The following is a 57,671-nucleotide window of genomic DNA, read 5'->3' on the forward strand; positions in this document are numbered from 1 at the left end:
GGGTGTACTACCGCTTCTCCGAGCCCGCGGTGGACCGCTATCCGCTGCAGCCCAGGTCCGGCCTGGGACGCCAGCAGGTGATCATGGCCGCCCGGGAGCTGGATCAGGCGGCCCTGCCTCGCCAGGCCCGCACCTGGCTCAACCGCCATCTGGTGTTCACCCACGGCAACGGCTTCACCCTCTCGCCGGTGAACACCAGCGGACCGGCGGGCTTGCCCGACTTCTTCATCTCCGACCTGGGTCCCTCGACCCGCATCGAAGGCAACCAGGCTCTCGGGATCAGCCGGGAGGAGGTGAAGGCCGTGGTCCCGATCGAGGATCCCTTCCTCTACTTCGGCTCCCTGCCCTCCCCCTATGCCCTCGCTCCGACTGCGGTGGAGGAGTTCAACTATCCCCAGGGAGACGACAATTTCTACATCCACTACAGCGGTGGGGCCGGGGTGCCGATGGGCCGCTTCTGGCAGCGGGTGGCGGCCGCGATCTACCTCGGGGAGCCCAAGCTGCTGGTGCGGGGGGAGCTCAATGCCGCGACCCGTCTTCTCCTCCACCGGGAGGTGCGGGACCGGGTTCGAACCCTGGCTCCCTTCGTGCGCTGGGAGGCCGAGCCCTACCTGGTGTCGGTCCGGATCGAGGACTCCCCCCCGCTCCGCTCCGAGCATCACCAGTACTGGATCGTCGACGGCTTCACCACCAGTCCTTACTACCCCTACAGCGCGCCGGTGCCAGGGGAGCCCAGCATCCGCTACGTGCGCAATGCGGTGAAGGTGGTGGTGGATGCCTTCACCGGCCAGATGGTGCTCTATGTGGCCGAACCGGAGGATCCGCTGATCCGCAGCTGGCAGCGGCTGTTCCCCGAGCTGTTCCGGCCCCTGGAGGCCATGCCGGCGGCCATCCGGGCCCACATCATGTACCCACGCTGGCAGTTTCAGCTCCAGACGACCCAGCTGCTTCGCTACCACGTCACCGACCCGCGCATCTTCTACAGCGGTGACGATGTCTGGCAGGTTCCCAAGGAGCTCTACGGGGAGGAGCAGGTCCCGGTGGAGCCGTATCACATCAGTGCCCAGCTCCCGGGGCAGACCGAGCCCGAGTTCCTGCTGCTGCAGCCCCTGACGCCGCTGTCCCGCCCGAACCTGGTGGGGTGGCTGGCGGCCCGCAGCGACGCCCCCCACTACGGCGAACTGACCCTGCTGCGGTTCCCCAGCCAGCTGCCGATCTATGGGCCGGAGCAAGTGCAGGCGCTGATCAACCAGAACCCGCGGATCAGTCAGCAGTTCGGACTGTGGAACCGCGCCGGATCGGAGGTGATCCAGGGCAATCTGCTGGTGGTGCCGATCGGCGATGCGCTGCTCTATGTCGAGCCGGTGTATCTGCGGGCCCGGGCGGGTGGCTTGCCCACCCTGACCCGGGTGGTGGTGAGTGACAGCTCCCGCATCGCCATGGAGGCGACCCTCGATGAGGCGATCGAGGCCCTGCTGGATCCGGGCCGCTCCAGCGAGGCCTCGCCGATCGTTCCACCGGTCTGACCGCCATCACGACCTGCGGGAACCAGTCAGGCCATCGGGACGCATCAAAAAAGGGCCCCGCAGGACCCTTGGAGGCATGCCGGACCCAGGCTGGATCCGTGGCGGATCAATCGCCTCAGGCGGCGACGGCCACCTTGGGATCGAGTTCGCCCTTGGCGTACAGACCGGCGTAGTAGTTGATGTCGCGCTGCTTGATCTTGCTGGCGTTGCCGGCGCACCAGAACTGCTGGTAGCGATCCAGGCACACCTGCTTCATGTAGGCCCGGGCGGGCTTGTTGAAGTGGCGGGGATCGAAGTTGGCGGGATCCTTGGCGGCGGCTTCACGGATGGCAGCGGTGAAGGCGAGGCGGTTGTCGGTGTCGATGTTCACCTTGCGAACGCCGTTGCGGATGCCTTCCTGGATCTCCTCCACGGGCACGCCGTAGGTCTCGGGGATGGCACCGCCGTACTGGTTGATCATGTCCAGCCACTCCTGGGGCACCGAGGAGGAGCCGTGCATCACCAGGTGGGTGTTGGGGATGGCCTTGTGGATCTCGGCGATGCGGCTGATCGCCAGCACTTCACCGGTGGGCTTGCGGGTGAACTTGTAGGCGCCGTGGCTGGTGCCGATGGCGATCGCCAGGGCGTCGACTTTGGTCTTGGCGACGAAGTCGGCGGCTTCGGCGGGGTCGGTGAGCAGTTGGCTGTGGTCGAGCTTCCCTTCGAAACCATGGCCGTCCTCCGCCTCACCCATGCCGGTCTCGAGGGAGCCCAGGCAGCCCAGCTCGCCCTCCACGCTCACGCCGATGGCGTGGGCCACGTCCACCACTTCCTTGGTGACGGCCACGTTGTACTCGTAGCTGGCGGGGGTCTTGGCGTCGGCCATCAGCGAGCCGTCCATCATCACCGAGGTGAAGCCGTTGGCGGCGGCGCCGTAGCAGGTGGCGGGGCTGTTGCCGTGGTCCTGGTGCATCACCACCGGGATGTCCGGATAGGTTTCCACGGCGGCCAGGATCAGGTGACGCAGGAAGCTCTCACCGGCGTACTGGCGGGCGCCGCGGGAGGCCTGCAGGATGACCGGACTGTCGGTCTCGTAGGCCGCCTCCATGATCGACTGCACCTGCTCGAGGTTGTTCACGTTGAAGGCAGGGATGCCGTAGCCGTTTTCAGCGGCATGGTCGAGCAGCAGCCGAAGCGGAACGAGCGCCATGGGAAACCTCGCAGTCGGAAGTGGGAACTGCGGGGGAGTCTAGGTGATGCCTCACGGGTCTCAGTCGCCGTCGCCGCGGCGGCAGGCGACAGAAAACCCCCGGCCGTCATCGGCGGCCGGGGGAGGCAGGGGACGAAGGATCAGTCGATCAGCCGCTGCTTGCGCAGGGACTGGAGCGTGAATCCGTGCTGCTTGGCGGCGCGGCGGGCCTCTTCGGCCTGGCGGGCCAGCTGTCTGGCTGTGGTGATGGACATGGACGTGCCTCCGGTGAGAGCGGGCTCGGGTTGGATGGCGCGTTGCTTCGGGTGAACGGGACTTCCCGGTGGATCCCTACTTCCGCCAGAGGGGCCATGGGGCCCCCGGTCAACGTGGTTGAACTGTAGCGGTTGCTACCGATTTGCGGAGGTGTTGGCCGGTGGCGCCCGGGCGAGTCCGGATGCGGATTGCCGCCCTGGCAGGCCGCCGCCTCAGCCCTTGCGAGCCGCCGCCTCAGTCCTGGCGGGCCCGGTCACAGCAGCGCTGGCTCACCACCCCTTCCGCCAGGCCGGGCACCATCGGACGTCTCTCCCGCACGGCATCGCTCCACCAGCCATGGAGCCGGGCCACCGGGGCGATCCGGCCGTCCTCCCAGGTTCGCCGGAAGGCCAGGTCCGGGTCGGGTTCCAGGCGGCGCAGGGGCTCGCCGCCCCGGGCCAGCCAGAGGTTGAAGCCGTGCACGTAGTCGGCCTGGTTGTCCGACCCCAGCACCGCGGTGGCCTCCCGTCCATAGAGCTCCAGCCAGCAACCCCGCCCCTGGCGGGTCACCGACGCCAGGCTCAGCTGGGCCGGCACCATCCGCCCGTCCGCGCCCTGCAGCTCCAGCTGCACCAGGGCGATGTCCTCGGCGTCAACCGTGCCCATCCGCCCCTCCCCATCCGGCAGGGGTCGTTCGGCAATCGCCGTGCTCAGCTGAGCCCGCAGGTTCCGGGTGGGTCCCACCAGCCAGTGGAGCAGGTCAAAGGCGTGGGTGCCGAGGGCGCCGAGAACCCCTCCCCCCGCGGTGGCCTGGGAATACCAGCTCCAGGGGCGGGTGGCATCGGCCCGGCTGCCCATCAGCCAGTCGAGCTTGACCAGCACCAGCTCGCCGAGGACACCGCTGCGCAGCAGGTCCGCCAGCTGCTGGAACAACGGCACGGCCCGGTACTCGAAATCCACGGCCACGGTCAGCCGCTGGGCGAGCGCCAGCCGCTGCAGCTCCTCGGCCTCGGTGGCCGAGAGGGCCACCGGCTTTTCGAGCATGAGGTGCTTGCCGGCGAGCAGGGCCTGCCTGGCCAGCTCGAAGCGGGGCTCCGGCGGGGTGGCGATCACCACCGCTTCCACCGCGGGGTCGGCCAGGAGCGCGCCGAAGTCCGTCTGCCCGGGCAGCCCGGCCGCCCGGCAGGCGGACTCCAGCCGATCGGCACGGGGATGCCAGAGGGCGACGGGCTCGGTGGTGGCACAGGCCTGCAGGGCCGGCAGATGCACCTTCTCACCGAAGCCGAGGCCGGCGATCGCCACCCCGAGGGGCCGGGCGGCGGCGGCGGGGAGGGTCATGGTTCAGGAGCGTCGCTTCAGGCAGCCTGGAACAGCGAGGCCCCTGCCGCGCAGCTGGCGTCGATCACCGCGCTGATCAGGTCATCACCGCTGGCGGGCTGCCATTCGGCACCGAAGCGGGGCACACCGTTGACCGAGGTGTCGCGGTACAGCTTCTGGCCGCAGTCGATTTCCATCACGTAGAGATCCCCGAGGCGGGGCCGGTCGGCCTCGCTGGCCGGCTGGAACCGGCTCAGCACCGAGAGATTGCCGGCGCGGCTCAGCCGCAGGCTGCCGGCGTCCCACCACTGCCGCCCGTCGGCGTTGGCCGGCACCTCCCGCCAATCCACCGAGGCGGCCAGGGCACGCGGCGTGGCCATCCCGGCCAGGGGCAGGTGCACCAGGAGGCACAGCAGCAGGGCAAGACCGGAGCGGAGCACCGTCATGCCGCTCCTTCCATCCCGACGGCCTCGCGACAGCCATGCAGCCGCAGCAGGTTGGCCAGGGTGGCGCGGAAATCGGGCCGGGTGACGATCGCGTCCACGAAGCCGTGGTCCTGCAGGTACTCGGCGGTCTGAAAGCCCTCCGGCAGCTTCTCGCGCAGGGTCTGCTCGATCACCCGCCGGCCGGCAAAACCGATCAGGGCCTTGGGTTCGGCCAGGATGAGGTCCCCCAGCATGGCGAAGCTGGCGGTGACCCCCCCTGTGGTGGGGTGGGTGAGCAGGGGGATGTAGAGCAGCTCGGCGTCGCGGTGGCGCTGCAGCGCACCGGAGATCTTGGCCATCTGCATCAGGCTCAGCATGCCCTCCTGCATGCGGGCACCGCCGGAGGCGCAGACGATCAGCAGCGGCAGGCGCCGCTGGGTGGCCGCTTCGATCAGACGGGTCAGCTTCTCGCCGACCACCGATCCCATCGAGCCGCCCATGAAGCGGAAGTCCATCACCCCGAGGGCCAGGGGCATCCCACTGGTGCGGCAGAGACCGGTGATCACCGCATCGTTGAGCCCCGTGCTCTGCTGGCTGTCCCGGATCCTGTCGGCGTAGCTGCGCCGATCCTTGAACTCGAGCGGATCGGTGGGAGCCAGGTCACTGTCCAGGGGCTCGAAACTGCCGGGATCGGCGATCAGACGGATGCGCTCCTCGCTGTCGATCCGGTGGTGGTGGCCGCAGCCCTTGCAGACACTGGCATTGGCGATCAGATCCTTGCGGTAGACCACGAGGCCGCAATCAGGGCATTTGCTCCACAGACCATCCCCTTCCTCCACCTCCTGGGCGGCGCGCACCACCGGCGGCACCTTGCGGCGATCAGCGAACCAATCGAACAGCGACATCAGCGGGTCGGCAGGGGATGCACGGGCATTCCGACCATTTAAGGCGGCAGACGTTTGCGGCTCCTGTTGGGCTCCGAGCGATCCGTAGGGGGTGGGCTCAGAAGGCCAGGCCGAGCTGGTGGAGCCAGAAGTCGTGGCCCAGCAGCCACACCGCAGCGCCGCCGGCGGTGAGGAAGGGGCCGAAGGGCAGGGGCTGCAGGGGGCCAAGCCGTCCGCTGAGTCGACCGACGATGCCCACGGCCGCCCCCCCGAGCACCGCCAGGGCCACGGTCAGGCCAAGCCCCGTCAGACCGAGCCAAGCCCCCAGCAGGGCTGCGAGCTTGGCATCCCCGAGGCCGAGAGCCGGTCGGCCGGCCAGCTTTTCGGCGATGGCACTGACGCTCTCGAAGCCCAGCAGGCCCACCCCAGCGGCGGCGAGATGGTGGAACAGGAGGTCTCTGCCGACCCCTTCACCCTGGGCGAAACCGATCAGCGCGGTGCAGCCCAGGCCCAGCAGCAGGCCGTTGCGGCAGAGGGGCTCAGGCAGCCAGAGGCGGTCCAGGTCGATCAGGGTGAGCGGGATCAACCAGCTCAGCAGCAACCAGCCGGCGGCCACCAGGGTCCAGGGCAGCGGATCGGGGCCCATGGCACTGGGGGTGGCGAGCAGGGCCGCCACCCAGAGCCCCGCGGTGAGCAGCTCCACCAGGGGATAGCGCCAGCTGATCGCCGCCCCGCAGTGGCGGCAGCGCCCCCGCAGCAGCAGCCAGCCCAGCACGGGAATGTTGTCGTGCCAGCGCAGGCGGGTGCCGCAGTGGGGGCAATGGCTGGGCGGGCGCACGAGGGATTCCTCGCGGGGCAGGCGCCACGCCACGACGTTGAGGAGGCTGCCGATGCAGGCACCCAGGAGGCAGGCCAGCCAGAGCCAGAAGGGGGATGGCCTCGGGACCATCAGCAACAGCGGATCGGGCGCCATGGCGTCAGGAGGGAAGTGGCGTCAGCGGTGAAGGGGCGTCAACGGAACGGGTCCGGCGGATTCAGAACGGACGTATTCAGAACGGACGTGTCCAGCGGACCCGGCTGCCGCCTCCCCGCGGGTTGCGGCCGCGGATCAGGTCGATCGGAATGAACTGCTCCTCCGGCAGGAGCACCGGCTGTTCGAAGACCACCCGGCCCCGATCGCCCTGAAGGACCACCCCGCAGGGTTCCGCTCCTCCGGGACAACGCTCCATGTAGTGGAACATCGCGCGACGGGCCAGCTGGAGGACCAGCTGGCTGTTGATCCGGTCCAGACGAAGGTTGGGAGCAGCCGAAGCGGCTGCTCCCGTGATCAGGAAAGAAGGGCAGGATGGGCTGGGTGTGGCGTTGGAAATGGCCTCACCGCCTCCGACTTCATCGGCCCAGACTAAACGCAGAGAGCGGGTTCGCGCCCCTCCGTCATCCCAGTTTCCGCTTGTCTTCGATCATGCGATGGATGATCGGGGTCAGGATCAGCTCCATGGCGAAGCCCATCTTGCCGCCGTTCACCACGATCGAGGTGGGGCTTGACATGAAGGAGTCATGAATCATGTCGAGCAGGTAGGTGAAGTCGATGCCCCACTTCTCCCGTGCACCCTTGCGGAAGTGGATGATCACGAAGCTCTCATCCGGCGTGGGGATGTTCCGGATCATGAAGGGGTTCGAGGTGTCCACGGTCGGCACCCGCTGGAAGTTGATGTCCGTGCGGCTGAACTGCGGGCAGATGTGGTTGATGTAATCCGGCATGCGCCGGAGGATGGTGTCCACGGTGGCTTCGGCGGAATAGCCCCGTTCGGCATTGTCGCGGGAGATCTTCTGGATCCACTCCAGGTTGGTGATCGGCACCACGCCCACCAGCAGGTCGGCCAGGGAGGCCACGTCGTAGCCCTCGCCGACCACGCCGCCGTGCAGCCCTTCGTAGAACAGCAGATCGGTGGCGCCGGGGATTGGTTCCCAGGGGGTGAACTGACCGGGCTCGAGGCTGGTGCCCAGCCGGCTGTTGTGCTCGGCGGCTTCCTCGACCGAATGGAGGTAGTACCGCTTCTGGCCGCCACCGGTCTCGCCGTAGGTGTGGAACAGCTCCTGAAGCTTGTCGAAGAGGTTGGCCTCGGGGCCGAAGTGGGAGAAGTTCTCGCCTTTGGCCACCGCCGCGGCCATGGCTTCCTTCATCGGGCCCCGCTCGTAGCGGTGGTAGCTGTCGCCCTCCACCACGGCCGGCGTAATGCCCTCCCGCGTGAAGATGTACTCGAAGGCCCGTTTGACCGTGCTGGTCCCGGCGCCTGAGGAACCGGTGACGGCCACGACCGGATGACGCTTCGACATGCGCAGGGATCAGGGAAACTCCGGCGAGTTTGGCAGGTCGCCGGACCCCCTCCAGCTGCTCCGGCGGGGTGGCTCAGCCGTCCAGCGCCGCCAGCAGTTGCTCCCCCATCGCCTGGCAGCCCAGCTGGGTGCAGCCGTCGCCCATCAGGTCGCCGGTGCGGTAGCCGGTCGTCAGCACCCTGTCGACGGCGGCCTCGAGGTCGGCGGCGGCGGCGTCCTGCTGCAGGCCGACCCGCAGCATCATCGCGGCACTGAGCACCATCGCCATCGGATTGGCCTTGTCCTGGCCGGCGATGTCGGGGGCCGAGCCGTGGATCGGCTCGAACAATCCCGGCCCCGTGCTGCCCAGGGAGGCGGAGGGCAGCATGCCGATCGAGCCGCTCAGCATGGCGGCCTCGTCGCTCAGGATGTCACCGAACAGGTTGCTGGTGAGCAGCACGTCGAACTGGCGGGGATCCCGCACCAGTTGCATGGCGGCGTTGTCCACGTACATGTGGCTCAGGGCCACATCGGCGTAGCTGTCGCCGTGCAGGCTCTCCACCCGGTCACGCCACAGCTGGCTCACATCCAGCACGTTGGCCTTGTCGACGCTGCAGAGACGGCCGCGGCGCTGGCGGGCCAGATCGAAGCCCACCCTGGCGATCCGGTCGATCTCGAAGTCGCTGTAGGCCATGGTGTTGAAGGCCCGGATCTGGCCATCCGCCTCGACCCGGCCCTTGGGGGTCCCGAAGTACACCCCGCCGGTGAGCTCCCGCACCACCATCAGATCGACCCCCTCGATCACCTCAGGGCGCAGGGTGCTGGCCCCGATCAGGGCGGGGATGATCTTCACCGGACGGAGGTTGGCGAAGAGGCCCAGGCCGGCCCGCAGGGCAAGCAGCCCCGACTCCGGTCTCCGCTCCCGGGGAAGGCTGTCGAAGCGGGGGGAGCCGATGGCCGCCAGCAGCACCGCATCGGCGGCCCTGCAGGCGGCCAGGGTGGTGTCCGGCAGGGGCATCCCGGTGGCGTCGATGGCGGCGCCGCCCATCGGCTGCTCGTCGTAAGCCAGCGCAAAGCCGTGGCGCCGGCTCACCGCATCCAGCAGCTGGCGTGCCACGGCCATGATCTCCGGACCGATGCCGTCGCCGGCGAGGAGGGTGATCCGGTGGCTGGAGGTCATGGTGGCGGGGGTGGCGCTGCCGAAGGCAGCCCCTCAGGAGAGTGGCGCGAGGTTAGGTCGCAGCCCTGCGCCGGCCCCGATCAGCCTGGCGGCTGATCGCCCGGACGCCTGTCGAGCTGGCGCAGCTGCCGGGCCATCTCCGGCAGCCTGCTGAAGGCCGCGGAGCAGCGCAGCCAGAGGCGGTTGGGGATGGCGGGATACCCGCTCACCACCTCGCCGGGGGCCACTTCGCCGTGGATGCCGGACTTGGAGGAGGCGATCGAGCGATCGCCCATCACGGCCCGGTTGGCCAGGCCCACCTGGCCCGCCAGGATCACCCCATCCCCCAGCCGGGCGCCGCCGGCGATGCCCACCTGGGCGGCCAGGGCGCAGCCCCGACCGATGGTCACGCCATGGCCGATGTGCACCAGGTTGTCGATCTTGGTGCCGGCGCCGATCCGGGTCTCCCCGACGGCCGGGCGGTCGATGGTGCTGCCGCAGCCGACCTCCACCGCCTCCTCCAGCCGCACCCTGCCGGTCTGGGGCATCTTCCGCCAGCCCCCGGCCGTGGGCACGAAGCCGAACCCCTCACTGCCGATCACGGCGTTGGAGTGCACCACACAGCCCTTGCCCAGACGGGTGCCGGGGTGGAGCACCGCTCCGGCATGCAGGGTGCAGCCTTCCTCGAGATGCACGTCTTCGTAGAGCACCACGCCCGGATGGAGGGTGCAGCCCGGTCCAATCGTCACCTCGGCTCCCACCACCACGCGGGCGCCGATGTGGCTGCCCATTCCCACCACGGCGGAGGGATCGACCACGGCGCTGGGATGCACCCCCGCCGCCAGGGGCCGGGGGGGGTAGAGGGATTCCAGGGCCTCGGCAAAGGCCAGGCGGGGATCCTTCAGGGCCACCCAGGCCATGCCCCGGGCACGGGCCTGGTGTTGCAGCTGCTCGGCCCCCTCGCCATGGGCGGGCAGCAGCACGGCGCTGGCACCGCTGGCGGCCAGGGCCGCCCCGAGGGCATGGCCGGACTCCAGGAAACTCAGCTCGCCGGGGCCCGCCTGATCGAGGGCTGCGGCACCCCGCAGGGGGGTGGCGTCGCCCAGATCGTGGGCCACGCCCTCGGGTCCACCTGCGGCCCGGACTTCGCTCAGCAGGCTGAGCAGGTCGCTGAAGCGCATGGCCACGGGAACAGGCTGGCCGGGATCGTAGGGCGGTCGCTGCGGGGCTCAGTGGCCCGCCAGGGAGTCGTCGGAGGCCTCAGGGGTCAGGGTGAGGGCCATCTGGTCGCGGTGCACCACCTCCACTCCGGCCTGACCCATCAACTGCCGCAGCTCCGCGCTGCCGAGGGTGGCCAGGCCGCGGCCGAGTTCCCGGCCGTCACTGGCGAGCAGCCGCACGGCTTCGCGGGGGCCGAAGTCCCCATCCACCGCCTGGACCCCCACCGCCAGCAGCGAGGCCCCATGCCGCACCAGAGCGCGTTCAGCGCCGGGATCGAGCCGCACGCTGCCGCGGGGCAGCAGGGCGTGGGCCAGCCAGCGCTTGCGGTCGGGCAGGGGAGTCGTGGAGGGCTGGAAGACCGTGCCGACCCGCTCCCCGGCGAGCAGGGCATCCAGCACCGCGGGATCACGCCCATCGGCGAGGCGCACCCGGATGCCGCTGGAGGTGGCGATCCGTGCGGCCGCCAGCTTGGTGGTCATGCCACCGGTGCCCCACTGGCCCCCGCCCCTGGCCACGTGGCTGAGGCGCTCCAGCTCCTGCAGATCGCGCACCTCCTCGATCGGTTCGGCGCCCGCGTCGCGTCTCGGATCTCCCGAGTAGAGGCGATCCACGTCGGTGAGCAGGATCAGCTCATCGGCGCCGACGGCGACGGCCACCAGGGCCGAGAGGGTGTCGTTGTCGCCGAAGCGGAGTTCGTCGGTGGCCAGGGTGTCGTTCTCGTTGACGACCGGCACCACGCCCCAGGCCAGCAGCTGCTCCAGGGTGCGGCAGGCGTTCTGATAGCGGCGCCTGGAGGCGAGGTCGCCCCGGGTGACCAGCACCTGGGCCACCTTCAGGCCCCGCACGGCAAAGGCGTCCTGGTACAGCGCCATCAGCCGGCCCTGGCCCACGGCAGCGGCGGCCTGCAGCGCTTCCACCTCGGTGGGGCGCCCGCCCATCTCAAGGGCGGCACAGCCGAGTCCCACGGCTCCGCTGGTCACCAGGGCGATGGCCTCCCCCCGCCGGTGCGCGCGGTTGAGGCTGGCCGCCAGATCCGCGATCACCGCCGTGGTGGGCCGCGCGGCGGTGCCGCGCAAGAGGCTCGTGCCCACCTTCACGACGCGACGCATGGCGAGCCTGGTCATCGGGACAGGAGGTCCATCAGCCCAGGCCCGCCCCCAGCCAGTGGGCCATGCGCAGCTCGAGCTTCTGGAGCCGGTCGCGCTGGCAGGGGCGCCCCTCGGGGTCGATCGGCTTCACCAGCACGGTGAACAGGCCGAGGCGGTTGCCGGCGATCACGTCGGTGAACAGCCGATCGCCGATCAGCGCCACCTGATGGTGGGGCAGATCGAACTGGCTCAGCACCCGCCGCAGGGCGCTGCGCCGGGGCTTGCCGGCCGACGTGGTGAAGGGCAGGTCGAGCGCCTGGGCCACGGCGCCGATCCGCTGCCTCGAGGGGTTGTTGCTGAGCAGGTGGATCGGCAGCTGCTGGCGGGCCGCGTGCAGCCATCGTCCGGCGCTCTGGGGCAGGGTCGAGCCCCCGCCGCGGGGCAGCAGGGTGCGGTCCACATCGAGCACGAGGGCCCGGATGTCCTGATCGAGCAGGTCCTGCAGCGGCAGTTCCGCCAGTGTCCGATCCAGCAACCAGTTCGGACGCAGCAGCTGACGCAGGCTCACGCCAGGCCCTCCCGCTCCTCCAGCTCGGCCTCGATCCGGGGCTGCACCCGATCGAACTCCTCCCCTTCGACCAGCACGGCGGCCTTGCCGTCCATCCGGGCCACGACGAAGAAGGGATCGAGGGGAATGTAGAGCCCGTACTCCTGGTTGTCGGCCAGGAAGCTCACCAGCAATTCATAGGTCTCGGAGTCGTCATCCGCCTCATCCCCCTCCAGTTCGTCGGGATCCGGTTCGTCGAGCTCTCCGCTCACCGTGAGGGTGACGGCCGAGCGCACCAGGGTGAGGTCGTGCTCCTGGAGCACCACATCGGCGACGGAGAGGATCGGTTCGGTCGCATCGACCGTGTCGATCAGCTCCGGCTCGCCGTCGTCCTCGAGCCGGAACAGGCACACGGGGGTGTCGATCGGGGTCAGCAGCACGTAGTCGTGGCCGTCGAGGGGGATCAGCTGCTCGAGGAAACACAGCAGCTGGCGCCCCCGCTGATCACGGACGAGCACGGTCGGCACATCGTTGGGCGTCTCGCCGGAGGCAGTCATGCAAGAACCTGTGGAGCTCGAAAACGGTTGAGCTGTCCCCTCAGGATGGAGCAACGGAGTGCGTCGCGCCGCGATCGATGGTCGCCGGCACTACCGGCAGGCTCGGTTCCGGCCCCTCGAGCAGCCATTGTTCGAGCAGCAGCGCCGCGGCGGCGCTGTCCAGGGCACCGCTGCGGTCGCCATGGAGGCGATGCCGTTCCCCGGCAGCCCAGCTGCTGGCATGTTCGTTCACCCAGGCCAGGGGCAGGCCGGTCGCCTGGGCCAGACGTTCGCCGTAGCGGCGGCAGTGGCGTTCCTGGGCCGTGGGCTGGCCGCGGCTGTCCAGGGGAAGACCCACCACGAGGGCCTCGACCCGCCGTTCGCGGATCAGCTGCTCCAGTGCGGGCAGATCCGCCGGAAACCGCCCGCGCGCCAGGGCCGGCAGGGGACGCACCGTCAGGCCGAGGGGGTCGCAGCCGGCCAGGCCGATCCGCCGCCGGCCGACGTCGAGGGCCAGAACGGACCGGGGCTGGGGCCTGGGGCTGCGGATGGCCATGGCGAGGGCCCGGTGCCCGGGGCTAGCGGGGGACGACGGGCGTGGGCATGGGTCTGCGGCGGGGTTGCCACTGCTCCAGCATCGCCTCGAGCCGGCGGGCCGCCACCTGGGCGGGTGCCTGCAGTTCGTGCCGCCGCCAGACGCTGCGCGCCATCAGCACCCGCTCGCCGCACTCCTCGGCTCCGCTGCGGCGCAGCCACTGCTGACAGGCCTCATGGTTCACATCACAGCGGAGCCACAGGGGGGCGTTGCCGCCGAGGGCCTGCTGGGCGTGGCGGAGCAGCAGGCCTGTCGGAGCGCCGATCAGATGCTGCCAGCCGGGATGGATGGTGAGCTCCATGTCGTGGCCCCCACCGGCATGGTCACTGATCCAGCGCACGGCGGCCACCGCCTGGTTCCGGGCCGGGTCCACCAGCAGCCAGCCGCGGCGATGGCTCTGGTCGAGCAGATCCTCCACGCGCCGATCCAGCAGCTGGCGGAGCTGGGCGGGACAGGCCGCCTGCTCCAGGTGCCAGAGGGCGGGGGCGGTGCGCCGGTTCAGACTGCGCAGCTGCAGTCCGGCGGGTTCGCTGCCGTTGCCGGTCCCGGCAGGCCAGCGCCACAGCCTGTCGGTCCGCAGGGGCTGGAAACCCTGCTCGCGCAGCACCGCCAGCCGATCGCCGTCGAGGCTGGAGGCCGTGGCGATCCAGCTGCTGGCCCCTCGTCCGCGCTGGATCGCCTCGCGCAGCAGGGTGCCGGCCAGGTCGCGGCGGTGGTCCGCGGCCGAGAGGCGGAGGTGCTGCACCTGCCAGCAGCTGCTGCTGCGGTTGAGTCGGCGGGTGACGATCAGTCCCTGGGGCTCCTGGCCCGCGAAGGCCACCAGGACCTGGGGGGCGAGGGAGCGGCCCTGGCGAAGCCACTGCAGCACCTGCTCGGGCAGGTTGAGCAGGACGGCCCGCTGCAGCAGGGGCTGCAGCGGCACGAAGGCCGGATGGCCGAGCAGGGGCAGATGCCAGCCCGCGAGGGGCTCGAGCCGCCAGGAGGGTGGGGTGCTTGGGTCGCAGGGCGAGCCCGGTGGCTGTTCACCCCGCCGGGAGGCCCCTGTCCCCGTCGGGGGGAGGCTCAGGGAAGGGGAGGGGGGCTGCACCGACATCCCGCAAATTGCCTCAGGGTTGGCCTGGAAGGTCGCAGGCGGCTGGCGCAGGGTGGCCCGAGCCTTCTCCGCTGCTTGACCCACTCTATCGGCGCGTCACCACGGCTGCTCGGGCTCTCGCCTGTTCAGGCCGGGCGCACGACCACGAGCGGGGTTCGCTCGTTGGCATTCCCGGCGGGGTTGGGCCGCAGCGCCCGCTGCAGCAGCGCCTCGTCGCAGCCCCGGCTGGCCGCCAGCACCTTGACCCGTCCGAGGTCGTTGACATCCACCACGGCCACAGCGATGCCGAGGGCCTCCGCCATCCGTGCGCAGAAGTCCTCCGGCTGATCCGGGCCGAGCACGATGGTCTGGTCGTAGGGCGGGGTTGTGCCGGTCACGTCGTCGATCAGCCGGGCCTGGTCCCCGGCCAGGCGGTAGAACCAGCCCTTGAAGCCGATCAGCTTCAGGGCGGTCCCGATCAGCCAGGCCCCGAGCACCCGGGCCGGGCCCACCAGGTCGATCAGGGACTGCATGCCACAGGCGGTCGCCAGGGAGCTGGTGGGGTGGAAGACCCGGCAGAGGAGGCGGGCCAGGCCGGAGGGGGTCACCGTTTCGGGATGGTGGTACCGGCCCTGCATCACCGCCAGGGGCGTCTCGCCGATGGTGAGCACATCCCCCGGTTGCACCAGGCCACCGGCGTAGTGGCGCAGCACCGTCTCGGGATCGTCGAGGGTGCCGAGGAGATGGGTGCGCACCGGCAGTACCTGGCAGCGATCGCCGGCCCGCCAGGGCGCGCTCGCCCCCTCCAGCGGAGTCGGCCGCCGCAGGGGGATCAGGATGCCGTCACGGCGCCAGATCCGCCCGAACGGCCCGTAGTTCACCCAGCGCACCTCGAGCCAGAGGGTGTCCAGCAGGGCCTGGAGGTCGGTGCCCGGCTCGGCGCTGGCCTCCAGGCTCAGCCGTGCCCGGGTCGACTTGCGGCTCTTCACGATGTAGGCGGCCCAGTAGCCGTCCGGGCGGGTCTCCTCGTCCGGGTGGAGCGCCTCCACGTGGGTGCGCAGTCGAACGCCGCCGAGATCCCCGCGGCCGAGCAGGGTGGGATGGAGATCGAGTTCCGGGACGAACACCTCCATGCGCCGGTGGGGGTTGCGGATCGTGACGTCCCCGCTCACCCGGATCCAGTCCGGATGGCCCTCCACCGTGAAGGAACCGGCCGAGAGGCGCAGGGGCGAGGCGGGTCGCAGGCGATGGCGCAGTTCCAGCCACACCAGGGTGATCGCGAGCAGCAGTGCGGCCGCCACAACGACCTTCAGGAGAACGACCAGCAGCAAGGACGACGGTGCGCGAACCGCCGGAGCGTAAGTGGCCCCAGCGCCCTAGGGTCCGCCCAGCTGGCTGAGTCGCCGCAGCATGCGCAAGACCTTTGTGCTCGACACCAACGTGCTGCTGCACGATCCGGCAGCCATCACCCGGTTCGAGGACAACCACATCGTGATCCCGATCGAGGTGGTCGAGGAGATCGATCGCTTCAAGCGGGACCCGGCCGAGAAGGGGCGCAACGCCCGCCAGGTCTCCCGGCTGCTGGATGATCTGCGGGCCAAGGGAAACCTGGCCGACGGGGTGCTGAACGGCGACGAAGGCGGCACCCTCAAGGTGGTGTTCTGCCGTGCCGAGACGCTGCGGGAGCTGCCCCCCGAGCTCAAGGCCGGCAACGGCGACAACAACATCCTGGCGGTGGCCCTCGAGCAGCAGCGGCTCGAAGCGGTGATGGGTGGCCAGCCTCCCGTGGTGCTCGTCACCAAGGACACCAATCTGCGCATCAAGGCCGATGCGGTGGGTCTGATCGCCCAGGACTACACCACCGACAAGGTGGCGATCGGTGATCTCTACCCAGGGGTCTGCGAAGTCTGGGCTGACGCCGCCGAGATGGACGCGGTGAAGTCCGCCCCGGGGCTGGCGGTGGAAGGGCTCGACCTGCCCGAGCTGTTGCAGGCCAATGAGGGGGTCATGCTGCGGGATCGGACCCAGCCGGCCCACACCCTGCTGACGCGCTACACGGCAGCCAGCGGAACCCTGCAGCCGCTGCAGCGGGCACCGAAGGCCAAGCTGGGTCGCATCCACCCCCGTAACCGTGAGCAGACCTTCGCCCTCGACCTGCTGCTGGACCCCGAGATCCAGCTGGTCACCCTGGTGGGCAAGGCCGGCACGGGCAAGACCCTGCTCGCCCTGGCGGCGGGTCTGCATCAGGTGGCCGATGAGCGGCTCTACGAGCGGCTGCTGGTGACGCGCCCGGTGATCTCCCTGGGCAAGGAGCTCGGCTTCCTGCCCGGGGACATCGAGGAGAAGATGGGGCCCTGGATGCAGCCCATCATCGACAACCTCGACTTCCTCCTGGGTGGGGGGGACGAACCATCCCGGGGCAGCGGCGGCTCGAGCGGTTCGGCCGGTCGTGCCGGCTCCCACCGCACCCAGCGCAGCAACTGGTCGGATCTCAAGGGCATGGGGCTGCTGGAAGTGGAGGCGATCAGCTACATCCGCGGCCGCTCGATCCCCCGCCAGTACATGGTGGTGGACGAGGCCCAGAACCTCACCCCCCATGAGGTGAAGACGATCGTGACCCGGGTGGGCGAGGGCACCAAGATCGTGCTTACCGGGGACCCTTACCAGATCGATAACCCCTACGTGGATGCCGACAGCAACGGCCTCACCTGGCTGGTGGAGCGCTTCAAGGGCCAGGCGCTGGCCGGCCATGTGACCTTGATGCGTGGAGAGCGCTCGCCCCTGGCCGAGCTGGCCGCCAACCTGCTCTGACCCTGATCAGCGGGCCCGGTGAATCGCAGCGGCTGGGCGCCTGCGCCGGCGGACCTCCCGGCATCTCCGAGCTGGTGATCATCAGGACCACGCTTTCTGGCAAACCTGGCAGGGGCTGACAACCAGACCCCGGCCTTGCGGCATGGGTGGATGACCTCAGCGTGCATCAAAGCGGCGTGATCTTCATCAGAGAAAGCCAGGCAATCGTTCCTGTCCGAACGATCCCACTTCAGGGATTCTTGGTGCCAACTCCATTGAGCATTGGGAGCGAGGCTGATCAGAATCCTCCGTCATGGTCTGCCTCCCCCGCTGAGCACAGCCGAGACAGGCTGCGCAAGGGCGATCGAATGCAGTTTTGAATGCAGTTTTTCTTCAATCGTCAGAAGTGTGTCCAAAGCGACCAAAAGAGCAGGCTGTGTGACTGGAAGATCAACCTGTGAGAACGGGAGCCATGGGTTGCCAGGGACACAGGGCACGGCAGGACGTGGTGTCTCCGCCGCCGCCTGCAGAGTGTGGTGGCCATTCATGTTCGCCGTCTATGCATGAGCGATGAAAGACATAGCCTCGGCTTTGATTGCCAGCCTGATCCCGCTTCTGATCACCACATTCTTTGCCTGGTTGGGCAATCGGAACTACCAGGCTAAGCGCAGCAGTATGATCGAAAGTGCGAGACAGCGCATCGAGTTTGTCAATGTCTATGTAAGTTCTCAATGCCAGGTTGTCAGCAGCCAGGATGAATTGGAGGGCATCAGGAAAGCGGCGGCTCAGGAGCTCCGTGACATCAAGAAAGTGCTGGATTGCAGGCTGCAATCCCTGCAGCAGGCGGCTGAAAAGTCCGAGAACTATCTTTTCAGATTCTTGCTGCTGTATAGAATGCATTCCGGAATGGCGCGGTTCTTCCGCTATTGCTTTTTTGCAACGCTCTTCTTGGCCACATGCATCTCTTATGTTTTTGCAGTGGAATTTTTCAAGCCTTCGGCGATACTCGAAACAGGTTTCGGCTTGAGCGTGATTCTGACGGTGATGGTGAGTGCTCCAGGAGTTCTCCTTGCCTTTGTTTTTCGCTGGCTCGCCAAGAGATTTGACAGGAGATGAGCCTTGATTTGCCGATTCTTCAGGCGCTATCGATCATGATCGCCGCTGGTTTGGCTGGCTTGCGCAGCGATGCCAGTCTGGCATTCGGCTACGGTTTCCCAGTCGCCTATTTTGGAATCTGCTTGCTCACCGGCTTCCTCCTGCTGTTCTCTTTAGGAGGGCGGCTTGTGCACTGCGGACACAGGGAATAACATGGTTCGTGACTTCATTTCGCTCTCCGACTCCAGCTCGCATCATTCCCTCGCAGCGCCCCCGTCCTGGTGTTCATGGAAGGACTGATAGCTGCCAGTAGTTGCCAGTTGTTCTCCTCGCCTTTTCTCCTTCAAGGCTGAGCCATAAACTGTTCATGGCCGCTGGTCGTGATCCAGTTCAGGCGTGCGTCGTTCCGGTAGGCCCTAGGGGCTTACGCATTTCGAGCGAGCTGTCCCCGGAACCGGGCCAACCCCAGGCATCTCTCTGTAGCGCTGGCCCTCCTTAACTGGATGCCATCCCGGCAGCTCCTGCTATGGCGACAGCCGATCCCGATCCGTCGCCGACCGCCGCCCAGCCCGCCGCCCCTGAGGACACCGCTAGCGGTGGCGGCTGGCCCCTGATCGACGGCTGGGCCCGCGCCACCCTCTCCCCCACCGGCCTCCGGCTCTGGCAGACCCTCACCCACAGGAGCGCCTGCCTGTCGTGCGCCTGGGGCACCGGCGGCCAGAACGGCGGCTTCCGCGATGAGCTGGGGGAGCCCCTGCAGCGCTGCCTCAAGAGTGTGGAGGCGATCGGCGCCGAGCTGCAGCCGGCCGTGCCCCGCGAGGTGTTCGCCGGCCGCACGCTCGCCGAGCTGCAGCAGCTCAGTTCCGCCGAATGCGATCGGCTGGGCCGGCTCGATCGGCCCCTGATCCATCGTGCCGGCAGCGATCACTACGAGCCGATCGGCTGGGAGGAGGTGCAGGCCCTCACCGCCGAGGCCTTCCGCCGGCCGCCGCCCGAGCGGGTGGCCTCCTACAGCTCCGGCCGCTCCTCCAACGAGGCCGCCTACCTGCTGCAGCTGCTGCTGCGGGCCCTGGGTTCCAACAACCTGGCCGACTGCTCCGATCTCTGCCACGCCCCCTCCACCCTCGGCCTCACCCGCGTGTTCGGCAGCGGCACCTCGATGGTGAACCTCGAGAGCCTCCAGCACGCCGATGGCGTGGTGCTGGTGGGCTCCAACGCGCCGGCCAACCACCCGCGCCTGATGAACGAGCTGATCCGCCTGCGCGAGCGCGGCGGGACGGTGATCGTGATCAACCCGGTGCTGGAAGGTGGGCTGCTGAAGTTCGGTTCGCCCGCCTTCCCGATCCGCTCCATGCTCGGCGGCGGCAGCGCGATCGCCTCGCTGTTCCTGCAGCCGGTTCCCGGCTCCGACACTGCGGTGTTCCTGGGCCTCCAGAAGGCCCTGCTGGAGCGGGGTGCCATCGCCTGGGAGTTCGTGAAGGCCCACAGCGAGGGCTGGCAGGAGCTGATCGCCCAGATCGAAGCCACCTCCTGGGAGGCGATCACCGCCTGCTGCGGCCTCAGCCGCGAGGAGCTCGAGCACACCGCCGCCCGCCTTGCCGCCTGCCGCGCCTTGGTGTTCGCCTGGGCGATGGGCATCACCCACCACGCCAACGGCACCACCAACGTGCAGGCGATCGCCAACACCGCCGTGCTCAGCGGCAACGTGGCCCGCCCGGGGGCGGGCACGATGCCGATCAGGGGCCACTCCAACGTGCAGGGCTTCGGCTCGATGGGGGTGACGGTGCACCTGCGCGAGCCGATGCGGCTGGCCCTCGAGCAGCTGCTCGGCCGGCCGCTCAGCCGCACCCCCGGCTACGACACCCGCGCCCTGATCGAAGCGGCCGAGGGCGGTGAGGTGGACACGCTGCTCTGCCTGGGCGGCAACCTGTTCGGCGCCAATCCCCACAGCGCCCAGGCCCGCCGTGCCCTCGGCCGCATCGACACGATCGCCTACCTGGCCACCAAGCCCAACACCGGTCACGTCCATGGCCTCGCCGCTCGCCAGACCCTGCTGCTGCCGGTGTTCAACCGCTTCGAAACACCCCACCGCACCACGGTGGAATCGGGCAACAACTGGGTGCGGCTCAACGAACCCGGCACCACCCACCTGCGCAGCGCTCAGCTGATCAGCGAGGTGGAGTTTCTGGCGGAGCTGGCCCACCGCCTGCATGGCAGCGATCCGATCGACTGGCGCCGCCTGCAGGATCCCGTCTATGTGCGCGAACTGATCGCCCGCACCGTGCCCGGCTATGGGGCCATCGCCGGCATCGATGCCAGCCGGCGCGAGTTCGAGGTGGCCGGCCGGGTGTTCCACGAACCGCGCTTCCCCACCCCCAGTGGCCGCGCCCGGCTCGCCGTCACGCCCCTGCCCGATCTCACCCTGCCGGGCCCGGAGCACTTCGGCGGCCTGGCGGCCGGCGAGCGGGGCCTGGTGCTCAGCCTGATCACCGCCCGCAGCTACGGCCAGCACAACACCGTGGTGTACAAGCAGGGCGATCAGGTCCGCGGCATGCTGCACCGCCGCACCCTGCTGATCAATCCCGAGGATCTGACCGCCAGCGGGCTGCGGGCCCACGAGTGTGTCACGGTGCAGGGTGAGGCGGGAGCTCTGGCGGACATCGAGCTGATCCCCGGCTCGATCCGCCGCGGCGCGGCGCTGATGTTCTATCCCGAGGCCAACGTGCTGATGCGGCCGCTCAAGGATCCCGACAGTGGCACGCCCGCCTTCAAGCGGGTGCCGGTGCTGCTGCGGGCGGGGTGATGCTCTGGGGGCAACCCCCGGCTGCTGCTGCCCCTGCCGGCGGCGCAGATCAAGCCGTTGGCGCTGCTGCTCAATCTGGTGGTCGCGGCCCAGGGCCGCTGGCAGTTCTGGCGGCCCGGCCAGCTGCGGCCGGCGTCATCTTTCCTTGCAGTCACCGCTCCAGCAGACCGAACTCGGCCAGGGCCCGCGGCAGGTTGCGGTGTTCGTGGCCGGGATGGCTCAGCTTCATCAGCGCAAAGCGCTGCAGCTCGTTGAGCCCAGCCCAGCTTCCGGGGCGCATGGCCAGGCCCAGCTGGGTGCAGGAGGCGGCCAGGGGTTCCGGCAGCCGCTCGCCCTGCTGCCAGGGTTCGGCTGTGGGGCGCGGCAGCTCTCGGGCCCGGCCTGCGCTCAGAGTTTCCGTGCGGCTGAGCAGGTACCGCCGCAGCGCTTCGATCGCTGTGGGGTCGTCGGACCAGGCCAGCAGCTCGGCCCGTTCGGTGGCGTTGAGCTCGCTCCAGTGCTGCAGCTTGAGCTTCACGCCAGCCAGATCCAGCTTGCGCCGTACGGCCATGGGAATGCAGCGCAGCTCGGCCGTGAAGTCGGCCTCGAAGCCGAAGCAGGTGCTGGCGTGTGAGGGGCTCAGAGGAGCGACTGCAGGGATCTGCCCCCAGTCTGGCGGCGGGTGGCCCCATAGACGGGCCTGAGATCGGGAGTCATCACCACTGGTTTAGGGCAGGCGGACTTGGCGAATCCCAGGCAGCGCAGGGCGGCCAGGCAGAGCAGGGCGGCCCCCCGCGATCCCAGCCCCGATGGCCACCTCTGGCTGAGCATGAGCTTGGCGATGGACGGCTCTGCCCCCTTCGCTGGCGCTGGCGTCCCGTCCTGTTGCGATGGGGACCTCAACCTGTCCAACGCTGCCCCTGAAATCCAGGAAGCGGGCATTCAGTGCAGTCGAGAGGGAATGGTGGACTGTTGACCCCAGGGGGTGTGTTCGACGTGTCGCTTCCAGGCCGGAAAAAGCCCATGAACGGAATGCACTTGCGCTTGAGGGGGGCCCTGAGCGCGGCCTGTCCACAACAGGGGATTGATCAGCGATTGAGAACGTCATTTCGATGCCCCAGACAGCCTACGACTTGAACTACTTCGTCAATCAAGGGCTGGGGAACCTCCAGCTCAACCAATGAAGCAACCAAGTTCTCTGCGATCGCATCAAAATGATGGTCTGTTAAGCCCAGCTCAGAAACCAGCTCCTTATGGGCGTCCCTCATGGGGCGACCATCCCAATGTGGAGCGCCGCCAAATGCGTAGGTCATGAAACTCTTCTGATGACGCTTCTGTTGCTACATATCTAAATGAGCGAAGAAGTGTTGAACTCGCTCATCTGCCAAGACCTTCTCGTAGAACTTCTCTACGGCCAGGTCAACAGAGGCCGCTCCGCCGAGCTTGTCGTAAAGGCTGGTCATGGGATGCTGTCCCGGTCAGATAATGGCTTTAAATGTGACATGATGCGGACCAGAAGAGGTAGACTTCTTTAGTGTCTTAATGATGATGATTTACGTTGAGGAGCTCGAAGCCAGTGAGGCTGGGCAGTTGGCTCTATTGGGTCAAGTCAAGGGTGTTGTCTGGTGCCGCAGATCAGAGTTGCGTAAGAAGTCTCTAGGCCGAAAGGAGTCTGAGGTCCCCATCTTATGCTTCTGCTTGTTAGCCCCCTTCCCCTTGTCTCAGAAGTTGCCCGACTTCAGATTCCGCCGAAGGTCATGTCCTGCTTGGGTGGAGCCAACAATCTCGGTGGCGACGCCGATAACTCGACGTGTGTCAAAGTATCCGACACGTAAGATGGGCAACCGAAAGCTTTGAATCAGGGGATATCCCGAGGACACAAGGTGAGCGGCTGCGGCGTCATAGTCCTCATCGTCTAGCCAGTACGCCACGTGCTGAACGGCGTCTCCATGTCGTTCAAGTGACTCTCGGTAGATGCTGTCTCCCGAGACCGGCTGGATCAGCTCGATCTGGGTATCTCCTGCGTAGGCGATATGAAGGTTGCAAACCCAATTGCCGGGCTTCCCGAGATAGGTGCCTTCGGTATCCTTTGCGGCAAGTTTGTCCATGTGCATGAAGCGGCTGCAACCCATCGTTTCATGGAAGAAATTCTCGGCAGCCTCTAGGTCTCGGACAACCCAGGCGACTTGGCAGAATGCTGGAGCGAGAATTGGCTTGGTCATGCTTGGAAACCAATGATTGGTACAAATGCCAAGTTTGGCTGACGCTCAAGATCAGCGGCTAGCAGTGGCTTCGTGCTGTGATCAGACATGTTTGGGAATTTCCACCGCATTTTGAGGTTGGCCAGCCTTCATGCTAGTGAGGCAGCATCGGCGGACTGGCTCAGGCGAGTACTTGAGCGCATGTCTATTGCTATCTGTCGAGATATTTGCTTGCTACTCGTCCACAAACGCTTGCCTGCCTCCGGGTGGTGCTTTGAAAGATCCCTCGCTATCCAACCAACAGCCGACTTCGCGAATCGCTCATCTCGGCGGATCAGAACAGCCGAGGACTGGGGCACTGGTTCATGCTAATCAGCTTCGGCGATTGCGGCTACGAAGCCGATGACGGAAGCACGAGCCTTCCAGAGTGTTGGTGACGTGCTCCACTGCACCGCAGCCGAGGCGCCCACAAGACCAGTCCCCTCTATTCCATTCAGAAATAGGACCCTGCTCAAGCAACGACCCCTCGAAGGCGAAGTGGGATGAGAGGGCCGGATTGGGCGCCGCGGCCACGGGCTCCACGATCGCGGAGACGGCCTCGTTGGTCTCGTCGCCTTGGCCGCGCAGGTCGATTGCCCTGGGGTCGTGGGTCACCATGGGATCGGGTCTCATGGATTGGCTCCCCCGGGCGGCCGCTGGGGCCGCCAGATCGTCAGGGCCGCCAGCAGCGCCGTGGCGCCGCAGACCAGGGCGAACAGGAATGGCGCCGCCGGACCGGAGGACGTGAGCTCACCGCCGAGAAACGACACGATGGCGGCCGCCAGGGTGAACACCGCGGTGGAGAAGCCCATCACCCAGCCCTGCTCCTCGGCCGAGGCGGAGCGGGAGTAGGCCGCCAGCAGGGTGGGATAGCCGATGCCGTGCAGGGCACCGGCAGGCAGCAGCAGCGCCAGGGCCAGTGGACCCGACGGCACCGCCACGAAGGCGGCGATCACCCCGCAGAGCAGCAGCGCCACCCAGCCCAGCAGGGCGCGTGACGACAGGCGGGCATTGAGCGGCTCCACCAGCAGGCCGCTGGCCAGGGCGAGGCCGGTGCCGAGCAGGAACATGGCCAGGCTGGTGGCCTGGGTGCCGTAGCCGAACCGGGCCGTGAGGCTGGCGGCGGCGAACACATAGAACCCCATGAAGCACAGCATGTAGGGGAAGTACACGGCGGTGACCCGGAGCACGGCGCGCCGCTCCAGGCCGCGGGCCAGCAGCCGCCACACCTCCAGCGGGCTGAGCCGCAGCGGCACCAGGGCCTGGTTGGCGTCGCGGAAGCTGAGGGCGATGAACACCAGCGCCAGGACGCAGAGCCCTCCGCCCACCACGAACGGCAGGGTGGGGGAGGCCCAGGGCCCCAGGAGTGCCGGATCGGAGAACACGCCGCCGATGATCGGGCCGATCACCAGGCCGCCGCTCACGCCCACGTTGGCCAGGCCGAGGTTTCGGGTGCTCTCCGCCTCGCTGCGGGCCAGGTCGATCATCGCCGCCGCCGCGATCGGCTGGGTGCCGGCCGTGAAGCCGGTAATGGCGCGGGACGCCACCAGCAAGCCGTAGCTCCGCAAGGGAATCGCGGCGGCAGCCAGGGCATAGCCGGCGAAGGCGCCAGCCAGGCAGATCAGGATGCCCCGCTTGCGGCCGATGCTGTCGGAGAGGCGGGCCACATAGATCGAGCCGAACAGCCAGGTGAGGAAGAAGGTGCCGATGGCTACGCTGTAGAGGAGCTCCGCCCGGGATCGGGAGGTGGCGTCCGGCAGGAAGCCCGAGCCGGCCTTGAGCAGCAGCGTGTCGAAGATCGGGAAGGCCAGCCCCTGCCCCATCACATCCACGAAGCACACCACCATCAGGGCGAGCAGGGCGAGCCTGAGGGAGCGACTGGACGGGCCGGAGATGGCAGCTCCGCTCATGTCGAGGTGGGGAGGTGGATCGTTCCCATCGTGCTCACGGCCTCGCCACGTGGATACGGTGAGCGGAAGCGCATGACCTGCGGCAGGCCTGGCGTCACATACCCCCCACGTGCCCGTGAGCGAACCTGATCCTTCGGCCATCTTGGCCATCGCCAGCGGCTATGGCGTGTCCAAGGCGTTGCTGTCGGCCGTGGGGCTGGGGCTGCACACGCGGCTGGCGGCCGGACCGATGACCTGCCAGCAGATTACGGCCGCCTTCGGGCTGCAGGTGAGACCAACCCGCGACTTCCTCGATCTGCTGGTGTCGGTGGACATGCTGGCCCGCGAGGGCGACGGCCCGGAGGCGCTGTACGGCAACACGCCGGCCACCGCGCGCTTTCTGGATCGCGGTCAGCCGGAGTACATCGGCGGGCTGGCGGAGATCTGGGAGCTGCGCGACTACCGCTTCTGGGCCGACCTCACCGAAGCCCTGCGCAGCGGCCAGCCGCAGAACGAGGCGAAGCATGCCGGCACGCCGTTCTTCGAGGCGATGTATCGGGAGCGGGAGCGGCTGGAGGCCTTCATGAACGCCATGAACGGCTCCTCGCTCCGCAACTTCCAGGCCCTGGCGAAGGCGTTCCCCTTCGGCTCCTACGCCACGCTCACCGACATCGGCGGAGCCGATGCGCTGCTGTGCCGCGAGGTGGCCGCCGTGCACCCCGGCATCCACTGCGTGAGCTTCGATCTGCCGCCCGTCACGCCGATTGCCGATCGCCGCATCGCCTCGGCCGGCCTGGGGGAGCGGATCCAAGCCGTGTCCGGTGATTTCTTCGCAGATCCCTGGCCGCCGGCGCAGCTGATCACGATGGGGATGATTCTCCACGACTGGAACCTGGAGCGGAAACAGACCCTGATCCGCAAGGCCTACGACGCGTTGCCGGAAGGGGGGGCGCTGATCGCGATCGAGGCCTTCATCGACGACGCCCGCCGCCACAACACCTTTGGGCTGTTCATGTCGCTGATGATGCTGATCGAGTTCGGCGACGCCTTCGATTTCACCGCGGCCCAGTTCTGCCAGTGGTGCTCCGCCGCCGGCTTCAGCCGCTTCGAGACCATCCCGCTGGACGGGCCGTCCAGCGCCGTGGTGGCCTACAAGGATCCCCGCTGCTGAGGCGTTCCAGCCCCCAGCGTGGGGAGGAAGCTGGGCGGCCGCCGGTGCCGGGTGGCCTGCTCGAAGGCATGGGCATAGCCCAGCAGCTTCCCTTCCTGCCAGGCGCCGGCAAAGAACGACAGACCCACCGGCAGGCCTTGCACGTAGCCGGCGGGCACCGTGATGTGGGGATAGCCCGCCACCGCGGGAGGGGTGGAGCAGCCGCCGGGAAGGATGTGGTCGCCGACCAGCGGGTCGATCACGAAGGGAGGCGAGCCCTCGGTGGGGGCGATGATCGCGTCGAGCTGGTGCTCGCGCAGGGCCCTGTCGATGCCGCCTGCGCGGCTCAGCCGCCTCAGCTCCGCCATCACCTGTTGGCAGGCGGGGTCGTGCAGATCGCCCCGGGTCTGAGCCTGCTCCAGGAACTCCTGCTGGAAATAGGGCATCACCGCGGCGGCATGGTCGCGGTTGAAGCGGATCAGCTCCTCCAACGAGCGCACCGGCGCCAGCGGATGGCTCTGCAGGTAGCGGTTGACGCTGTGCTTGAGGCCGTAGCGGAACAGCTCCAGCTCCAGGTCGCCGAAGAAGGGCAGCGCACTGGCGCGAACCGGATCCACGATCACCGCCCCCAGCTGCCTGAGCTGCGCGATCGCCTGCTCGATCACCGCATCGGTGCCCTCATGCTGCCCAAAGCATTCCCGCGCCACGCCCAGGCGGGCCCCCTGCAGGGCGGCCGGATCCAGGAAGACGCGGTAGTCGGCAGCCGCCCGGCGGGCTCCTTCGGCGGTGATCGGATCGCCGGGATCATGGCCGGTGAGCACGTTGAGCAGCGCGGCCACGTCGGCGACGCTGCGCGCCATGGGGCCGGCGGTGTCCTGTGGATCGGCCACCCCGATCACGCCGGTGCGGCTGATCAGGCCCACGGTGGGCTTGAGGCCCACGATGCTGTTGCTGGAGGCTGGCCGCACGATCGAGCCATCCACCTCGGCGCCGATGGCCGCCACGCAGAGACCCGCCGCCACCGCCACCGCCGAACCCGAACTGGAGCCGAGCGGACTGCGGTCCAGCACATAGGGGTTGCGCACCTGGCCACCGCGGCTGCTCCAGCCGCTGCAGGCCCGGGTGGAGCGCATGTAGCCCCACTCGCTCATGTTGGTCTTGCCGAGCAGCACGGCTCCTGCCTGCCGCAGCCGCTCCACCACGAAGGCGTCGCGGCGGGCGATGTTGCCCACCAGCGCCAGGGATCCGGCGGTGGTCATCATCCGGTCGGCGGTGTCGAGGCTGTCCTTCACCAGAACCGGAATCCCATGCAGGGCGCCGCGGGGACCGCTCTGCCGCCGCTCCCGGTCGAGCGCCTCGGCGATTGCCGGGGCGTCGGGGTTGATTTCGATCACCGAGCGCAGCGTGGGGCCGGCCCGATCGAGGCTGGCGATGCGATGCAACGCTGCTTCACAGAGGCTTGTGGCGCTGCATTCCTGCCGCGCCATCGCTTTGTGGAGTTGAGCGATCGAGCCATCTTGCGCATCGTTTCGGATGGCATCGTCCATCTCTGTCTCTCCATCTGGTGCAATCCATCACAAGCCTATGGGGCTGTTGCACTGGCAGCTGATTGCTCCCCGTTCATCGGTCCGGGCTGAGGGTTCCATAGGACTTGTCAGCCCATTTGGATCCCGGACGTGTCTACCGAAAGGACTGGGTCCTCAGCCCCCCTCACATCCTTCTAACGCTCAGCATCAGCGGCGGCGCCGAGCGACGTCCGCTGGATGCTGTTGTTCGGGGGCCCTGAAATGAAGTACGGATAAGTCCACTGCAGTAGAATGAAGAACCAAGCCTATGCCTGATAGTTCACGATCAGAAGAAGTTTCCGGATTCGTTGCTGGCCAACTGAGTTGCTTGATAGTGCAATACTTGAGTCGAGCCTAACACCACTTTCCTCTGGGGTCAATGATATGGCTCCCTCGTTCAAAGCCAGGGTTGGTGTGCCGGCTCCAGCGGCAATCTTGGCCGGCAATCGAAGTGAAAAGATGTTTAAGCGGACATCTTGACGGCCGATGATATGGGGAGGCCAGTTATGGACAAGCGTGACTAAGTCGCTTCTGGCTGAGGTTGGCCGATGCCAAACTTCAGGATGGTCGCGCCTAAGACCGAACGCGAGGAATAGCCCAGTCCGGCCTGTCTTGAGGATCATCTGTTCAGTCCAGTGCACCGATTTATCTGCACCGAAGATCGGAAACTGCTTCCGCCATCCCGGGCTGTGTAGTGGACGTGAAACACCACATCGGTGATGGTGGAATTATCGAATGTATGCAGGCTGGTGGGCAACTCCAGTGACGTGGCGACCAAGAATCGGACCACGGTGAATGAGAGTCCTCAGCCGACCAGACTAGGCCGGGGACTCGAGCATGAAACGCACCAGGCACACGGCGGAGCAGATCATCCGCAAGCTCAAGCCCGCCGAGCAGCTGATCGCCCAGTCCGAGACCGTCGCCGACGTTTGCCGCGTCATCGAAGTGACGCAGCCGACGTACCACCGTTGGCTTCAGCAGTACGGGGGAATGCAGGCCGAGGAGGCCAGGCGCCTGACCCAGCTTCAGAAGGAGAACGCCCTGCTCAAAAAGCTTCTGGCAAAAGCCGAGCTGGAGAAAGTGATGCTCAAGGATCTTGCCGAGAGAAACTTCTGAGCCCTGAACGTAGCCACAGGGCCGTTGTGGTCCTGAAGGAGCGTTACCGGGCCTCTCAACGACTGCCCTGCCGGGCGGTGGAACAGCACCGCAGCACACAGCGGCATTGCGGCAAGGTCATCGACCTGGAGGAGGCCAAGCTCAGGCCACGCCCGCCGCGGGGATAGACCGCGTCGGGTCTCGCCTCAGCAGCCCGGCCCCCGCGCCCTGGCACCCTGCAGGAGCGGCTCGTTCCGCGGCGATTTCAGGAAAAGCGGCCGCGCGCTAGCCATCACGCTCGACAGGAAGGAATATGGCTTGGCGAGGTGGTGGCGCACCTCCTCGTCGGTGAAGACGACGAGGTCGACCCGCGGATAGCTGCCGAGGAACACCTCCTTGAACTCGGTGCCCCGCGCGCCCCGCCGGTCCCGGCTCGGCATGCGGATCAGAAGGTCCAGATCGCTCAACGCGCCAGCCATGTCTTTGGCTGACGAGCCGAAGAGGAAAATCGCCGGTGGATCGTAAAATTCCCTCAGAACGCGAACCGCGCTTGTCATTGCAAGGGCGCGCTCCGGAGTCAGGCTGCGGGCGACCTCTGCCACGGTATCTAATGGCCCGGTCGTAGTTTGTAGGTCCTGTTCCATCACGGCAGCTCTGCGTCGTAGAAGATGACGGCGTGCAGCCCTGACAGATCAGCCTTGGTCAAGGAGCGGTTGTCCGTGGCAGACGACCTGCGCAGCTTCAGCGTGAAGTCGCTTAGTGGCACACCCGCCGCGAAGATGCCCGCGGTATCGCCCGAGATGCGTCCGCCCAGGTCGCCGTCCGGCGTCATCATGACGGTTGCGACGATGCCACCCGGCGCCGTGATCTCGGCGGTCAGGTCACTGACTGCGTTCACCGCTGAGAGGAGGATAGACGTCACCTTAAGGTCGCGGACCCTGTCGAGATAGGGCAAGTGCTCCTTGGTGAAGGCAAAGGTCATCGCCTGGTCCAGCCCCGCGGCGGGGGCTGAGACGAGAACCTCCCACGCCGCGGCGAAGGTCTGGTCGAGTCGCAGGATCCTGGCGCTCTGCGCTACCGGGCGCTGCGAGGCGACCGCGCGCGCCGCCTCGGCCAGCGTCTCGCCGCCTTCCATTGCGGTATAGCGGAGGTGCAGCACAACGTCTGAAACCGAATCGATCGCGAAGGCGTTGGTGTCGGCCGGCAGGTCGATTCGCCAGCGGCCCACGGCCCCTGCGCCCTCGAAGGGCAGGTAGCGGTCGTCTTCGAGATCGAGCTGGAAGAGCCCAGGGTCGTTGATCGCCTTCGAGGTTACAATGGCATTGGTCACCGCCCAGTTGTCGGCGAAGCGTTCGTCATCGGCCATCGAGGTGCGCGGATAGCCCGGCGCGAGGTTGGTGTTGAGGCGTGTCTCGTCGCGTAGTAGCGTCAGTTTGCAATTGACCGAGGTGTAAGGGCCCGCGACTGTTGGGATGGAGATCGCGACCGACTTGATGCGCCGCTTGTAGTGGCCAGGATAGTCGCAGTCGAAGATCAGCTCGGGCACCTCAATCTCGCAGGCGCCTGTCGCACGGAGGGTCAGCAGGGCCTCCGCATCCAGAAGCGCCACAGAGACGTCCTTCTGGATCTCGTAGAGCCGCTGGTTGCGGTCGATGTAGGCCGCCTCGAGCCGTCTGAGGTCCTGACTCAGCTTCTCGCCCGACATCAGGCCCTTGCGCAAGCTGTCCCAGTAGCCGAACTTGATGTAGTTCATGCCGATCAGCCCTACCTCGCGTTCGGCGCAGGCCGCGGCGGCGAGCGCCATGTCGAAGGCGGTCTGGTAAGTCTGGAAATAGACCGTTGAAAGCTGCGCGATCAGCCAGTCGTAAAGCTCCTTGTTGGTGTAGCGCGACCGCAGGAAACCCAGCGTCGCCTCGGCGTTCTCGGAATGCAGCTTCTCGACATCGGCCTCCCGCTCGGCGATCTGCTTGAGAATCTCAGCCTTGGCCTCCTGCTTCTCGATCTCGACGATCTCCTGTTCCGCAAGCGTAAGCTGATGTTCGTACTCCTTGTGACGGTCGAAGAAGTACTGGATCTTGAAGCTCAGTTCGGCACCCTTGTCAGCCAGATCGGCCAGCACCTTGAAGCCGTCGGACAGCGTCTTGGTGCTGTCGCCCGCCTGCTTGCCGCCGACCTTGACCGTGGCATGCGGGCTGCCGCCCACGCCAGAGGCGCCGCCCTGGACTTCGGGTATCCAGTACAGCCCGCCGCTCGCGGCCTTCAGCGCGAAGGAGATGCCGCTCAGAACGAAGCTCGTGCTCTTCAGGCCGAGGCCAATCCCTTCCAATACACCCACCGGTGTTTCGGTCTTCTTCTTGTAGAATGTTTCGCGCAGTCCGACGAGTTTCTTGGCTTCCTTCAGCCGGTCCAACTCGGCCTCGGCCTCATCGATCCGGAGCGCCGCGATGTCTTCGCGAAGCGCGTGGATTTCGGCCACGTGGCTTTCACGTAGCTCTGCCAGCGCCGCCTCGTCCTTGCGTTCAAGTGCGGAAAGCAGGGCTGCACCCAAGCGCTCGACTTGGGTGGCGAAGTTGTATGCGCGCTGGAGGATGAAGCGGAAGCGATATTTCGGCATCGCCGAGGCCGCTCCGCCCGCCAGCGTCGAGAGGTCGATGCCCGCGGCCGCCGCGCGCACCAGCATCGCCGGGTCGATCGGCGGCGCGAAAAGTGGGAGGGGCCGGGCGACACCCTCGATGTCGCGGCAATGGCGAAGGTTGAAGAGGTTGCGCTCCACTCGGTCCCAGTAGCCAAGGAGCTTGTCGTTTCCGGGGATGCAGAAATAGAAGATCGTGGTCGGGGGCAGCGGTTCGGACCCGCCGGGGCCACCGGGGGGCGGAGGCGGCAGCAGGTTCTCGACCTCGGACAGGAGGTTGCCGAACGCGTCGAGATCTGTCTCGACCTCGCGAAAGCTTTTCGCCGCGGTGCGCCTCTCAACCGCAACCGTCTCGGGTCGCCGTCCCAGCAGGTCCTGCGCCCGCACATAGTATTGCGTGGCAAGGTTGAGGCTCTCGGGGGTGAAGCGACGAAATTCCTTGTCGCCCCAGTCCAGTAGGGCGCCGATATAAGCCATCAACACAGCACGCTGATAGGCGACGGGCCGCAGCCGGGCGAGCATGTGGGGATCGAAAGGGTCGTTGCGCCATTGCTCAACTTGCGCTATGTGGGTTGCAGACCCGCCGTTGACGAGCTCCAGTAGGCGCTCGATCCGGCTGCCTTTATAGGCTGCAGAGCTCATCTGGTAAAAGGGCTTCGTGATCCAGAAACGCTGCGGTGCGAGATCGCTGCCGGCATTGGTCGGATTGAAGATGTAGCGCAGGAAGTTCAGCGCCTCGTCAAACCGCTGGTTCTCAGACAGCCGGTTCGCGATCAGGAATGGCGCGTGAAATAGTACCTCCCAGTTGTAAAGCGAATAGGTGCCCGAGAACCCGAAATCCACGATGTCGTTCGCATGGTCGGCAGTGACCAGTCGTTCGGGGGCGTAATCGGCGAAGGCGAAGGTCGAAGGGGGCGAAAGCTGGGTCGAGCGCCTGAAGAATCCGCGCAGCCCGCCTGTAGCCAGTTCGTCGAGGAAGAAGCCGGTGAACGGGTGGTAATTGCGGTCGAAGGTGTATTTAACCCTGTAGTCGGAAACCCCCGACAGCGACGGCTCCTCGGTCGTAAAGGAATGATCCACGCGCCATTCCTTCGTGGGCCGCACGAAAAAGCTGCGCTCTCGGTCGGTGTAGAAGAAGGGCCGGGTGGAATCGAACTGAGCCCGCTGCGACGACGTGACAATGCCGAACGGCGCGGGCGCATTGTCGAGGAGCTTGCCACTGTCCAGCCGCAGGGCCGGGCCGGTCGAGGGAAGCACGTGAAGGTTGGAGGCGTTGTCCGACTGGTTCTGGATCGTCTGGCCGACATATTTCATGTCGGTCGGCATGGTCAGGTCGGTGAGCGGACTTGTGAGCTCCTTCATCTCGGCGGCCTCGGCCCCGTACTCGCCATTTAAGATGCGGGTCAGGAATCCGGCGCGATTGGTCATCTGGATCTCGTCCACATCACGCTTGAAAACGAAGCGCGCGATATGGAAAGGTCGCGTGTCCTCGTTATGCGGGATCGGGATGGGGATCGGAAGGAAGAGTGGTGTGACGTCGACCCAGTCCCGTGGCCAGCGGTGAGTTCCGAGGCCTTCGAGATAGGTTAGGGGCAAGTAGTCGTTGAATTCCGGTGAGGTCGAGACAAAGATGTTGATCGCCAGCCGGTCGCCGGCATAGGCCGCGGTGCGCAGGTGGAAGCTGCGCTTGGGCCGGTATTGCGGGTAGAACCACTTGCGTTCGCCCATCTGCGCGGGCTGCCATATACCTTGCCGCCGGACCGACCAGCACAGCTGGATTTCCCACATGTTGATCGTGTCGGGCGGCGGATCGCTCGACGCCGTCGAAGGCGGCATGAGCTGGGTCGGGTCGTCCTTCTTGGTGAAGAACAGCCAGAAGAGGTGCAGCTTGCGGTTGATGAAGCCGAAGATCGGGATGCCGCCGATCTCGATGTCGAGCTTCTCCCACGGGGTCCAGTAGGCCGAGGCAGCGTTGTTGGGAAAGACCCGCTGGCGGTAGTAGTAGGTCTGAGGCTGGCCCTTCGTACGGGCAAGCGTGTGGATAAGGCGGTCGCGCCCAGTCGATTCCTCGTGCAAGGCAACGACGTCCATGTTCGCGATGCCGTCGAGCGTCTCGAGGTATTGCTCCATTGCGATCTCGGCGTTCTCCTCGGTCATCTCCATCTGCGACAGCTTTTGTTCGAGCTGCAGAAGCGCAGGGGATTTCATCCGGTTCAGCTCGGGCCGGATCACGTTTTCCGGCCAGAGGAAGACCTTCCGCGCGGCTTCCCAGAGGCGATAGGCATACATCCAGTCCCAATCGTTCCAGCCATCGTCGGCATCGCCATCGGCGAGCACAGCGGGTTCGAGGTTCATCAGGCAGCGCTGCACGAAAAGCTGTACCGAACCCGTGGCTTGCACCAGCCGCGAGGTCTTGCGGCAGGCGGTCATTTCGGGGTCGATCAGGAAATGCGCGAACAGGGCGTTCGCGTCGGGCCAGGACGGCCCGGCTGAGGCGGGACGGGTCGTCAGGTAGGTGATGAGCGCCACGCGCTTGGCCTCGCGAAGGCGGTCCTGCAGCGGCGGCGCGTTCTTCAGCCATTCGTCGAGGGAATTGCGCGCCTTGGCGGCAAGCTTGATTCCCTGTGCCACGGCCGGGGTCACGGCAGGCTGTGCCCAAGCGGTGAGCTGCGCCGGAGTCACGCCGGCGAGCTTGATCACCTCTAGCGCGGTCAGGAGCCGCTCGTAGGCGCCGACCGTGTGGAAATCGCCGGGATTGGATAGCGCAAGCTCGACGATGGCGCCCGACACGGTCTCGGGTGCGCGCCGGGTCCAGAGGGCGAGGTCTTCGGCCAGTTGCGTGGCGCCGTAACCCGCGCTTCCGACCTGGCCGAGGATGTCGGGCAGCGAAAGGGCGTCGGTGTCCGGGAAGGAGTTCATGACCTGCGTCCAGCGCAGCAGCGTCAGCCACTCCGCGAAGGCGGCGGGACCGTCGCCCGCCTTGACGGGGAGCGCGGTCAGCTGTGGCAACCCGAAGCTCCCTTCGTTGCTGACGAACCACCTCAGCCGTGCATCGCTCCACCCGAGCGCGTCCTTGATGAAGGCGAGCTTGTCCACGAGCTGCGCCGCCTCGAAGATATCGGGCATGTCGGTGCTGTCGGCGGCCAGGAGGTAGGCGCTGTCATCAGCGGTGCGCGTGAGGAAGTCGCTCTCGGCCAGGATTAGCGCGGCGAGGCTGTCGAGCCCGCTTCGCTGCATGGTCCAGCTCAGGAAATCGGCCGCCTCGGCCTCGGCCCCGTTCTGGCCTGCCACGGCGGCGGTGATCGCTGTGCGGGCAAGCGCGTTGTAGACCGCCTGCAACGCGATCAGCCTGCGCGCATCGACCGCCGCATCGCGGCCGGCGGGCGGTCCGCCATAAGGCGCGAAGGCGGCGATGGCCGCGGCCATCGGCATCAGCGCGCCGAAATGGCTGGTTATGAAGGCGTTTCGGTTGGCGAGCGAGTCGGCATAGCTGTCGTCGATAATCGCGATGGCGGTTGCGCGGATCGCTGCATCCTCGAAGCCCGCAACCCCAGGCAATTGCCGCTCGAGCGCGGCGGCGCGCTCCTCCGCGGGCGCGATGGTCTCGGCCCGAAGGTCAGCAAGTGCGGTGCGGATTTCCTCGACATTGGCCGAGATCACGCTGTCCCCAGCGCCGAAGGCGGACTCGGGCCAGAAGGTCGTGGCGTGGCGCGATTCCCCGATGGCAAGACCGCTCGCCGAGTGACGGCTGAACATCGTCAGGAAATCGGTCAGGGTCTGTACCGTCTGGAAGGGATCGACCCGCCCGCCCGCATTCAGCGGCGCCCCGGCAAGGCGGGCGAAGTCCAGCAGCTCGGACACCCGCAGCCGAAGGGCCTTGGCCAGCCTCGCGAAGCGGTAGAGCTGAGAGATGGCGCCAAGCGACGCGCGGTCGCCCGCGACGGGAAGGGCGATGACGGGATCGGCGGCCCTGGGGACGAGAAGCGCGAAATCGGCGGCGGTGATGGCGATGCTGGCCGAGAGGATCGCCGCCTTGTCGCCGATCAGCGCGGGCGGCAACGCGGCGGTCACGGCGGCGATGGAGAGGTGGGGATCGGGCGGGTTCTGCACCGCGGGATCCTCGAAGAGGTCGGTGTAAAGCGACCGTCCGTCCCCCGTCAGCCAGCCGCGCACCCGAGTGTCGAGCGGCGCGATCAGCGCAAGCGCCTCCTGCACGGAAAGCCGCCAGGCGTCGCGGATCTTCTGCAGCCGCATCAGTCCGACCAGCGTCGCGTCGTTGAGCACGCCGCCCATCGCCATGATCGCGCGGTCGAGCTCCCACATCTTCCAGCCAAGATGGCGCCAGAGACGGATGAAGCGGTTCATCCGGTCGAGCCGCTCGACCGAAAGCCGCGTGACCCGGCGGTCGATCAGGTCGCATTCGAACTCCGGCTGGAAGGTCGAACGCGGTGCGATGCCGTTCACGAATTCGACTTCCAGGAGCTCCGCCAGATCGGTGTAAGAGATGTCCGCACGCGCCATCAGCATCTGGGCCGGGGCGCTGGGGATCATCTCGCCGGGTGCGCTGTAGCCCCAGAACGTGGCCTGGGCGCCGGGGGCCTCGGAGGTGATGATGTTGCTCTGCGCCTTAGCGATGCCGAAGAAAGCCGCGGCGATGTCGCGCTCGGAGGGCAGGCTGATGCTCTGCATGCGGAACGCCTCCATCACCCCGGCCCTGGTCAGGCGCAGATGAGCGAGATAGGTCCGCGCCTCTGTGTCGCTCAGGTCGAAGGGCAGACCGGGCGCGTGCGATGCCCCCGCTAGCAGGGCATAGGCGTCATCGTTGACATGCTCGGGCTCGGCCATAAGCTCCTCGCTGCGCCAGGTCGACTGCCGCGCCGAGCCGGTGGGCGAGACGGCCTCTTCCAGCACCTCGTTCACCAGGTCGATGTAGGGCATCACCGTGTCGGTGTTCTGGCAGTTCAGCAGGATGTCGGGGATGTCACCCCGCCGGTCTTCCAGCACCGCCCGGGCGCTTGCGAAGCCACTGCCGCTCCTCGCCCTCCGTTCGCTGAGCCAGCGCAGCACGTCGGTCAGATAGGCCGCCGGGCCGTGCACGCTCTCGCACCATTCGCAGCTGCAACTGTCGAGGGAACCGAAAAGCGTCCGCAGCGAGGGGTCGTTCTCGATCTCGGCGATCAGGTCGTCGCCTTTCCACGCGCCACCCACCGCCGCGGGCGAAGCCTTGTCGAGATCGAGCCGGTATTCGAGGAAGCGGGCGATGAGATACCCATAGCTCGCCTTGGCGCGGTTGAAGGTCTGCCCGGCCTGCAGGTCGGTCATCCCCGCCTTGACCGCGTCGGCGATGAAGTTGCTGCGCCCGCGCTTGTGGATCAGGTGGGCCGAATCCTGCCCTGTGGCCAGCAGCGCCGCGGCCGCAGTGGCGTTCGGGGCAAGGCGCACGGCCCGCTGCGTGCGCTTGAGGTCGGCGACCGCCTCGTCCGACAGGTCCGAGACGATCTTGACCGTGTCGCGCAGCGTCCTGGCCAGCATCTCCTCCCCAAGCGCCGCATCGCGCCCGAGCCGCACCGCGTTGATGTTCAGCGTCCGCAGATTCATGTCAGGAACCTTCGACACGGCCGCGACCAGCTCTCCGGCGGCGGCGAGCTTCACGTCGTCGCGGTCGCGGATGCGGCCGATGGTTGCCATCGTGGGGTAATTGTCCTCGGCGCGCTCCATCAGCATCTGCGCGAAGGCGCCGACGCGATCCGCCTCGGTCTGGCCGTCGATATTGACCGGGATCACCGGCTTGCCCTCCGAGACGCCCTTTTCCAGGAAGGTCTTCCACTCCTGCAGCGACAGGGCGGCGGCTCGTCCGGGTTCCTCGGTCATCTCGTCGGGCAGGGCGGCCTTGGCGTATTCGATGAAGGGGATGTGGTTCTTTGACATCGCGCCGAAGGCGAAGGTGGCGCGCGCGTCCCTGAGCTTGGCGGCCGGGATCGCCTTGTTCATTTCCAGCGCCTCCCAGAGCAGGCCGCCCTCGTCCTGCACCTTCATCGCGTAGTCCACGAAAGTCGTGCGCTGGTTCTGGGTGAGGGAGGTGGCGCCCAACAGGTCGTTCATCGACTTCTTGCCTGCCCCGAACGGCGCGTCGGCCAGCACCGGCCCCCGACGTGCGCGCAGGATCTCGATCGCGGCGTCGACGGCCCCGGTCGTGTCGAAGGGCACAAGGTCCTTGTCGATTGCCTTCTGGAGGATCCGCCGCTGGGTCTGTTCGTCGAGGGTGACGATCCCGGCAAAGACCCGGCTCTCGAGGTCGTCAGCCGCGACCTGAGTCGGCGTCGCGGTCAGGGTGGAGCCGGGCAGAACAGCAGGTTCGCCCTGCGCGAGGAAGGCGAAGACCACTTCGGGGGCGATCTTCTGCGCCTTGCCGATGCGTTCGGCCATCGCGCGGCGGGACAGAATCTCGGGGTCGAGCTTGCGGTCCTGCGCGAGGTAGGTGATGTCGGTCTGGGTCGCGGTCTCGCGCAGCGACGCGATGGCCGCAGAACCGATGACCGGGCGGATATTCGCCTCGATCTCCTCGAAGGCGCTTTGGGCCGGGATCGGACGACCCGCGGCGTTGAGATTCAGTTCAACCTTCCCCGCGGCGTCGAAGACGAGGTCCGAGGCGATGGTCGTGCCGTCCTTCAGCGTGATCCGGGCAAGAATGTTGAGCGGGCCGGTGGCGGGATCGTGGGTCAGATCGGCCTCGTATCGGCCCTCCTGGTCCGTTTCGACCTCGACCAGTTTTTCCTCGGCCCGGAACGCGGCGCGGAAGATCGTCACCACCCCCTGTTCCGGGCGCCCCTTCTGCGAGATCACGCGCCCGAAGACGTGGACCGGTTCGGGCTGGCCCGTGTTGCCGTTCCGCCCGCCGCCGCCGCCGAAGAAAGGCGGCCGGCGGGTCGTGCCGCCGCCACCGGGCAGGCGCGTGCCGCCGCCGGAAACCCCACTATCTCGGCGGGGTGGCGCATCGCCGAGAAGGCCCCTTTCGGCCAGCTTCCGGTTGAGATGGTCCGCCGTCGCGTTGTCCACCTCGCCGGTCTGCTCGAGCCCGGCGGCCTTCTGCAGAACGGCGACGCGTTTCGCGGTACCGGTGCCGTAATAGCTCTTGCTCGTCTCGGTGTCGGGCAGGGACCCGCCGAGGGCCCTCAGCGCCGCGTGCAGGTTCGCTACAACGGCATTCTTCATCTTGCGCGAAATTGGGGGGACGATCTTTTCCATCTGAAAGTCCTTTCAATCAAGATCTGGGCCATCGGGCATCGCTAGTGCCCCCTGGCCGCGTTCACACCGGCCCCGCCCCCCTCGGAGAAGAGATAGGCGCAGATCGCGCTGCCGATGAGCGTCGGGCCCATCGCGACCCAGCCGATCGGGTGCGAGAAGGCGAGCCCGACCAGGAACGCGGTGGCCTCGAAACCTACGGCGAAGCCGACGGCGCCCGCCGCGAAGTACACGACCTTGCCCGTCGTGACGCAGGCCTTGTCCTCGGTCGCGGCATCGCGCAGCGCGGGGTAGCTGGGATAGACCCTGTAGGCGACGCTGAGCGGCCCGAGAACCCGTCTGGCCTTCGAAAAGGAGCTGACGGAACGGTTCGTCTTACCCCTGCCGATGGCGATGTTGCGAGTGGTCTGTTGCCAGCCGCTCGCCGCAGCCGGGGTTGGGGAGGCAGCCATAGGCTTCTGAGGTGGGGCACCAGGAGGACCCGGTGCATGTCCCGTTTATGGCAACAGCGGCCTGAAGTGTCAGGTAATGCAGGTGGCGCAGGGCCAGATCAGCCTGAAGATCCTGCAGCACCTTGACCAAAGACAGGGTCCAGCGCTGGTGGCCCGTGGCCTCGGCATGACCCTGGCAGAGCTGCAGGAAGGCGGGATCGGCCAGATCGGCGCGGATCGCGGCCACCATGGGCCCTTCATAGGCCTACAGCACGGTGGCTGGGTCAACGACCCTCAGAATCCCCTCCTGACGCAGCCGTTGCACCGCCTCGCTGAGGGCTGGATCCACGCCGATGGTATGGAGGCAAGCGCCGATGGGATCGAGGATCACCAGCTCGTCAAACCAGACGGCCGTCACCTTCAGCAAGGGAAGTTGCTGATTGGTGAAGGTGGCGTAGGAGTAGTAGTAGAGCCGGACGGGAGTCATAGCGCTCAGCAATCATCAGGTCAGGTCTCAATGGTCGTCGGCATGCCAGGGCAAATCTCAGAAAACCTCGATCCAGACCGGCTCAGCGAGTGCCTGAGCGTGGTGAATCTGGCCTGTTGTGATTGTTATGCTGTCTTCCGCCTGGAGGACGAAACCCATCCCTGCCCGGGAACCAGATACTGAAACTCGGGCGCGGGTAGTACTTCTTCCTGGAAGATGTCTGTGTTCAGCGCCGGGGACGTGCACTCGTCCGCGTCGCCGGCGGCTTGCAGGCCATGCTCCTTCTGGATTATGCCTACCAGCTTGCCTGTGGCGCCTGCGAAGGCCTGCCTCTCACGTTCCTGCTTCAGCGTTGAAGCCAGATCGCGCCGCGCTCCTTCGTTTTCCCGAAGTAGGAGGTCCTTATCGAGCAGAAACAACAGACCATCTTACGCATCCGCGACCGTTGGCCGCTGCATCTGCGGCTTCAACGGAAATACGATCTTGTTCATGTCGGGGCCTCCTTCGATCCGGGTCGTTACACGATTTCGTAGAGCTCGAGTTCTTGTTTGATCAGTGCTTGTCGTTCTGCAACGAGTGAGGCACGGAAGTCGGCCAAGGCGTCGCGGATGGATGGTGCTTGCTTCATGTCCTGTATGACGCTGCGGGCGTCATTGGCGAGTTGCTGGAATTTTTGGCCGATGAACAGCGCAACTTCGCCCTCGGTGGCGAGGATGGACTGCATCTGCAGAAGCAGAGCGTCCCAGTCCTTGGTGCTCACCGTGCCAGCTAGATGCCCGACGAGCGTTTCCGTCTCGCGCAGGGCGATGCGCAGGCTGCGGCAAAGGCGAAGCTCACGCTCGGCCTGCATCCACTCGTCGTAGTTCTCGAGCCGGGCGACTTCGCGCAGGAGGTCGTCGTCGGATTGCTGAAGTTGGATGTCACCCAGCCGGATGATCACCATGTTTAGCGTGGTGTCGATCAGGCGATAGGTTTCGTCCAGCGTCCGGCGCATCGTCTCGCGCTCGGCCTTGGGCAGGTTGACAATGGCCTTCAGGCCACCGGCGACTTTGCCGAGGGCGTCGATCAGGTCGGCGAATAGTTTGAGTTCCATGCTGCTTATCTCCAATAATCAACGCAGGGGCGCGCGGTAAACTCCCATTTGTTGCTAGGTGCTAGTGCGATTACGGCGTCCACCTAGGAACGCCCAACAGGAGATCTGCCCCCCCTGGTGGACGGAATAGCCGTTCGTCGATTGTCCACAACGAGCCACCGCCAGCTCGCGTGTGAGCCCCGATAACTAAATCTCCTGACACTCGACCTCTCCCGGTCAGTCCCTCAAAAAGTATTCCCCTTTCCGCTACGCGCTCGTAATCGGATATGCGGCTTGCCATACCAAGCCCTTCATCAATTGGTAATCCAAGACCCTCTACTACTCTGCGCTGTGCTGGATTGGTTATTTCTGAAATGGCCGGCCTTGGTATCGCAAAGTCAATTCCTGTCGACCTCGCTGCGTGCAATTGACGCTCAAGTTCCGCACCACGTTCGGTACCCCGTCCAATCTCAACCAAAACCGATGTATCAATGAATACCCGACTTCGAGCAGCGTCTGTCGCACGATCCGCCGCACGCGCAGTAACCGCACCTCGATCAGCAGAGCGAGCTATATCGGTGGCTCGATCGACGGCCCGAGCCACATCGACTCCCGTTTCAACGACATGAGATGCCCGCCGAGCCATCCTCGCCGCAGTCGCGGCTGAGCCAATGCCCGGAATCATTGCGGCTACGCCAAGAGCAGCACCAAGGTAATCACCGCGCCCCAAAGAAATGCCCGCATTGACCAAATCCGCAACCTGACTGGCAATGGGAATATCCGTCATGCTGAAGACATCTAGCGCAGTTTGAACAGCGTCTAGCGCTCCTTCTCTTTCGCTATCGGATATTCCTTCTGAACTACCATCATCACTCGGCGGAGCAGAACGCTCTTGAGCAGGTGGCTCTTCAGGCGAAGATAGCGTTTCGGAAGGCGTTGAAGGAGTAATGACTTTGTCTTCGAACGTGATTGATTCGCCAACGATCGAAATGTCGGATGACCGGGCATTGAAATACCAACCGACCTGATTGCTGCGCCATTCTAGTGTCGGCCGGTCGATCTGATACAAAGTCCCGTTCTCTTCAACGATCTGTCCTGTTAGGGCACCTTCGAGCCTCGCTCGCGCTTCAGGTGTGTTGGTGTGTATATCCTGCTCGAAATCCGGTCCAAGCTGATAAATTCGCTCGCCTTCCATACCCAGCGCATCCCGGAAGTTGATGGGAGCGTTGCTACAATAGCGGAAAGCGTTGAATCCGTCCTTGAATCCAGCGGGATCGCTGCTAGTCCATTTCCCCAACCAAGGCGCGTAATACCTCGCGCCAAAGTAATACAACCCGGTTTCGTCATCCCGCTCTTTGCCGCTAAATCGATATCGCTTCAGACTCAGATCGACTCCCGGTTTGGCCGAGCGATAGGCCGTCGTGCCGTACGGGTGATATTCCTCATAGGAGATCGGATTGCCGTCTTCATCCGTCTCCAACACCGCTGAGCCGAGGTGATTGGCATACTGGTAGCGAGTCAGCGCGACGTTGAGCGGATTCGCCGGATCATCGTTGTCGTCGTCCCGCGTCTTGGTATCGACCTGCGCAATGTGGCCGGTGTTGTCGCTGATGTGGACGGTCCAGCGTTCCAGGCGCAGATCGTTGGTGTTGCGCCGACGGCGGCGGTGGATCATCACCGCGCCGAGGAATATCCATTCGAGCTTGAGATTGCCGTTGCGCTCGATCACCTTGCGAAGACGCTGCCCGCCCAGGCCATAGACGTAATACGCCGTGCCGCCACCACCCAGATCCACCCGCCGCAACTGGTCCATGAAGTTCCAGTCCATGGTCGCCAGATGCGGCATGCGGTTCATGTTGCCGTAGGCGTCGTAGCCGTAGCTGCCGGTGTAGGGGCCTGCTTCCGGGTCGCCGGGCTGGCTGGTGGACGTCAAACGGTTGGTACGGTTACCCGGCGCGTCGTCAAAGGCATAGCGGTAGTGGCGCGTCCAGCCGCCACCGACTCCGGCTTGGGACTGAAAGCGGTGCTTCAGTGCCTTGATGTTGCCCAGCAGGTCGTATTCGTATTCCTCGGTGTAGTTGCGCACCGCCTCGACGTTGTTCGGGTGCGGAAGTTGGACGAAATCCAGGTCAGTGTGAGTGCGGATGGCGTCGTTGACACCGCCAGCGAGCTCCCGACCGGTGGCGCGGATGAGCTGGTAGATCGCGTCGTATTCGTACAGGCTCTCCGGCTTGACGACCGCGTTGTTGAAGTAGTGCGTCTGCTGCGCGTCGTCGCGGATCTGGGTGATGTTGCCGACTGGGTCGTAGCAGTAGTTGAGGTTCTGCAGCCCTTGGGTCTGCGGTTCGGCGCCTGATTTGTGGGTTAGCAGATTGGTCAGGCGGAAGGTCTTCGGGTCGTAAAAGTAGCGGGTGAAGACCTCGTTGCCGTAATGCGCGAATTGGCGCTGGCCCTTGGCATCGTAGTCCTGGCCCTTCAGGAACTCGATGAAGTTTCCCTGGCCTCGGATCTCCGCCTTGAGTGAGGCCAGGAAGTTGGCCTCGTTGTAGGTGGGAACGATGACCGTGGCATCGGGCAACGTAACCCGGGTTGGGCGGTTCAGTGCGTCGTACAGGGAGCTGGCGGTGAAGACTTCGGCGGTCTCCAGCGCGGGATCGGCGGCTGCCTGGATGGCGGCGACATCCGGCTGGCCGGGCAGTGCGCTCCAGTCGAGATCATTCTTGTAATCCTTGGAGAGGACGCGGTCGACGGACGCCGGGTTGCCTTTGAAGTCCAGCTTCGGCACGCGCACCATACCGGCCTGGTCGAAGATCAGATGAGCGGTGCCGAGCAGATTGAGCGGCTGGGCGGTGGCTTGCCCCAGGCGGTCGCCATAGACCACATAGTTGAAGAGGATCTCGGCCTGACCGGCTTGCTGCACGAAAGTGCTGACCGGCCGGTGCAGGTTGTCGTACTCGGCGCGGAACTGGCGGCCATGTTCATCCCAGGTCTTGACCAGGGCGCCGAGCACGTTTTGAAACGTCCAGCGGTGGCCTTTCTCGGCGCTGTCGCCGACGATGGCTGTGCCGGCCATGCCGACGAAGCCGCTGGCCACTTCCCGCTGTGCCTGGTCGAACATCTTCGAGAAGCGTCCGGTCAGATCACTTTCCGAACGCACCGCCGCCGTCTTGCCACCGCCGTAGTCCGACACGGCGTAGACCGGGCGGCCTAGGCTGTCGAAATGGATGAGGCCCGGCGTGTCGGCGTGTTTGGCGGCGAGCCAGGCAGCGCGGCGTTCCGGGACGTTCAGCGGTTCGGGCTGCGCCGTCGGATCGGGACAGCCGCGGTCGGCGTACCACTGGCTTTGCTTGACGGTGTCGTTGGCGTCAAAGACCTTCTGCCACCAAGGCGTGAACTCAACCTTGGCGAAGGTACCGTTCGGGAACAGCGTGCGGATGTTGCGCCCAACCGGGTCGTAGTAGAGAACGGGCGTGACGCCGATTTCGCGCAGCACCAATTCGTCTTCGTACTCGTGCGTCGTGCTGAAGTACCGCTCGTACTGCTTGACCGGTTTACCCTTGTTGTTGAGGACGGTGCGCCCGTTGCCCACCCAGCGCGGATCGGCATCCACTTCCACCTTGGTGCCGTCCAAATTGACTTTGAATGCCTTGCCGGGGTGCGCCTGGGCCTTGACCATCGCTACGCCGCCGCTGCCGTTGGAATAGGTGTAGCTTTCCTGCCAGCGGGGATTGCCGGCACCGTGCTGCTCACGCGCAAAGGTGTGAACGTAGTTGGGCTTGCGGTTGTTCATCCAGTTGAACAACTCGTATTCCATCCGCGTGGTCGGGTCGGCCAGCGTGTCGCCGTCCACCGAGCCGGCCTTGCCCATGACAGCGGTCTTGACCACCATGCGCAGCTCGTCATGTTCGACGGCGGAGCGGTTCCCGTTGGGGACGGTCATCAGCACCGGGCCGAGGACGCGGTAGTCATTGACCGCCGTGACGACATTCCACGCGGCCTGTTTGATTTCTACCTTTTCGATGAGCAGGACGTGCTGATCGAAGGTCGCGATCGTCTCCAGGCCGAACGGGTCTTTGGCGCCGATTGGGAGGTAGAAAGTGTCGCGAGGATTCGCTGGATAGACCGCCGTGCCGGAGGGTAGCCACCAGTTGGTGTCACCCGCAAAGTTCACATAGCCCGCCGCAGTGAATTCGGCATTGCTGACTTTGCCGGCGTAGTGGGCGGCCGTGACGCCAGGCGTGAAGGCGAGCTTGTAGCTCTGATGTCCGAGACCCAGCGAGTCCCACTGCCCCAATGGCAAGGGGTTCAGTGCGTTGTCGAGGAAGAGCGTGCGGCTGTGAGAGAGCAATCGCTTCTGCGGCGTGACGCCGTCCGCGACGACTTCATAGTCGATCGGGGCGGCAGCGGCGATCTTGTTCTTGATCTCCTCGAACTGGAAGAATGCGTCGTCCGGCGCGATGCCGGTGATTTCGTAATTCCTGGACTCGAAGGGGACACGTAACCGGTAGGCTTCGACCGGCGCGGCTTGCTGGATGTCTTGCGTGTAGTCCTTCTCGGCATACGTGATGTAGCGGTGTTCTTGGTCGTGGGTGACTTCTGCGGGAAGGGTAGCGTCGGCGATCTTGCGGCCATACACGACCGAGCAGGACTTGCGGGCGTTGCCGTACTCGTCGAGATCCAGACCAAAGGTGTGTGAGATGCGAGGGTCAGCCGGATTGCGCTCATAGTTGAGCGAGATGGATTCCCGGCCAATCGGAAAGAAGACGCTGTGCCGCTGATTGCCACGTGCCTGCAGCCAGCGAATCTCGAAATTGTTTTCGGTAACCGTATAGGGGTGCTCTTGTTCTGCCGAGCCGTCGTGGCTGTAGATCTCCTGCCGCAGCGGCAGACCCTTCAAGGCACGAACGCATTCGCGCAGTTCGCCTGCACTCAGCCCCGCGGGCAGGAAGGGCTCGGGGATGTGCTGTTCTTGCCGGTAGTACTCGTGACGGTACTGATGCAGGATTCTTGGTCGGTCGAGGAATACCCCCGTGTGATACCAGGTGCGGGTTGTGACCGGCGGCTGATTCAACTCAGGCGCCAGTTCTTGTGCGCCTCCCAGTGCCTGCACGCCCACGACATAGTCTTCGAACGCCTCGGTGTCGAACTGCTCCACCATGCCGAAGCCGCGGAACTCGCGCTCCTCGCCGTCGAAAAAGCCATGGTGGTAGGCGTAGCGGGTGACGAAGCGGTTGCGGCTGATCTGGTCCCAGGTTTCGACGCGCTCTACCACGTGCACCGGAAACGGCAGGCGCGTGATCCAGGGCTTGCCGTTGAGCTTGTCTTCCAGGTAGAAGAGCAGCGAGGAGCAATACTGCACCCGCGTTTCGGCGCCGAGGTTGTTAAGGCTGGTGGTGAGTAGGTGGGGCTTGCCCTCGGCCATCAGCTTCACGTAGCGCATCTGGCGGCCGCTATCGGAAGCCAGCGGTGTCGACCACACCAGGCAGGCAGTGCCATTGCCCAGCAGATCCAGGGTGGCAACCCGGGCCATGTTGTGGATCGGTGGGAACACCCTCAGGGGCACCGCGTCGCTCCAGCCGTTGCCCGCCTGGTTGAAATAGAGGCGTACCCCCTCGGCGTGGAGGTAGATCATGTCCGTGGTGCCACTGCCATCGATGTCGGCTAGCAGTAGCCGTTTGGGATCAAACAGTTCCGGATGGTCGAACAGGGGCGGGTTGTCCATCGACACCTTCGCCCCGAAGTGCCCGTAGCCCAGATTCGGCCAGTAGCAGATCTCGCGGCCGTGCACGCCGGCGCGGATGCGCACCACATCCGCCTGGCCATCGCCGCTCATGTCCGCCAGGTGGATGCTTTCGGTGCCATCGGCAAACACCACCCGTGGCCCTTTCTCTTCGTCCCACGGCAGCGGTAGCCGCTGGGCAGCCTCAAAACCCTGCTCCTCCAGGGAGCGGTGCCACACGAACACATCGCCCTCGCTGATCAGCAGATCGGCGTGGCCGTCGCCCTCGAGGTCGATGAAGCGCAGGTTGGGGTCGCTGAAGTCGACGTTCGGCAGCTGTCGGAACGGGCGGAAGGGCTGCCAGCCCTCGGCACCGTCGTGCTCATATAGGCCCGGCATGGGGCCGCTGAAGGACACCACATCCGGCAGTCCATCGCCGGCCAGATCGAGGATTTGGGCGCCGGCCGCCAGGCTCACGTTCGGTCGGCTAGCCACCGTTTCCAGCGCTGCAAAATTGGCCACATCGGCCTGGTTGTCGCTGCGCAGCCGCTGGCTCAACGGGCTGAGGTTGCGCTTGTAGAACCAGACCCCCGCCTGTTCCGTCAGGATCCCCGGCACCCCCTCACCGTGCAGATCAACCCAGCGGTAGCTGCTGCCATCGAGGCCGACCGGCAGGTTCTCCAGGCTGATGGGATCCACCGTCTCCACGGTTTCACCGAGGGTTGGCTGGCTGTAGCGGAACTCCAGCGGTGGCAGCGCTTTGGTGGTGGTCGTGCCGCCCTCCCGCTTCCAGCCCCGATGTACCACCTGGCTGAGGAAGCTGTAGACGGGCTTGCTGGCGATGCTGGGATCGAGCTCGTCGTCGTAGACGAACTCGGTGCTGCGCACCACACCCTCATACCCCTTCTGGAAGGGGCGATCGGTTGTGGCGGCTTGATCGGGGATGTGGTGCAGCATCAGCACCCGCTCGCAGCGGCGGCAGGTGCGCACCTCGAAGCCACTGCGGTAGCTGGAGAAGGCATCCGGGCGGTAGAACCAGGGCTGCTCCGCCGTTCCGCTGGGGTCGTCCGCGTTTAGCTCGCCGTAGTCGAAGCGCACCTCGAACAGCCAATCGGCGGCGGTGTCGGTGGGGGGAGCGGGAAGATCACGCAGGCGCCGCGGGCGCTGGCCCTGGGCATCGAGCAGTGGCGTGCGGTTGCCGTAGAGGATGCGCTGCAGGTAGCGCTGGGCGGTGCGAGCCGGCGCGGTTCTTGCCCCCCGGTTGCGTTGATGGGCGGCCCGGAAGGGATCGTCCTGGTCGGGCCGCAGGGTGGCAGTGCCGTCTTCCGCTTTGTAGAGATAGCGGATGCCGTTGCCCTTGTCATCGCGGCTTTCGCAGATCAGCCAGCAGAAGATCCGCTGCGGATCCTCGGGATCGGCGATGCGGCTGTTGGCATCGGCGCCATAGATCGTGAGGATGTTGTCCCTTGAAATCGAGCGCCAGTGCACGTCGGCCCGCTGCTCGGCCTCGGGGCGAAGGTCGGTGGCGGTGGGAATCCACTGCCAGCGCTCGATGCGGGCGAACAGTCCCTCGATGCGGGGGCGGTAGCGGCGCACCCGGTAGCCGTCGATGAGGTCGTCGTGGATCTCCAGCCCTGCGGCCCCCTGGCGCAGCACCGGCACCAGGTCTTCTGCGCCCGAAAGCACGAACACATCCGCCTCCTGCGGATCGGTGCTCCAGTCGCGGTAGCGGGGCAGGCCCTTGTCGGTCTTTCGGGTGATCGCCGGCAGCGCCAGGCTCCATCCGAACCCGAAGGGCCCGTTGCCGGCGCCGGAGTCGTAGCTGAGGCTCAGTTGGGGCCCGAAGCCACTGCGGCCGTGGCTGGTGGCGATCGGCACCGACATTGAGCCGGTGCCTGTAACAGGGTTGGCTGCGAACTTCTCGCCCATTCCGCGGATCGCCCCTCCCCCCTTGGGCAGGGAGATGCTGGGGGGCTGGATCAGCTGGGATTGGACCTGGCTGTTGCCGCCATCTGACGCACCTTGACCACCCCAACCGCCAGCTTGCGCCCGCGCCGACGGGCTACCGCCCGCTGGACCTTGCTGGCTTGGCTCTGAAGGGTGAGGGGATGCCATTCGCCACTCAGGCGAGAAACCATGACCGCTTTATGGCAACGGCGCAGCAATAGCGCCACGGATTTTACAAACCTTTCCTCTTAGGCCACAGCATCACTAATTGAATTGAGGCCCCGAACAGATTATGGACTCAATGTGTTTCAAAGCCGTCCGCAATTGATACACAACTTCCACTGTCTTTGGCCAGCATCATAACTCAGGGCAAGACCACCGAACGCTGAATAGACGGGTCCGGTAACCAGTTCTGCTCAATTCCCATGGTCAGCCTATCCAACCTGGCCGCCCCTGGCCACTTGTACCACTTCGCCTCCCGGGCCAAGGTTGTCGCGGCCAGGCCGCCTCGTGTGAGCATTTTATGCGGATCTGATAACCACATGTTCAGGCTGACACGTTGTCAAAGCAGGTCGGCGGGGCTGGAGACGCCCAGTGGCCCCCGATTCAGGACATGGGTGTAGATCATGGTCGTCTTGAGATCGCTGTGGCCCAGTAACTCCTGAATCGTGCGGATGTCCTGGCCCCGCTCGAGCAGGTGAGTGGCGAAAGAGTGGCGCAGGCTGTGGCAAGTCGCCGGCTTGCTGATGCCCGCGGCCAGAACAGCTCGGCGCACGGCCTTCTGAACCAGGCTGGGATCCAGGTGGTGGCGGCCCTCTTCACCGCTGCCTTGATCGCGCCAGCGCCCCTGCTGCGGAAACACCCACTGCCAGCCCCATTCCACTGCCGCGTTGGGGTATTTGCGGGCCAGGGCATGGGGAAGGTGTACCCGTCCCCAGCCATCGGCCAGATCGCGCTGGTGGATCTGTCTCACCTCCTGCAGATGGGGGCGTAGCCGCTCGGCCACGCTCTGCGGCAGCAGGGTGCGGCGGTCCTTGCCGCCCTTGCCGTTGCGCACCGTCAGCTCCTGTCGGCCGAAGTCGAGGTCGTGCACCCTCAGCCGCAGTGCCTCCATCAACCGCAGGCCACTGCCGTACAGCAGCCCGGCCACCAGCGCCTCCGTGCCGTTCAGTCGTTGCAGGACTGAGCGAACCTCCTCCAGCGTCAGCACCACCGGTAGGCGCCGCGGCGTTCTGGCTCGCACCACGCCCTCCAGCTCCAGGTCCCGCTCCAGCAGCTCCCGGTAGAGAAACAGCAGGGCTGAGAGCGCCTGGTTCTGTGTGGAAGCACTTACCTGAAGATCCACCGCCAGATGGGTGAGAAAGGCGTTCACCTCGGCGCTGCCCATCTCCCTCGGGTGCCGCAGGCTGTGGAAACGCAGATACCTCCTGAGCCACTGCTCGTAGGTCGCCACCGTGCGCCGGGCGTAGTGGCGGGTCTGCAGCTCCTCCCGGTAACGCTGGATCAGCCCCGGGGGCTTGGGTTGCTCGGGCATCGCGGCTTGCACCACGGCAATGCCTCAGCGTTGCCACCGATGGTGCGCCGCCCTCAGCAGTCGAGCGACGTGCGCCGTTCGGCGTCGGAGATGTCGCCCCGTTCGCGCTGCCACTGGCGGCGGCGCAGCCTGCCGTAGGCCTGGCAGAACTCCTCCCCGAGGGCCTGGCGCAGGTGGCTGTCGCCATCGAAGGCATCGAGGGCTTCGCCCAGATCGGCGGGCAGGCTCGGGCAGACCTCCGGCCCCAGCGGGCGGGCGTAGTTGTCGTTGTCGCGGCGGGGCCCGGGCTCGAGCTGGCGCTCGATGCCATCCAGACCGGCCGCCAGGATGGCCGCCTGCAGCAGGTAGGGGTGGGTGGAGCCATCGGGTAGCCGCAGCTCCAGCCGCTGGTCGTCGGGGATGCGCAGCATGTGGGTGCGGTTGTTGCCGCTGTAGCTGATGCCCGCCGGACTCCAGGTGGCCCCGGACGTGGTGGGTGGTGCCGCCAGCCGCCGGTAGCTGTTCACCGTGGGGTTGGTGAGGGCGCACAGGGCCGGGGCGTGCTCCAGCAGTCCCGCCAGGAACTGATAGGCCAGTGCCGAAAGCCCCAGTTCACCGGCCGGATCATGGAACAGGTTCGTGCCGGCGCTGGCTGTGCCCGGCGCTCCCCAGAGGGAGAGATGGGTGTGGCAGCCGTTGCCGGTGCGCTCGGCGAAGGGTTTGGCCATGAAGCTCGCCTTGAGCCCCTGCTGCTCCGCCAGCGTCTTCACCATCACCTTGAAGAAGGCGTGCCGGTCGGCGGTGGTGAGGGCGTGGGCGAAGGTCCAGTTCACTTCGAACTGGCCGTTGGCGTCCTCGTGGTCGGCCTGGTACGGCCCCCATCCCAGGCCCTCCATCGCTTCCAGCAATGGGCCGATCAGCCCGTAGCGGCGCATCAGGGCCAGCTGGTCGTAGCAGGGTTTCTCCTGGTGATCGGCCGGATCGGCGACGCCTGCGCCATCGGCGCCCAGCAGGAAGAACTCCGCTTCCACGCCGCTGCGGAGCTCGTAGCCCAGGGCCGCCGCCCGCTCCAGCTGGGTCCGCAGCAGGCGGCGCGGACACTGGGCCATCGGCGTGCCGGCCAGCACCAGTTCCGCCGCCACCCAGCCCACCTCCGGCTGCCACGGCAGGGGCGTGAGGCTGGCGGGATCGGGAATCGCCATCACGTCGCCATCGGCGGGGGAGAGATCCAGCCAGGCCGCGAAACCTGCGAACCCGGCCCCGTCGCGGGCCATGGCCGGAATTGCCGAGGCGGGCACGAGCTTGGCCCGCTGGATGCCGAACAGGTCGGTGAAGGAGATCAGCAGGAACTTGAGCTGCAGCTCGCGGGCCTGGCTGGCGAGATCGGGCATGGGTCGGGTGATGGTGGGGGCCGTGGTGATCGGAGGTGGAGCGGGGCTCCGGGAACGGGCCTGGGCCGTCGGTGGGGTCAGCTGCTGAGCAGCCCCTCGACGATCTGCCGCAACCGGTGCTGCTCCGGTGGGCTGCTGTGGGGATTCCCGGCGCGGTGCCCCAACTCGGAGTGGATCACATGCAGGTCGGCGCCGGGAATCCGGGCGGCGTCGGCGGCCATATCCGCGACGGTGAAATAGAGGTCGTGGTCGGCCGCCACCACGGCCGTGCGGGCGGTGATCGAGCCGAGAGCCGCCTCCAGCTCCCCACCATCGGCCACGTCGTGGGCCAGCCAGGTGTCGAGCATGGCGATCAGGTCGCGGGGATCGTGGCGGCGGTAATGCGGCAGCCACTGCTTTTCCACGTGCTGTTCCACCGGTTCCTCGAGGCTCTGGAAGAACGGCTGGCTCGCGGCCCAGCTGGCATAGATCAGCGCATAGGTGCGCAGCCCCTCGACCGGATCACCGCTGAAGCCGCTGCCGGTCCAGTGCCTGTCGGCCGTGAGCGCCTGGCGCAGGCTGAGGCAGAACAGCCGGTTGTGGGGCGAAGTGCGGCCCGTGCCGCAGACACAGCAGATCCGTTCCACGGCCGCGGGGTGGTCCACCGCCCACCGGTAGGCCTGCTGGGCGCCCATCGACCAGCCGTAGACGAGGGCCGGCCGCTCGACTCCGAACACCTCGAAGAGCAGCCGCCGCTGGGCGGTGACGTTGTCCCGCTGGTCCACCACCCAGCCCTGCTCGGCCAGACCCATCGCCCCATGGCTGGGGCTGGTCGAGGCGCCGTTGCCGAACATGCCCGCGATCACCAGGCACCAGCGGGTGGGATCGAGCACCGGCCCCGCCAGCCAGGTGAGGTCCGCTGGCCGGGCTCCATAGGAGGTGGGCACCAGGATCAGGTTGGAGCGCTCGGCATTCAGCTGGCCGGTGGTGGCGTAGCGCAGCGTTGCTTCCGGAATGACCTGGCCACAGCTCAGGGGAAAGGGTCCCAGGGCGAAGTCCGCCTCAACCCAGGAGGCCGTGCTGGTCATGCGGGCAGAGCCAGGGCCGGCAGGTCGCGCAACAGCTTGCGGTGCACGGCGAGATAACCCGGAGCCAGGTGGCGCAGCTGGGGGGCGACCCAGTGGTGGGCGGCAGGGAGCGCGTGGAAGGGAATCGACGGGTAGAGGTGGTGTTCGGCGTGGAAGGGCATGTTCCACATCAGCCAGCGCACCGGAGCCGCCGTGAGGGTGGTGCGGGTGTTGGCCAGGCCGTCGCTGCTGAAACTGCAGCCGCTGTGCTCGGCGAGCAGCACGAAGCGAAGGAAGGGCTGGCCGACGGCCAGGGGCAGCAGCCAGCTCCAGAACAGAAACCCGTTCGCGTGGATGCAGGAGAGCGCCAGCACCACCCCGTAGACCAGGAACTGCAGGCGCACGGAGCGGCGCACCTCGGGGATCACCTCGGGGCTGAGGTAGGGCAGAGCGCTCAGGTCTCCCCAGAGCAGCCGCCCGTACCCCCTCAGCTTGCCGCTCCACCAGTTCCAGCCGCTGAGCTCGAGCAGGTAGCCCCCGAGCGTTGTGGGCACGGGATCCTCCAGCTCAGGATCCCGCCCGGGCTGGTGGGTGAAGCGATGGTGCCATTGGTGATAGCGGCGGTAGAAGGTGGCGTTGTAGAAGCTCAGCAGCCCTGCCAGCCAGGCCACGCTGTCGTTGACGGAGCGGTTCCGGAAGGCGGTGCGGTGGCAGCACTCATGCAGGGGAGCAAAGCAGGTGGCCAGGGCGATGCCGTTCAGCACCAGTCCGGCCGCTCGCCAGATCAGGGGCAGGCCGCTCTGCCGCCAGACCAGCCCCGTCAGCACGATGGTGAGCAGGTGCACCGCCAGGCGGACGACGGCCGGCCCGTCGCGGAGGCCGTTCAGCTCGGCAAGGGCCTGGCGTTCGATCAGGCTGGAGGATTGGGGTGCCATGGCGCCACTCCAGCAGTCGGTCTGCCCCCCTTGCGGTAGGCGATGTGACCGGCCGCCTTCTCCTGCGGCTGCAGGCCGGCCCCAGGCTTGATCACGCCTGACTAAAGTGAGATCGAGAAAAAGGTTGAACCGTGATCCGCACCATGGCCAGCGTTGACCAGGCGATCCACCAGCCTGCCGGCACGGTGCGTTCCGCCGATCCACGCCCCGCATCTGATCCACGCCATGAGGCCATGGTGGCCTCGCTGCGCACCCGGTATGCCGCAGCGGTGGAGCGCCAGGACGCTGCCGCCAAGCAGGCTCTCTTCCAGGAAGGGGTGTACCTCGGCATCCTGCCCCAGGAGTTCATCGATCCCGCCTGAACCTGCTGCTGCCCCGCTCCTGCTGCACAGCCTCTGGGGGTTTGAGGGGGATCTGGAGCAGGTCATCGACCGCGCTGGTCGACATGGTTTCGATGGCCTGGAGGCCAATCTGAACCACCCCTGCCTGCTTGGCCGATCCCCTTCTGCTGTGCTGGAGGCCCTTGCTGCCGCGGACCTGGCCCTGGTGCTGGAGGTGGTGACAGGCGGTGACTATGTGCCTGAGCCGACGCGGAGCCCGGAGAGCCACCTCGCTGAGCTGGAGCGCCAGCTGGAGCGCGGCGCGGCCTACCAGCCCCTGAAGGTCACGGTGATCACCGGCTGTGATCACTGGCGCTGGCCGCTCCAGGAAGGCTTCTGGAGCCGGGCTCTCGAGCTGGCGGCGGCCAGCGGCCTGCCGGTGAGCTTCGAGACCCACCGTTCCCGCAGCTTCTACAGCCCCTGGATGATCCATCCGTATCTGGAGGCCTTCCCTTCGCTGCGTCTCACGGCGGACATCAGCCACTGGTGCGTGGTGGCGGAACGGCTGATGACGCCTGAGCTGGAGCCGATCGCGTCCATCGCGCCGCGGGTGGACCATATCCATGCCCGGGTGGGTCACCCCCAGGGCCCATCGGTGGGGCATCCGTTCGCTCCCGAATGGGCCGAGGCCCTCGAGGCCCATCGGCGCTGCTGGCAGCTCTTCCTCGCCGCTCGCGCCCCCGGCGCCAGCCCCGCCACGGTGACACCGGAATTCGGGCCCGATGGGTACCTGCCCCAGATCCCCTTCACGCGGGCCCCCGTCGCGGATCTGCTGGCGATCAATGCGGCGATGGCGTGCTGGATCCGTGCCGGTGCGCTGGATCCTGCTGCCTGAGGCCCATCAGCGTGTCGTAGAGCTGCTGCTGCTGAAGCAGGCGCCGTTCGAGGCGGTGGGGAGGCCCGGGCCGCAGGCCGCTCGCGTAGCCCCGCTGGGCCGACTCCACCAGGCGGCGGTCTTCCTCCAGGAAGGTCAGCATCGACTCGAGCCAGGCTGGGGCCATCGGCGCCTGGGAGGGTTCGCCCAGGAGCCACAGATCCATCCGGCAGCGCTCCAGGCTGAGCGGCGGAAAGCTGATCACGGCCAGCCGACCATCGGGCCAGAGCAGCAGGTGCGTCCAGGGGGCCAGACCGAAGGTGAGGAATTCGCCGTCCGCCATGGGGGTGGCGAGCAGGGAACCATGGGGACTCAACGCATGGCGGTAGTCGCGCACCGGCCCCTGGTACCGGTGCAGCGTTTGGGGATGGGCGATGGCGACGTGGTAGTCGTCCAGGGTGTTGTCGTGGGCGATCTTCCAGTTGCAGGCCAGCTCCAGGGTCGTCTGGGCCAGCAGCTGCCGTGGCGTTCCGAACCGCTCACCCGCCTCCGCCAGCACCAGATCGAGCTGCTGCTCCAGGGGGAGGGGATCGCTGCCGATGGCGACCCAGATCAGCGGGCCCATCACCGCGCAGTCCAGGGGCTGGAGGGGCCAGTCCTGCCGCTGGAAGGGTTCCAGGAAGTCCGATTCCCGGGCGGCCGCCAGCAGCTGACCGTCCAGGCCGTAGGTCCAGCCGTGGTAAGGGCACACCAGCCGCCGGCAGGCCCTGGACGCTGCGGCCGGCTCCAGCAGCGCCACCCCCCGGTGGGGGCAGCGGTTCAGGTAGGCCCGGGGCTGCTCTCCCGGCGGATGGGTGAGCAGCACGGGCAGGTCCAGCAGCTCGAGGGCGAGGCCGTGGCCGGGCGGGAGGGCGTCCACGGCGGCCACGGGGTGCCAGAAGTGGGGGGCATAGCGCTGCCGTTCCGCCAGGGCCGCGGCAGCCGAGCCATAGAGATCCGCCGGCAGAAACGCGGGGGAGCCCAGCCGGGCAGGGTCGTTGCCGCTCATCCGGCCAGGGCCGGCTCCAGGCCCCTCAGACACTGGGCCAGATCCTCCCGCAGGCTCAGAAACTCCGGCGAGACGCGCAGGTGGGCCATGTTCTGGTGGTCCAGGTCCACCTGCACGCTGCGCACGATCCGTCCCGGCCGCGGCGCCATGATGTGCACCCGCTGGGCCAGCAGCAGGGCCTCCTCGAGATCGTGGGTGATCAGCAGCGCCGAGAGCCCGGTGCGCTGCCACAGCTTGTGCAGGAATTCCTGCATCGACTCGCGGATCTGCAGGTCGAGAGCTCCGAAGGGTTCATCCAGCAGCAGCACCTTGGGCTGGGCGGCGAGGGCCCGGGCGATGGCGACGCGCTGCTGCATGCCCCCGGAGAGCTCGCGGGGCAGCCGCCGGGCCGACTCGCCCAGGCCCACCACCTCGAGGTAGTAGCCGGTGCGCTCCCGGATCTCCCGTCTGGCCAGCCCCTGCAGTTCCATGCCGAAGGCCACGTTCTGGGCGGCGGTGAGCCAGGGATAGAGGCTGTACTTCTGGAAGACCATCCCCCGGTCCGAGCCCGGGCCCCGCACGGGCTGACCGTCCACCGTGATCACCCCGGCAGTGGGGCGGTCCAGTCCGGCCACCAGGCGCATGACCGTCGATTTGCCGGAGCCGGAGCTGCCCACCAGGGCGACGAATTCCCCGGTGTTCACCTCGAAGCTGATGCCCTCGAGCACGCACTTCGCCGTGCGACCCACTCCGAAGGTCTTGGAGACGTTGTCGACGCTGAGATGCATGGGAGGTGCTGTTCGGTGGGCCGAGGGACAGATCAGTTGGCCCAGCGGCAGGTGCGCCGCATCAGCAGGCGGAAGCCCAGATCGATCAGCAGGCCGATCAGCCCGATCACAATCAGGCCCAGGAAGATCTCATCGGTGCGCAGGAACCGCTGGGCAAGGCTGATGCGCTTGCCCAGCCCTTCGTTGGCGGCCACCAGTTCGGCCACGATCACCAGATTCCACGCCGAGGCCATGTTGATGCGGTAGGCGTCGATCACCTGCGGGGCGATGCAGGGGGTGATGACCCGCACCAGCACCTGGGAGGTGCGTCCCCCCAGGGTGAGGGCGGTCTCCACCAGTTCGTTGGGCACGAACTTCACGGCATCCATGATCATCAGGGTGTTGAAGAACAGGGTGCCGATGAAGATCAGCAGGATCTTCGGCAGTTCGCCCAGGCCGAAGTAGATGATCAGCAGGGGGATGAAGGCCGGCGCGGGCATGTAGCGGATCAGGGCCATCAGCGGCTCCAGCAGTCGGCAGATCACCGTGCTGGTGCCCATGGCGATGCCCAGGGGCAGCGCCACCACCGCCGAGAGGGCAAAGCCCCCGAACACCCGCCCCACACTGGCGACCAGGTCAGCCCAGAGCACACCCTGGGCGGCCTGGCTCTGCCCGGCGGCGATCACGCCGGACGGACTGGGCAGGAAGAGCGGGTCCACCAGCCCGGCGCTGGTGACGGCTGTCCAGATCACCACCACGATGAGCACCCCCGCCAGCCCCAGCACCCAGGGGTGCTGGCTGAGGCGTTTCAGCCGTTCCATCGCGGCCGGCGCGAGCGGTGCGGCGTCGACCAGGTCAGAGTTGCTGGCGGGAGAGGTCATGGTGGCGGGTTTCCCTCAGCTCACTTCGCCGCTTTGACGAACGTGTCGACGAACAGACCATCCAGCTTGGGTGGGGTCTTGGCCAGGCCCACGTTCTGGAGGAAGGTGCTGATCTGATCCGCTGCGTAGGGCAGCGAGGCCATCGTGTCCCCGGCTTCCAGGGCCTTGAGGTTGTCCTCGAGGCTGAAGATCGTGGTGCCGGCGTCGTAGGCCTTGTATTCCTCCTCGGACACCCCGGCGCGCTGGCTGAGAATGGTGAGCGAGGGGCCGGGATTGGCCTTGATTTCCGCCAGGGTGGCGAACCAGGCGTCCACGAGCTTCTGAACCTTCTCCGGGTTCTGCTTGACGAACTCGGTGCGACAGACGAGGTGGTCGCTGATCGCCCCCGGGAACTCCTTGGAGGAGAAGAGGGTCGCGCTGCCGGATCGCTTCAGGGCCTGGGTGGTGAACGGCGCGAACACCCCCACCGCATCCACCTGGCCCGCCACGAAGGCGGCGGCCGCCGCTCCGGTCTCCAGCGGCACGAAGCTGATGTCGTCGGCGCCCAGGCCAGCCTTCTTCAGGCCGAGCAGCAGCAGGTAGTGGTCGACCGTGCCCTCCTCGGCCGCCACCTTCTTGCCCTTCAGATCGGCGATGGTGCTGATGCCTTCGGCGGCGATGATCTGGTCATTG

The 57,671-nt window shown here is 66.6% G+C and carries 43 protein-coding genes, 2 pseudogenes and 1 riboswitch (1 of these 46 running past the window's edge); of the genes and pseudogenes, 9 read left to right on the forward strand and 36 right to left on the reverse strand.

The window, feature by feature from the left end:
• On the forward strand, window positions 1–1,526 hold a 1,526-nt coding region (locus tag ACLNEE_RS08720; protein ID WP_412006998.1), incomplete at its 5' end, for a UPF0182 family protein.
• A 115-nt stretch (window positions 1,527–1,641) separates the two neighbouring features.
• Here ACLNEE_RS08720 and fba read toward each other — a convergent pair.
• The 15 genes and pseudogenes from fba to ACLNEE_RS08795 all read right to left on the reverse strand — a co-directional run bounded on the left by fba (window position 1,642) and on the right by ACLNEE_RS08795 (window position 15,440).
• Window positions 1,642–2,715: a class II fructose-bisphosphate aldolase gene (gene fba, locus ACLNEE_RS08725; RefSeq protein WP_411421420.1), complete on the reverse strand. Its 1,074-nt coding sequence runs from the start codon at window positions 2,713–2,715 to the stop codon at window positions 1,642–1,644.
• Between the two features lie 290 nt (window positions 2,716–3,005).
• Window positions 3,006–3,086, reverse strand: a riboswitch (Glutamine riboswitch).
• A 118-nt stretch (window positions 3,087–3,204) separates the two neighbouring features.
• Complete coding sequence (locus ACLNEE_RS08730) at window positions 3,205–4,287, reverse strand: Gfo/Idh/MocA family protein (protein ID WP_411421421.1); 1,083 nt, start codon at window positions 4,285–4,287, stop codon at window positions 3,205–3,207.
• Between the two features lie 17 nt (window positions 4,288–4,304).
• On the reverse strand, window positions 4,305–4,712 hold the full coding sequence (locus ACLNEE_RS08735; RefSeq protein ID WP_412006999.1) for a hypothetical protein: 408 nt from the start codon (window positions 4,710–4,712) through the stop codon (window positions 4,305–4,307).
• 35 nt (window positions 4,713–4,747) lie between these two features.
• A pseudogene (gene accD / locus ACLNEE_RS08740) lies at window positions 4,748–5,596 on the reverse strand (acetyl-CoA carboxylase, carboxyltransferase subunit beta); the annotation flags it as partial.
• 97 nt (window positions 5,597–5,693) lie between these two features.
• The gene (locus ACLNEE_RS08745; RefSeq protein WP_411421423.1) at window positions 5,694–6,548 is read right to left on the reverse strand and encodes a prepilin peptidase; all 855 of its coding nucleotides are present in this window, start codon (window positions 6,546–6,548) and stop codon (window positions 5,694–5,696) included.
• A 76-nt stretch (window positions 6,549–6,624) separates the two neighbouring features.
• Window positions 6,625–6,804, reverse strand: coding sequence for a hypothetical protein (locus tag ACLNEE_RS08750; RefSeq protein ID WP_411421424.1), 180 nt, complete (start codon window positions 6,802–6,804; stop codon window positions 6,625–6,627).
• A gap of 205 nt (window positions 6,805–7,009) precedes the next feature.
• Complete coding sequence (locus ACLNEE_RS08755; protein WP_411421425.1) at window positions 7,010–7,912, reverse strand: phosphoribulokinase; 903 nt, start codon at window positions 7,910–7,912, stop codon at window positions 7,010–7,012.
• Window positions 7,913–7,985: 73 nt separating this feature from the next.
• Entirely contained in the window at window positions 7,986–9,071 is a 1,086-nt protein-coding gene (gene leuB, locus ACLNEE_RS08760) for a 3-isopropylmalate dehydrogenase (protein WP_411421426.1), read from the reverse strand.
• Between the two features lie 80 nt (window positions 9,072–9,151).
• Window positions 9,152–10,231 (reverse strand): UDP-3-O-(3-hydroxymyristoyl)glucosamine N-acyltransferase, encoded by a 1,080-nt coding sequence (lpxD, locus tag ACLNEE_RS08765; protein ID WP_411421492.1) that lies wholly within the window; start codon window positions 10,229–10,231, stop codon window positions 9,152–9,154.
• Between the two features lie 48 nt (window positions 10,232–10,279).
• The gene (gene proB, locus ACLNEE_RS08770; protein WP_411421427.1) at window positions 10,280–11,395 is read right to left on the reverse strand and encodes a glutamate 5-kinase; all 1,116 of its coding nucleotides are present in this window, start codon (window positions 11,393–11,395) and stop codon (window positions 10,280–10,282) included.
• Window positions 11,396–11,411: 16 nt separating this feature from the next.
• Window positions 11,412–11,927 carry a YqeG family HAD IIIA-type phosphatase gene (locus tag ACLNEE_RS08775; protein ID WP_411421428.1) on the reverse strand — a complete coding sequence of 172 codons (516 nt, stop codon included), beginning with the start codon at window positions 11,925–11,927 and terminating at the stop codon, window positions 11,412–11,414.
• Complete coding sequence (locus tag ACLNEE_RS08780; RefSeq protein WP_411421429.1) at window positions 11,924–12,463, reverse strand: DUF3727 domain-containing protein; 540 nt, start codon at window positions 12,461–12,463, stop codon at window positions 11,924–11,926. The genes ACLNEE_RS08775 and ACLNEE_RS08780 overlap by 4 nt, the downstream gene beginning before the upstream one ends.
• A gap of 40 nt (window positions 12,464–12,503) precedes the next feature.
• Window positions 12,504–12,998, reverse strand: coding sequence for a Holliday junction resolvase RuvX (gene ruvX / locus ACLNEE_RS08785; protein ID WP_411421430.1), 495 nt, complete (start codon window positions 12,996–12,998; stop codon window positions 12,504–12,506).
• 22 nt (window positions 12,999–13,020) lie between these two features.
• Window positions 13,021–14,130, reverse strand: a complete 1,110-nt coding sequence (locus tag ACLNEE_RS08790; protein ID WP_412007000.1) for a hypothetical protein — start codon at window positions 14,128–14,130, stop codon at window positions 13,021–13,023.
• A gap of 125 nt (window positions 14,131–14,255) precedes the next feature.
• The gene (locus tag ACLNEE_RS08795) at window positions 14,256–15,440 is read right to left on the reverse strand and encodes a hypothetical protein (protein WP_412007001.1); all 1,185 of its coding nucleotides are present in this window, start codon (window positions 15,438–15,440) and stop codon (window positions 14,256–14,258) included.
• 79 nt (window positions 15,441–15,519) lie between these two features.
• On the opposite strand from ACLNEE_RS08795, the gene ACLNEE_RS08800 reads away from it, so the two are divergent.
• The 4 genes from ACLNEE_RS08800 (at window position 15,520) to ACLNEE_RS08815 (ending at window position 20,797) form a co-directional block, all read left to right on the forward strand.
• The gene (locus ACLNEE_RS08800) at window positions 15,520–16,920 is read left to right on the forward strand and encodes a PhoH family protein (protein ID WP_411421433.1); all 1,401 of its coding nucleotides are present in this window, start codon (window positions 15,520–15,522) and stop codon (window positions 16,918–16,920) included.
• Window positions 16,921–17,469: 549 nt separating this feature from the next.
• Window positions 17,470–18,015, forward strand: a complete 546-nt coding sequence (locus tag ACLNEE_RS08805; RefSeq protein ID WP_411421434.1) for a hypothetical protein — start codon at window positions 17,470–17,472, stop codon at window positions 18,013–18,015.
• Window positions 18,012–18,206 carry a hypothetical protein gene (locus ACLNEE_RS08810; protein ID WP_411421435.1) on the forward strand — a complete coding sequence of 65 codons (195 nt, stop codon included), beginning with the start codon at window positions 18,012–18,014 and terminating at the stop codon, window positions 18,204–18,206. Before ACLNEE_RS08805 ends, ACLNEE_RS08810 begins: the two co-directional genes overlap by 4 nt.
• A gap of 314 nt (window positions 18,207–18,520) precedes the next feature.
• Window positions 18,521–20,797: an FdhF/YdeP family oxidoreductase gene (locus ACLNEE_RS08815; protein WP_411421436.1), complete on the forward strand. Its 2,277-nt coding sequence runs from the start codon at window positions 18,521–18,523 to the stop codon at window positions 20,795–20,797.
• 151 nt (window positions 20,798–20,948) lie between these two features.
• Here the strand turns inward: ACLNEE_RS08815 and ACLNEE_RS08820 are convergent, their stop codons facing one another.
• The 4 genes and pseudogenes from ACLNEE_RS08820 to ACLNEE_RS08835 all read right to left on the reverse strand — a co-directional run bounded on the left by ACLNEE_RS08820 (window position 20,949) and on the right by ACLNEE_RS08835 (window position 24,926).
• Window positions 20,949–21,437 carry a nitrate reductase associated protein gene (locus ACLNEE_RS08820; RefSeq protein ID WP_425625015.1) on the reverse strand — a complete coding sequence of 163 codons (489 nt, stop codon included), beginning with the start codon at window positions 21,435–21,437 and terminating at the stop codon, window positions 20,949–20,951.
• A 427-nt stretch (window positions 21,438–21,864) separates the two neighbouring features.
• Window positions 21,865–22,239 (reverse strand): annotated as a pseudogene (locus tag ACLNEE_RS08825) (group I truncated hemoglobin).
• A 258-nt stretch (window positions 22,240–22,497) separates the two neighbouring features.
• Window positions 22,498–22,998 carry a VOC family protein gene (locus tag ACLNEE_RS08830; protein ID WP_411421439.1) on the reverse strand — a complete coding sequence of 167 codons (501 nt, stop codon included), beginning with the start codon at window positions 22,996–22,998 and terminating at the stop codon, window positions 22,498–22,500.
• Window positions 22,999–23,645: 647 nt separating this feature from the next.
• Window positions 23,646–24,926, reverse strand: a complete 1,281-nt coding sequence (locus ACLNEE_RS08835; RefSeq protein ID WP_412007002.1) for an MFS transporter — start codon at window positions 24,924–24,926, stop codon at window positions 23,646–23,648.
• Between the two features lie 115 nt (window positions 24,927–25,041).
• Here ACLNEE_RS08835 and ACLNEE_RS08840 point away from each other — a divergent pair, with 115 nt between their 5' ends.
• Window positions 25,042–26,076 carry a methyltransferase gene (locus ACLNEE_RS08840; RefSeq protein WP_412007003.1) on the forward strand — a complete coding sequence of 345 codons (1,035 nt, stop codon included), beginning with the start codon at window positions 25,042–25,044 and terminating at the stop codon, window positions 26,074–26,076.
• On the opposite strand, the gene ACLNEE_RS08845 is transcribed toward ACLNEE_RS08840, so the two are convergent.
• Window positions 26,055–27,602 (reverse strand): amidase, encoded by a 1,548-nt coding sequence (locus ACLNEE_RS08845; RefSeq protein ID WP_411421442.1) that lies wholly within the window; start codon window positions 27,600–27,602, stop codon window positions 26,055–26,057. The genes ACLNEE_RS08840 and ACLNEE_RS08845 overlap by 22 nt on opposite strands.
• Window positions 27,603–28,457: 855 nt before the next feature.
• Between ACLNEE_RS08845 and ACLNEE_RS08850 the strand changes: the two genes are divergently transcribed.
• On the forward strand, window positions 28,458–28,736 hold the full coding sequence (locus tag ACLNEE_RS08850) for a transposase (RefSeq protein WP_411421443.1): 279 nt from the start codon (window positions 28,458–28,460) through the stop codon (window positions 28,734–28,736).
• Window positions 28,737–28,921: 185 nt separating this feature from the next.
• Here ACLNEE_RS08850 and ACLNEE_RS08855 read toward each other — a convergent pair whose 3' ends face one another.
• The 12 genes from ACLNEE_RS08855 to ACLNEE_RS08910 all read right to left on the reverse strand — a co-directional run bounded on the left by ACLNEE_RS08855 (window position 28,922) and on the right by ACLNEE_RS08910 (window position 53,130).
• Window positions 28,922–29,317, reverse strand: coding sequence for a nucleotidyltransferase domain-containing protein (locus ACLNEE_RS08855; protein ID WP_411421444.1), 396 nt, complete (start codon window positions 29,315–29,317; stop codon window positions 28,922–28,924).
• Between the two features lie 41 nt (window positions 29,318–29,358).
• Entirely contained in the window at window positions 29,359–38,559 is a 9,201-nt protein-coding gene (locus tag ACLNEE_RS08860) for a Tc toxin subunit A-related protein (RefSeq protein ID WP_411421445.1), read from the reverse strand.
• Between the two features lie 74 nt (window positions 38,560–38,633).
• Window positions 38,634–39,041, reverse strand: coding sequence for a hypothetical protein (locus tag ACLNEE_RS08865; protein ID WP_411421446.1), 408 nt, complete (start codon window positions 39,039–39,041; stop codon window positions 38,634–38,636).
• Entirely contained in the window at window positions 38,965–39,270 is a 306-nt protein-coding gene (locus tag ACLNEE_RS08870) for a hypothetical protein (protein WP_411421447.1), read from the reverse strand. The genes ACLNEE_RS08865 and ACLNEE_RS08870 overlap by 77 nt, the downstream gene beginning before the upstream one ends.
• A gap of 15 nt (window positions 39,271–39,285) precedes the next feature.
• Complete coding sequence (locus ACLNEE_RS08875; protein ID WP_411421448.1) at window positions 39,286–39,507, reverse strand: hypothetical protein; 222 nt, start codon at window positions 39,505–39,507, stop codon at window positions 39,286–39,288.
• 125 nt (window positions 39,508–39,632) lie between these two features.
• The gene (locus ACLNEE_RS08880; protein ID WP_411421449.1) at window positions 39,633–39,926 is read right to left on the reverse strand and encodes a hypothetical protein; all 294 of its coding nucleotides are present in this window, start codon (window positions 39,924–39,926) and stop codon (window positions 39,633–39,635) included.
• Between the two features lie 98 nt (window positions 39,927–40,024).
• On the reverse strand, window positions 40,025–40,600 hold the full coding sequence (locus ACLNEE_RS08885; protein WP_411421450.1) for a hypothetical protein: 576 nt from the start codon (window positions 40,598–40,600) through the stop codon (window positions 40,025–40,027).
• A 70-nt stretch (window positions 40,601–40,670) separates the two neighbouring features.
• Window positions 40,671–48,227 carry a SpvB/TcaC N-terminal domain-containing protein gene (locus tag ACLNEE_RS08890; RefSeq protein ID WP_411421451.1) on the reverse strand — a complete coding sequence of 2,519 codons (7,557 nt, stop codon included), beginning with the start codon at window positions 48,225–48,227 and terminating at the stop codon, window positions 40,671–40,673.
• 580 nt (window positions 48,228–48,807) lie between these two features.
• On the reverse strand, window positions 48,808–49,794 hold the full coding sequence (locus ACLNEE_RS08895; protein WP_459382402.1) for an integron integrase: 987 nt from the start codon (window positions 49,792–49,794) through the stop codon (window positions 48,808–48,810).
• Window positions 49,795–49,832: 38 nt separating this feature from the next.
• A complete protein-coding gene (glnT, locus tag ACLNEE_RS08900; protein WP_411421494.1) occupies window positions 49,833–51,149 on the reverse strand; it encodes a type III glutamate--ammonia ligase in 1,317 nt (438 codons plus the stop codon).
• 77 nt (window positions 51,150–51,226) lie between these two features.
• Entirely contained in the window at window positions 51,227–52,216 is a 990-nt protein-coding gene (locus ACLNEE_RS08905; protein WP_411421453.1) for an alpha/beta fold hydrolase, read from the reverse strand.
• Window positions 52,213–53,130 carry a fatty acid desaturase gene (locus ACLNEE_RS08910; RefSeq protein WP_411421454.1) on the reverse strand — a complete coding sequence of 306 codons (918 nt, stop codon included), beginning with the start codon at window positions 53,128–53,130 and terminating at the stop codon, window positions 52,213–52,215. The genes ACLNEE_RS08905 and ACLNEE_RS08910 overlap by 4 nt, the downstream gene beginning before the upstream one ends.
• Window positions 53,131–53,273: 143 nt before the next feature.
• Between ACLNEE_RS08910 and ACLNEE_RS08915 the strand changes: the two genes are divergently transcribed.
• Window positions 53,274–53,492: a hypothetical protein gene (locus ACLNEE_RS08915; RefSeq protein WP_412007004.1), complete on the forward strand. Its 219-nt coding sequence runs from the start codon at window positions 53,274–53,276 to the stop codon at window positions 53,490–53,492.
• Between the two features lie 148 nt (window positions 53,493–53,640).
• A complete protein-coding gene (locus ACLNEE_RS08920) occupies window positions 53,641–54,345 on the forward strand; it encodes a hypothetical protein (protein ID WP_411421456.1) in 705 nt (234 codons plus the stop codon).
• Here ACLNEE_RS08920 and ACLNEE_RS08925 read toward each other — a convergent pair.
• The 4 genes in view from ACLNEE_RS08925 to ACLNEE_RS08940 are tightly spaced (at most 32 nt apart) and all read right to left on the reverse strand, a layout consistent with a single transcriptional unit that may run on beyond the window.
• The gene (locus ACLNEE_RS08925) at window positions 54,290–55,372 is read right to left on the reverse strand and encodes an aromatic ring-hydroxylating oxygenase subunit alpha (protein ID WP_411421457.1); all 1,083 of its coding nucleotides are present in this window, start codon (window positions 55,370–55,372) and stop codon (window positions 54,290–54,292) included. The genes ACLNEE_RS08920 and ACLNEE_RS08925 overlap by 56 nt on opposite strands.
• Window positions 55,369–56,139 (reverse strand): ABC transporter ATP-binding protein, encoded by a 771-nt coding sequence (locus tag ACLNEE_RS08930; RefSeq protein WP_411421458.1) that lies wholly within the window; start codon window positions 56,137–56,139, stop codon window positions 55,369–55,371. The genes ACLNEE_RS08925 and ACLNEE_RS08930 overlap by 4 nt, the downstream gene beginning before the upstream one ends.
• A gap of 32 nt (window positions 56,140–56,171) precedes the next feature.
• Window positions 56,172–56,999, reverse strand: a complete 828-nt coding sequence (locus tag ACLNEE_RS08935) for an ABC transporter permease (protein ID WP_411421459.1) — start codon at window positions 56,997–56,999, stop codon at window positions 56,172–56,174.
• A gap of 20 nt (window positions 57,000–57,019) precedes the next feature.
• Window positions 57,020–57,671, reverse strand: the 3' portion of a protein-coding gene (locus ACLNEE_RS08940) for an ABC transporter substrate-binding protein (RefSeq protein ID WP_411421460.1). 356 nt of this gene lie beyond the right edge of the window; 652 of the gene's 1,008 nt are visible here — the last part of the coding sequence; the start codon falls outside the window, past its right edge; it ends in the stop codon at window positions 57,020–57,022.

This window comes from Aphanothece stagnina RSMan2012, assembly GCF_046764815.1.
Taxonomy (GTDB): domain Bacteria; phylum Cyanobacteriota; class Cyanobacteriia; order PCC-6307; family Cyanobiaceae; genus NIES-981.

What these genes read in the sequence shown, in the direction of transcription:
- fba (WP_411421420.1), bottom strand. Translation starts at nt 2,715, where the DNA reads ATGGCGCTCGTTCCGCTTCGGCTGCTGCTCGACCATGCCGCTGAAAAC.
- ACLNEE_RS08730 (WP_411421421.1), bottom strand. Translation starts at nt 4,287, where the DNA reads ATGACCCTCCCCGCCGCCGCCGCCCGGCCCCTCGGGGTGGCGATCGCC.
- ACLNEE_RS08735 (WP_412006999.1), bottom strand. Translation starts at nt 4,712, where the DNA reads ATGACGGTGCTCCGCTCCGGTCTTGCCCTGCTGCTGTGCCTCCTGGTG.
- ACLNEE_RS08745 (WP_411421423.1), bottom strand. Translation starts at nt 6,548, where the DNA reads ATGGCGCCCGATCCGCTGTTGCTGATGGTCCCGAGGCCATCCCCCTTC.
- ACLNEE_RS08750 (WP_411421424.1), bottom strand. Translation starts at nt 6,804, where the DNA reads ATGGAGCGTTGTCCCGGAGGAGCGGAACCCTGCGGGGTGGTCCTTCAG.
- ACLNEE_RS08755 (WP_411421425.1), bottom strand. Translation starts at nt 7,912, where the DNA reads ATGTCGAAGCGTCATCCGGTCGTGGCCGTCACCGGTTCCTCAGGCGCC.
- leuB (WP_411421426.1), bottom strand. Translation starts at nt 9,071, where the DNA reads ATGACCTCCAGCCACCGGATCACCCTCCTCGCCGGCGACGGCATCGGT.
- lpxD (WP_411421492.1), bottom strand. Translation starts at nt 10,231, where the DNA reads ATGCGCTTCAGCGACCTGCTCAGCCTGCTGAGCGAAGTCCGGGCCGCA.
- proB (WP_411421427.1), bottom strand. Translation starts at nt 11,395, where the DNA reads ATGACCAGGCTCGCCATGCGTCGCGTCGTGAAGGTGGGCACGAGCCTC.
- ACLNEE_RS08780 (WP_411421429.1), bottom strand. Translation starts at nt 12,463, where the DNA reads ATGACTGCCTCCGGCGAGACGCCCAACGATGTGCCGACCGTGCTCGTC.
- ruvX (WP_411421430.1), bottom strand. Translation starts at nt 12,998, where the DNA reads ATGGCCATCCGCAGCCCCAGGCCCCAGCCCCGGTCCGTTCTGGCCCTC.
- ACLNEE_RS08790 (WP_412007000.1), bottom strand. Translation starts at nt 14,130, where the DNA reads ATGTCGGTGCAGCCCCCCTCCCCTTCCCTGAGCCTCCCCCCGACGGGG.
- ACLNEE_RS08800 (WP_411421433.1), top strand. Translation starts at nt 15,520, where the DNA reads ATGCGCAAGACCTTTGTGCTCGACACCAACGTGCTGCTGCACGATCCG.
- ACLNEE_RS08805 (WP_411421434.1), top strand. Translation starts at nt 17,470, where the DNA reads ATGAAAGACATAGCCTCGGCTTTGATTGCCAGCCTGATCCCGCTTCTG.
- ACLNEE_RS08810 (WP_411421435.1), top strand. Translation starts at nt 18,012, where the DNA reads ATGAGCCTTGATTTGCCGATTCTTCAGGCGCTATCGATCATGATCGCC.
- ACLNEE_RS08815 (WP_411421436.1), top strand. Translation starts at nt 18,521, where the DNA reads ATGGCGACAGCCGATCCCGATCCGTCGCCGACCGCCGCCCAGCCCGCC.
- ACLNEE_RS08830 (WP_411421439.1), bottom strand. Translation starts at nt 22,998, where the DNA reads ATGACCAAGCCAATTCTCGCTCCAGCATTCTGCCAAGTCGCCTGGGTT.
- ACLNEE_RS08835 (WP_412007002.1), bottom strand. Translation starts at nt 24,926, where the DNA reads ATGAGCGGAGCTGCCATCTCCGGCCCGTCCAGTCGCTCCCTCAGGCTC.
- ACLNEE_RS08845 (WP_411421442.1), bottom strand. Translation starts at nt 27,602, where the DNA reads ATGGACGATGCCATCCGAAACGATGCGCAAGATGGCTCGATCGCTCAA.
- ACLNEE_RS08850 (WP_411421443.1), top strand. Translation starts at nt 28,458, where the DNA reads ATGAAACGCACCAGGCACACGGCGGAGCAGATCATCCGCAAGCTCAAG.
- ACLNEE_RS08860 (WP_411421445.1), bottom strand. Translation starts at nt 38,559, where the DNA reads ATGAAGAATGCCGTTGTAGCGAACCTGCACGCGGCGCTGAGGGCCCTC.
- ACLNEE_RS08865 (WP_411421446.1), bottom strand. Translation starts at nt 39,041, where the DNA reads ATGGCTGCCTCCCCAACCCCGGCTGCGGCGAGCGGCTGGCAACAGACC.
- ACLNEE_RS08870 (WP_411421447.1), bottom strand. Translation starts at nt 39,270, where the DNA reads ATGGTGGCCGCGATCCGCGCCGATCTGGCCGATCCCGCCTTCCTGCAG.
- ACLNEE_RS08875 (WP_411421448.1), bottom strand. Translation starts at nt 39,507, where the DNA reads ATGACTCCCGTCCGGCTCTACTACTACTCCTACGCCACCTTCACCAAT.
- ACLNEE_RS08885 (WP_411421450.1), bottom strand. Translation starts at nt 40,600, where the DNA reads ATGGAACTCAAACTATTCGCCGACCTGATCGACGCCCTCGGCAAAGTC.
- ACLNEE_RS08890 (WP_411421451.1), bottom strand. Translation starts at nt 48,227, where the DNA reads ATGGGCGAGAAGTTCGCAGCCAACCCTGTTACAGGCACCGGCTCAATG.
- glnT (WP_411421494.1), bottom strand. Translation starts at nt 51,149, where the DNA reads ATGCCCGATCTCGCCAGCCAGGCCCGCGAGCTGCAGCTCAAGTTCCTG.
- ACLNEE_RS08905 (WP_411421453.1), bottom strand. Translation starts at nt 52,216, where the DNA reads ATGACCAGCACGGCCTCCTGGGTTGAGGCGGACTTCGCCCTGGGACCC.
- ACLNEE_RS08910 (WP_411421454.1), bottom strand. Translation starts at nt 53,130, where the DNA reads ATGGCACCCCAATCCTCCAGCCTGATCGAACGCCAGGCCCTTGCCGAG.
- ACLNEE_RS08915 (WP_412007004.1), top strand. Translation starts at nt 53,274, where the DNA reads ATGGCCAGCGTTGACCAGGCGATCCACCAGCCTGCCGGCACGGTGCGT.
- ACLNEE_RS08925 (WP_411421457.1), bottom strand. Translation starts at nt 55,372, where the DNA reads ATGAGCGGCAACGACCCTGCCCGGCTGGGCTCCCCCGCGTTTCTGCCG.
- ACLNEE_RS08930 (WP_411421458.1), bottom strand. Translation starts at nt 56,139, where the DNA reads ATGCATCTCAGCGTCGACAACGTCTCCAAGACCTTCGGAGTGGGTCGC.
- ACLNEE_RS08935 (WP_411421459.1), bottom strand. Translation starts at nt 56,999, where the DNA reads ATGACCTCTCCCGCCAGCAACTCTGACCTGGTCGACGCCGCACCGCTC.